54 protein-coding genes and 2 pseudogenes (2 of these 56 running past the window's edge) are annotated in these 57,208 nt (G+C 64.4%); 25 read left to right on the top strand and 31 right to left on the bottom strand.

What is annotated here, in order from left to right:
* A protein-coding gene (locus BSL82_RS11820) for an oxidoreductase (protein ID WP_072597701.1) crosses the window boundary here: on the bottom strand, positions 1-1,735 show its 5' portion. The gene continues 296 nt to the left of window position 1, outside the view; 1,735 of the gene's 2,031 nt are visible here — the first part of the coding sequence; it begins with the start codon at positions 1,733-1,735; its stop codon lies off the left edge, out of view.
* Between the two features lies 1 nt (position 1,736).
* Entirely contained in the window at positions 1,737-2,897 is a 1,161-nt protein-coding gene (locus BSL82_RS11815) for an acetyl-CoA C-acetyltransferase (protein WP_072597700.1), read from the bottom strand.
* Positions 2,898-3,183: 286 nt separating this feature from the next.
* Here BSL82_RS11815 and BSL82_RS11810 point away from each other — a divergent pair, with 286 nt between their 5' ends.
* The 4 genes from BSL82_RS11810 to BSL82_RS11795 are packed head-to-tail and all read left to right on the top strand — an operon-like array spanning position 3,184 to position 6,476.
* Positions 3,184-3,987 carry an enoyl-CoA hydratase gene (locus tag BSL82_RS11810; protein ID WP_072597699.1) on the top strand — a complete coding sequence of 268 codons (804 nt, stop codon included), beginning with the start codon at positions 3,184-3,186 and terminating at the stop codon, positions 3,985-3,987.
* A 10-nt stretch (positions 3,988-3,997) separates the two neighbouring features.
* Positions 3,998-4,849, top strand: a complete 852-nt coding sequence (locus tag BSL82_RS11805) for an FAS1-like dehydratase domain-containing protein (RefSeq protein WP_072597698.1) — start codon at positions 3,998-4,000, stop codon at positions 4,847-4,849.
* 38 nt (positions 4,850-4,887) lie between these two features.
* Positions 4,888-5,298, top strand: a complete 411-nt coding sequence (locus tag BSL82_RS11800; protein ID WP_072597697.1) for a Zn-ribbon domain-containing OB-fold protein — start codon at positions 4,888-4,890, stop codon at positions 5,296-5,298.
* Positions 5,295-6,476, top strand: a complete 1,182-nt coding sequence (locus tag BSL82_RS11795) for a thiolase C-terminal domain-containing protein (protein ID WP_072597696.1) — start codon at positions 5,295-5,297, stop codon at positions 6,474-6,476. The genes BSL82_RS11800 and BSL82_RS11795 overlap by 4 nt, the downstream gene beginning before the upstream one ends.
* 488 nt (positions 6,477-6,964) lie before the next feature.
* Here BSL82_RS11795 and BSL82_RS11790 read toward each other — a convergent pair whose 3' ends face one another.
* The 4 genes from BSL82_RS11790 to BSL82_RS11775 all read right to left on the bottom strand — a co-directional run bounded on the left by BSL82_RS11790 (position 6,965) and on the right by BSL82_RS11775 (position 11,676).
* Entirely contained in the window at positions 6,965-8,104 is a 1,140-nt protein-coding gene (locus tag BSL82_RS11790; RefSeq protein ID WP_072597695.1) for an ABC transporter substrate-binding protein, read from the bottom strand.
* Between the two features lie 232 nt (positions 8,105-8,336).
* On the bottom strand, positions 8,337-9,512 hold the full coding sequence (locus tag BSL82_RS11785; RefSeq protein WP_072597694.1) for a thiolase family protein: 1,176 nt from the start codon (positions 9,510-9,512) through the stop codon (positions 8,337-8,339).
* Between the two features lie 135 nt (positions 9,513-9,647).
* Positions 9,648-10,886, bottom strand: a complete 1,239-nt coding sequence (locus BSL82_RS11780) for a CaiB/BaiF CoA transferase family protein (protein ID WP_072597693.1) — start codon at positions 10,884-10,886, stop codon at positions 9,648-9,650.
* Positions 10,887-10,947: 61 nt separating this feature from the next.
* Positions 10,948-11,676 carry a TetR/AcrR family transcriptional regulator gene (locus tag BSL82_RS11775; protein WP_072597692.1) on the bottom strand — a complete coding sequence of 243 codons (729 nt, stop codon included), beginning with the start codon at positions 11,674-11,676 and terminating at the stop codon, positions 10,948-10,950.
* 291 nt (positions 11,677-11,967) lie between these two features.
* Here BSL82_RS11775 and BSL82_RS11770 point away from each other — a divergent pair, with 291 nt between their 5' ends.
* The 9 genes from BSL82_RS11770 (at position 11,968) to BSL82_RS11730 (ending at position 20,970) form a co-directional block, all read left to right on the top strand.
* Positions 11,968-12,765: an enoyl-CoA hydratase/isomerase family protein gene (locus BSL82_RS11770; protein ID WP_072597691.1), complete on the top strand. Its 798-nt coding sequence runs from the start codon at positions 11,968-11,970 to the stop codon at positions 12,763-12,765.
* Positions 12,766-12,783: 18 nt separating this feature from the next.
* A complete protein-coding gene (locus BSL82_RS11765) occupies positions 12,784-13,935 on the top strand; it encodes a thiolase family protein (protein WP_072597690.1) in 1,152 nt (383 codons plus the stop codon).
* Between the two features lie 56 nt (positions 13,936-13,991).
* The gene (locus tag BSL82_RS11760) at positions 13,992-14,714 is read left to right on the top strand and encodes an SDR family NAD(P)-dependent oxidoreductase (RefSeq protein WP_072597689.1); all 723 of its coding nucleotides are present in this window, start codon (positions 13,992-13,994) and stop codon (positions 14,712-14,714) included.
* Positions 14,711-15,487, top strand: a complete 777-nt coding sequence (locus BSL82_RS11755) for an SDR family NAD(P)-dependent oxidoreductase (protein WP_083579186.1) — start codon at positions 14,711-14,713, stop codon at positions 15,485-15,487. The genes BSL82_RS11760 and BSL82_RS11755 overlap by 4 nt, the downstream gene beginning before the upstream one ends.
* A 23-nt stretch (positions 15,488-15,510) precedes the next feature.
* Positions 15,511-16,317, top strand: a complete 807-nt coding sequence (locus tag BSL82_RS11750; protein WP_072597688.1) for an SDR family NAD(P)-dependent oxidoreductase — start codon at positions 15,511-15,513, stop codon at positions 16,315-16,317.
* A gap of 95 nt (positions 16,318-16,412) precedes the next feature.
* Positions 16,413-17,705, top strand: coding sequence for an amidohydrolase family protein (locus BSL82_RS11745; RefSeq protein ID WP_072597687.1), 1,293 nt, complete (start codon positions 16,413-16,415; stop codon positions 17,703-17,705).
* A 3-nt stretch (positions 17,706-17,708) separates the two neighbouring features.
* Positions 17,709-18,614: an NAD(P)-dependent oxidoreductase gene (locus BSL82_RS11740; RefSeq protein WP_158010865.1), complete on the top strand. Its 906-nt coding sequence runs from the start codon at positions 17,709-17,711 to the stop codon at positions 18,612-18,614.
* Positions 18,611-19,021, top strand: a complete 411-nt coding sequence (locus BSL82_RS11735; protein ID WP_072597685.1) for a carboxymuconolactone decarboxylase family protein — start codon at positions 18,611-18,613, stop codon at positions 19,019-19,021. The genes BSL82_RS11740 and BSL82_RS11735 overlap by 4 nt, the downstream gene beginning before the upstream one ends.
* A gap of 266 nt (positions 19,022-19,287) precedes the next feature.
* Positions 19,288-20,970, top strand: a complete 1,683-nt coding sequence (locus BSL82_RS11730; protein WP_072597684.1) for an N-acyl-D-amino-acid deacylase family protein — start codon at positions 19,288-19,290, stop codon at positions 20,968-20,970.
* A 102-nt stretch (positions 20,971-21,072) separates the two neighbouring features.
* Here the strand turns inward: BSL82_RS11730 and BSL82_RS11725 are convergent, their stop codons facing one another.
* Entirely contained in the window at positions 21,073-22,029 is a 957-nt protein-coding gene (locus tag BSL82_RS11725; protein WP_503660809.1) for a formylglycine-generating enzyme family protein, read from the bottom strand.
* A 226-nt stretch (positions 22,030-22,255) separates the two neighbouring features.
* Here BSL82_RS11725 and BSL82_RS11720 point away from each other — a divergent pair, with 226 nt between their 5' ends.
* The gene (locus BSL82_RS11720; protein WP_158010863.1) at positions 22,256-23,617 is read left to right on the top strand and encodes an MFS transporter; all 1,362 of its coding nucleotides are present in this window, start codon (positions 22,256-22,258) and stop codon (positions 23,615-23,617) included.
* Between the two features lie 40 nt (positions 23,618-23,657).
* Here the strand turns inward: BSL82_RS11720 and BSL82_RS11715 are convergent, their stop codons facing one another.
* The 7 genes from BSL82_RS11715 to BSL82_RS11680 all read right to left on the bottom strand — a co-directional run bounded on the left by BSL82_RS11715 (position 23,658) and on the right by BSL82_RS11680 (position 34,608).
* Positions 23,658-26,057, bottom strand: a complete 2,400-nt coding sequence (locus BSL82_RS11715) for an arylsulfatase (protein ID WP_226998450.1) — start codon at positions 26,055-26,057, stop codon at positions 23,658-23,660.
* Positions 26,058-26,161: 104 nt separating this feature from the next.
* Positions 26,162-27,088, bottom strand: coding sequence for an acyl-CoA dehydrogenase family protein (locus BSL82_RS11705; RefSeq protein WP_226998449.1), 927 nt, complete (start codon positions 27,086-27,088; stop codon positions 26,162-26,164).
* 13 nt (positions 27,089-27,101) lie between these two features.
* Positions 27,102-28,256, bottom strand: a complete 1,155-nt coding sequence (locus tag BSL82_RS11700) for an acyl-CoA dehydrogenase family protein (protein WP_083579183.1) — start codon at positions 28,254-28,256, stop codon at positions 27,102-27,104.
* A gap of 214 nt (positions 28,257-28,470) precedes the next feature.
* Positions 28,471-29,475: an aromatic ring-hydroxylating oxygenase subunit alpha gene (locus tag BSL82_RS11695; protein WP_072597680.1), complete on the bottom strand. Its 1,005-nt coding sequence runs from the start codon at positions 29,473-29,475 to the stop codon at positions 28,471-28,473.
* 504 nt (positions 29,476-29,979) lie between these two features.
* Positions 29,980-31,722: an N-acyl-D-amino-acid deacylase family protein gene (locus tag BSL82_RS11690; RefSeq protein WP_072597679.1), complete on the bottom strand. Its 1,743-nt coding sequence runs from the start codon at positions 31,720-31,722 to the stop codon at positions 29,980-29,982.
* An 82-nt stretch (positions 31,723-31,804) separates the two neighbouring features.
* Positions 31,805-33,169 (bottom strand): hypothetical protein, encoded by a 1,365-nt coding sequence (locus BSL82_RS11685; protein ID WP_158010861.1) that lies wholly within the window; start codon positions 33,167-33,169, stop codon positions 31,805-31,807.
* Between the two features lie 56 nt (positions 33,170-33,225).
* On the bottom strand, positions 33,226-34,608 hold the full coding sequence (locus BSL82_RS11680; protein WP_072597677.1) for an acyl-CoA reductase: 1,383 nt from the start codon (positions 34,606-34,608) through the stop codon (positions 33,226-33,228).
* 154 nt (positions 34,609-34,762) lie between these two features.
* Here BSL82_RS11680 and BSL82_RS11675 point away from each other — a divergent pair, with 154 nt between their 5' ends.
* The 4 genes from BSL82_RS11675 (at position 34,763) to BSL82_RS11665 (ending at position 37,945) form a co-directional block, all read left to right on the top strand.
* Positions 34,763-35,710 (top strand): TauD/TfdA dioxygenase family protein, encoded by a 948-nt coding sequence (locus BSL82_RS11675; RefSeq protein ID WP_072597676.1) that lies wholly within the window; start codon positions 34,763-34,765, stop codon positions 35,708-35,710.
* A gap of 55 nt (positions 35,711-35,765) precedes the next feature.
* Positions 35,766-36,131, top strand: a complete 366-nt coding sequence (locus tag BSL82_RS21505) for an SDR family NAD(P)-dependent oxidoreductase (RefSeq protein WP_083579181.1) — start codon at positions 35,766-35,768, stop codon at positions 36,129-36,131.
* Positions 36,017-36,541: an SDR family NAD(P)-dependent oxidoreductase gene (locus BSL82_RS11670; RefSeq protein ID WP_250637870.1), complete on the top strand. Its 525-nt coding sequence runs from the start codon at positions 36,017-36,019 to the stop codon at positions 36,539-36,541. Before BSL82_RS21505 ends, BSL82_RS11670 begins: the two co-directional genes overlap by 115 nt.
* Positions 36,542-36,766: 225 nt before the next feature.
* A complete protein-coding gene (locus BSL82_RS11665; RefSeq protein ID WP_158010859.1) occupies positions 36,767-37,945 on the top strand; it encodes an ABC transporter substrate-binding protein in 1,179 nt (392 codons plus the stop codon).
* 61 nt (positions 37,946-38,006) lie between these two features.
* Here BSL82_RS11665 and BSL82_RS21070 read toward each other — a convergent pair whose 3' ends face one another.
* The 7 genes and pseudogenes from BSL82_RS21070 to BSL82_RS11635 form a co-directional block, all read right to left on the bottom strand.
* Positions 38,007-38,705, bottom strand: a complete 699-nt coding sequence (locus tag BSL82_RS21070) for a hypothetical protein (RefSeq protein WP_072597675.1) — start codon at positions 38,703-38,705, stop codon at positions 38,007-38,009.
* 12 nt (positions 38,706-38,717) lie between these two features.
* Positions 38,718-38,906 (bottom strand): SDR family oxidoreductase, encoded by a 189-nt coding sequence (locus tag BSL82_RS21815; RefSeq protein ID WP_072597674.1) that lies wholly within the window; start codon positions 38,904-38,906, stop codon positions 38,718-38,720.
* A gap of 26 nt (positions 38,907-38,932) precedes the next feature.
* A pseudogene (locus tag BSL82_RS21810) lies at positions 38,933-39,424 on the bottom strand (SDR family NAD(P)-dependent oxidoreductase); the annotation flags it as partial.
* Between the two features lie 3 nt (positions 39,425-39,427).
* Positions 39,428-40,219 (bottom strand): SDR family oxidoreductase, encoded by a 792-nt coding sequence (locus BSL82_RS11645; protein ID WP_072597673.1) that lies wholly within the window; start codon positions 40,217-40,219, stop codon positions 39,428-39,430.
* A 53-nt stretch (positions 40,220-40,272) separates the two neighbouring features.
* Positions 40,273-40,866 (bottom strand): zinc-binding dehydrogenase, encoded by a 594-nt coding sequence (locus BSL82_RS20030; protein WP_158010858.1) that lies wholly within the window; start codon positions 40,864-40,866, stop codon positions 40,273-40,275.
* 20 nt (positions 40,867-40,886) lie between these two features.
* Positions 40,887-41,288, bottom strand: coding sequence for an alcohol dehydrogenase catalytic domain-containing protein (locus BSL82_RS20025; RefSeq protein WP_158010856.1), 402 nt, complete (start codon positions 41,286-41,288; stop codon positions 40,887-40,889).
* Positions 41,289-41,485: 197 nt separating this feature from the next.
* Positions 41,486-42,121 (bottom strand): TetR/AcrR family transcriptional regulator, encoded by a 636-nt coding sequence (locus BSL82_RS11635; RefSeq protein ID WP_418361255.1) that lies wholly within the window; start codon positions 42,119-42,121, stop codon positions 41,486-41,488.
* Positions 42,122-42,209: 88 nt separating this feature from the next.
* Between BSL82_RS11635 and BSL82_RS11630 the strand changes: the two genes are divergently transcribed.
* From BSL82_RS11630 to BSL82_RS21805, 5 genes and pseudogenes are all read left to right on the top strand, one after another.
* The gene (locus tag BSL82_RS11630; RefSeq protein ID WP_072598750.1) at positions 42,210-43,334 is read left to right on the top strand and encodes an acyl-CoA dehydrogenase family protein; all 1,125 of its coding nucleotides are present in this window, start codon (positions 42,210-42,212) and stop codon (positions 43,332-43,334) included.
* A gap of 46 nt (positions 43,335-43,380) precedes the next feature.
* Complete coding sequence (locus tag BSL82_RS11625) at positions 43,381-44,169, top strand: enoyl-CoA hydratase/isomerase family protein (RefSeq protein ID WP_418361254.1); 789 nt, start codon at positions 43,381-43,383, stop codon at positions 44,167-44,169.
* A 2-nt stretch (positions 44,170-44,171) separates the two neighbouring features.
* On the top strand, positions 44,172-45,338 hold the full coding sequence (locus tag BSL82_RS11620) for an acetyl-CoA C-acetyltransferase (RefSeq protein ID WP_072597670.1): 1,167 nt from the start codon (positions 44,172-44,174) through the stop codon (positions 45,336-45,338).
* The gene (locus tag BSL82_RS11615) at positions 45,338-46,366 is read left to right on the top strand and encodes an NAD(P)H-dependent flavin oxidoreductase (protein ID WP_072597669.1); all 1,029 of its coding nucleotides are present in this window, start codon (positions 45,338-45,340) and stop codon (positions 46,364-46,366) included. The genes BSL82_RS11620 and BSL82_RS11615 overlap by 1 nt, the downstream gene beginning before the upstream one ends.
* A gap of 88 nt (positions 46,367-46,454) precedes the next feature.
* A pseudogene (locus BSL82_RS21805) lies at positions 46,455-47,212 on the top strand (IS5 family transposase).
* A gap of 550 nt (positions 47,213-47,762) precedes the next feature.
* On the opposite strand, the gene BSL82_RS21800 reads toward BSL82_RS21805, so the two are convergent.
* On the bottom strand, positions 47,763-47,996 hold the full coding sequence (locus tag BSL82_RS21800; protein ID WP_418361253.1) for a phage integrase central domain-containing protein: 234 nt from the start codon (positions 47,994-47,996) through the stop codon (positions 47,763-47,765).
* Positions 47,997-48,033: 37 nt separating this feature from the next.
* Between BSL82_RS21800 and BSL82_RS11595 the strand changes: the two genes are divergently transcribed.
* Positions 48,034-48,369, top strand: coding sequence for a hypothetical protein (locus BSL82_RS11595; protein WP_226998446.1), 336 nt, complete (start codon positions 48,034-48,036; stop codon positions 48,367-48,369).
* 328 nt (positions 48,370-48,697) lie between these two features.
* On the opposite strand, the gene BSL82_RS11590 is transcribed toward BSL82_RS11595, so the two are convergent.
* From BSL82_RS11590 to BSL82_RS11580, 3 genes are read right to left on the bottom strand one after another with little or no spacing between them, the layout of a single operon-like run.
* The gene (locus tag BSL82_RS11590) at positions 48,698-49,378 is read right to left on the bottom strand and encodes an ABC transporter ATP-binding protein (protein ID WP_072597666.1); all 681 of its coding nucleotides are present in this window, start codon (positions 49,376-49,378) and stop codon (positions 48,698-48,700) included.
* Positions 49,375-50,625 carry an ABC transporter permease gene (locus tag BSL82_RS11585; RefSeq protein WP_072597665.1) on the bottom strand — a complete coding sequence of 417 codons (1,251 nt, stop codon included), beginning with the start codon at positions 50,623-50,625 and terminating at the stop codon, positions 49,375-49,377. Before BSL82_RS11585 ends, BSL82_RS11590 begins: the two co-directional genes overlap by 4 nt.
* Positions 50,622-51,629 carry an efflux RND transporter periplasmic adaptor subunit gene (locus BSL82_RS11580; RefSeq protein WP_072597664.1) on the bottom strand — a complete coding sequence of 336 codons (1,008 nt, stop codon included), beginning with the start codon at positions 51,627-51,629 and terminating at the stop codon, positions 50,622-50,624. Before BSL82_RS11580 ends, BSL82_RS11585 begins: the two co-directional genes overlap by 4 nt.
* A 70-nt stretch (positions 51,630-51,699) precedes the next feature.
* Between BSL82_RS11580 and BSL82_RS11575 the strand changes: the two genes are divergently transcribed.
* Positions 51,700-51,900 carry a hypothetical protein gene (locus tag BSL82_RS11575; protein WP_072597663.1) on the top strand — a complete coding sequence of 67 codons (201 nt, stop codon included), beginning with the start codon at positions 51,700-51,702 and terminating at the stop codon, positions 51,898-51,900.
* Positions 51,901-51,923: 23 nt separating this feature from the next.
* Here BSL82_RS11575 and BSL82_RS11570 read toward each other — a convergent pair whose 3' ends face one another.
* From BSL82_RS11570 to BSL82_RS11545, 6 genes are all read right to left on the bottom strand, one after another.
* Positions 51,924-53,507 carry a DHA2 family efflux MFS transporter permease subunit gene (locus BSL82_RS11570; protein ID WP_072597662.1) on the bottom strand — a complete coding sequence of 528 codons (1,584 nt, stop codon included), beginning with the start codon at positions 53,505-53,507 and terminating at the stop codon, positions 51,924-51,926.
* 3 nt (positions 53,508-53,510) lie between these two features.
* Entirely contained in the window at positions 53,511-54,629 is a 1,119-nt protein-coding gene (locus tag BSL82_RS11565) for an HlyD family secretion protein (RefSeq protein WP_072597661.1), read from the bottom strand.
* Positions 54,622-55,068 carry a MarR family winged helix-turn-helix transcriptional regulator gene (locus BSL82_RS11560; protein ID WP_083579174.1) on the bottom strand — a complete coding sequence of 149 codons (447 nt, stop codon included), beginning with the start codon at positions 55,066-55,068 and terminating at the stop codon, positions 54,622-54,624. The genes BSL82_RS11565 and BSL82_RS11560 overlap by 8 nt, the downstream gene beginning before the upstream one ends.
* A gap of 110 nt (positions 55,069-55,178) precedes the next feature.
* On the bottom strand, positions 55,179-55,742 hold the full coding sequence (locus BSL82_RS11555) for a hemerythrin domain-containing protein (RefSeq protein WP_226998445.1): 564 nt from the start codon (positions 55,740-55,742) through the stop codon (positions 55,179-55,181).
* A 156-nt stretch (positions 55,743-55,898) separates the two neighbouring features.
* Positions 55,899-56,651, bottom strand: coding sequence for a slipin family protein (locus tag BSL82_RS11550; protein WP_072597658.1), 753 nt, complete (start codon positions 56,649-56,651; stop codon positions 55,899-55,901).
* A 1-nt stretch (position 56,652) separates the two neighbouring features.
* Positions 56,653-57,208 carry the end of an NfeD family protein gene (locus tag BSL82_RS11545; RefSeq protein ID WP_158010852.1) on the bottom strand. Its footprint extends 860 nt past the window's final position, so 556 of the gene's 1,416 nt are visible here — the last part of the coding sequence; its start codon lies off the right edge, out of view; it ends in the stop codon at positions 56,653-56,655.

The raw sequence follows: 57,208 nt of genomic DNA, 5'->3' as shown, positions 1-57,208 counted from the left end.
TGGCGGTGAGCCGTTTCAGAAGGACGGTGCGGTAGATGAACTCCGCCGAACGGGCCAGCGACTTGAGAGGCGAGCGGGTGACGAGCAATACCGATCGTCCGCGTGCGGCGATCATCTCCGCGGTCTCGCAGCCCGTCTCGCCGCCACCATAGACCAGCACGGGGCCTTCGCCGAGCGAATCGATCCAGCGATCGTCGCCCATCAGCAACGCATAGGCATCATGGACAAGGGCGTCGTCGTGGCCCTCGAACGGCATCGGCCGTGCCCGGCTGCCCGTGGCGAGCACGACGAGCCTGGGTTGCCCCGCCGCGATCATATCGGCGGTTTCTGCCTTGCCGAGGTCGAGCGTCACGCCGCTGCCGGCGATCCGCCTCGACAGATAGTCGCGGTGCCAGTTGAGCATTTCCTTGTGCGGCGGCGCCGCGGACGCGATCAGCCCGCCGCCGACAGCGGAACGCTCCTCGATCAGCCGCGTGTCATAGCCCGCCTGGTCGAGCAGCAGGGCGGCGGCAAGCCCGCCGGGGCCCGCCCCGACGACCACCGCCTTGTGGTGGCCCTCTGCCCTTGGAAGCGGATCAAGCTCCCGGGACGTGCGCGGATTTTCGGCGCAGCAGATCGTGCCGTCGGGGGTCAGGCTGACGCTGACGCAATAGTTGCAGGATGTGCATGGCCGGATGTCGACCGCGCGGCCGGCCTTCGCTTTCGCCGCCCAGTGCGGATCGGCGAGGAGCGGCCGGCCGAGCGCGATCAGATCCGCGTCGCCTTCGCTCAACGCGCGCTCGGCGGTGACGGGCGACCGGATCTGGCCAACGGTGATCACCGGCACGCCGGTCGCTTCCCGGATGCGCCGCGAATAGGGGAGGCGCCAACCTTCGGGCTGCGACATCGGCTCGATGACGTTGTGCATCCCTGTCCAGCCGAGCCCGGTGGAGACGTGGATCCCGTCGAGGCCCGCCGCCACCAGCTTTGGTGTGATGCGTTCCATGTCCTCGATCGTAAGGCCGCCGCGCGAAAATTCGTCCGCCGAGATGCGGTAGAGGAGCGGGCGCTCGCCGATCGCTTCCCGCACGCGTTCGATCACGCGGCGCGGCAATTCGAGCCTGCGATCCTCGTCACCACCCCACCGATCATCACGGCGGTTGGTGAGCGGCGAAAGGAAGGCGCTGAGCACATAGCCATGTGCCCCGTGGAATTCGATAGCCTGATACCCCGCGTCCATGCCGGCGATCGCGGCCGCGCCGAACGCGTCGACCAGCCGCTCGAGCTCGTCGTCGGTAAAGGCGCGCGCGATCAGGCGCGACGGATCGCTGCGCCGCGAGACATCGCTCGGCGCGCGCGCCACGCCATCGAAGATGGTGTCGAGCTTGGCGGCCTGGCCGCCATGCTGCAGTTGGAGGCAGGCGACCGTGCCCTCGTTCCTGATGGCGTCCGTCAAGTGCCGATGGCTCTCGATATGGGCCGGGGTCTCGATCGAAAGCTGGCGGTGCTCGGAAAGGCCCGTCGCGCGGTCGACGCAGCAGAATTCGACCACGATCATGCCGACTCCGCCGGCGGCGCGCTCCCGATAAAAGGCGATCTGCCGATCGGTGACCGTCCCGTCGCGGTTGCCGAGCTGGCTCGACATCGGCGCCATCACCACCCGGTTCGGCAAGGTCAGGCCGCGCAGGGTCAACGGGCTGAACAGATGGGGGAAGGGGCCTTCGGTCCGGAACACGGGATCGTTGGATTGCGCCATGTCAGAGCCTCTCCACGATCGTCACGTTCGCCATGCCGCCGCCCTCGCACATGGTCTGCAGGCCATAGCGCTTGCCCGTCGACCGGAGCGCGTGGACGAGCGTCGCGAAGATCCTGGTGCCGCTGGCGCCCAGCGGATGGCCGAGGGCGATGGCGCCGCCGTGAATGTTGGTCCGCGCCGGATCGGCGCCGATCGCCTGGAGCCATGCCAGCGGGATCGCCGAGAAGGCTTCGTTCACCTCGTAGAGATCGATATCCTCAATCCTCATCCCAGTTCGCGCCAACGCGCGCTGCGTACCGGCGATCGGACTTTCCAGCATGACGACCGGATCGCCGCCGACGACAGTCATGTGGTGCATGCGCGCGAGCGGCTTGCCGCCGAGCCGCTTCAGCCCCGCCTCGTTCACGACGAGGACGCCGCTCGCCCCATCGCTGATCTGGCTGGATGTCGCCGCGGTGAGGCGGCCGTCCGGCAGGATCAGCTTCACCCCGGCGATGCCGTCGAGCGTGGCGTCCTTGCGGATGCCTTCATCCTCGTCATGGATCGTGCCGTCATCGAGGGTGACGGGAAAAATCTCCTCGCGGAACGCGTCTCGCGCCGTCGCTGATGCGGCGCGAAGGTGGCTTTCCAAAGCGAAGGCATCGAGCATGTCCTTGTCCAGCCCGAACTTCCGGGCGATCGCCTCGGCGCCGCTGAACTGGCTGAACTGGATGCCGGGATAGCGCGCTTCCCGGGCCGGGTTCGACGGGCCGCCCATTCCCGCCTTGGCCGCGAGCGTCGTGGTCGACATCATCGGGATGCGCGACATGCTTTCGACGCCACCCGCGATCACAACGTCCTGCGCGCCGGACATCACGGCCTGCGCGGCGAAATGCAGCGCCTGCTGGCTGGAGCCGCATTGCCGCTCGACCGTCGTCCCCGGCACGCTTTCCGGCAGCGACGAGGAAAGCACCGCATTGCGGCCGATGTTGCTGGCCTGTTCGCCGACCTGGCCGACGCATCCCAGGATGACGTCGCCGATCGCCGCCGGGTCCGCGCCGGATCGCGCGACCAGCGCATCGAGCATCCTGCCCGCAAGCAGGGCTGGGTGGAGGCCGGAAAGGCGGCCGTTGCGTTTGCCGGTCGCCGTGCGGACCGCCGATAGGATATAGGCTTCAGGCACCGGGCCGCCCTCCAGAAGAGAATGTGTGATGACGCAATAACTGTAATAGCGTTATCTTTCAATCCGGATCGCGGCCGGGACCGTAAAATCCGCGTCGCTGCCATGCCGATCGCCCCGGTTCGCCTTAATAAGATGGTGGATGGACGGTTTTTCGGGGCGATGCTTCGGGTCCCGTCCGCGGGCAATCCCATAGGCCCCCGGCGCTTGCGTTGAATGTGCCCAATGGGTATACGGACTGTCAGTTCCTGGAATCGCCGTTGGGGGCAATCGTTCGGAAAGTGACAAGATGACCTACGAGATGATCAGCTATGAAGTAGTCGGTCAGGTGGCCCGGCTTTACCATAATCGTCCTGACAAAGGTAACGCGCAATCCACGCAGTTGCTCGCCGAGATGGACGATGCCCTGATGGTCGCGAAGAATGACGACAATGTTCGCGTTCTTATCCTGGGCGCGAACGGCAAGCATTTCTCCGCCGGCCATGATCTCGTCGATGGTTATGCGCTGCGAGGCAAGTTCACCCCCGAGGAGCATTGGGTGTGGGAGCAGGAGCATTTCTACGGCAATGCCATGCGCATCCGCGATTTTCCAAAGCCGACCATCGCCCAGGTGCAGGGCGCGTGTATCGCGGCCGGGTTCATGGTGGCCAACAGCTGCGATCTGCTGGTCGCGGCGGACGATGCGCATTTCTCCGATCCCGTCCTCCACTCGATGGGCGCGGCCTCGGTCGAAGCTCTCGTTCATCCCTGGGTGCTCGGGCTGCGCAAAGCCAAGGAACTGCTCTTCACCGGCGGGCGGATCAGCGCGCAGGAAGGCAAGGAGTGGGGAATGGTGAACCATGTCGTGCCCCGCGCGGAGCTCGAGGCGTTCACGCTCCAGCTCGCGAACCGCATCGCCGAGGCGCCGCCCTATGGCACCAAGATGATCAAGCGCTCGCTCAATCGCGTCGCTGACATCCAGGGCTATACCTCCTCGCTCAGCGCGCATTTCGATACGCATATCGTCAGCCAGTCCTCCAGGGAGTTTCTCGACATCATCGAGGCGGGGGTCCAGAAATCCGTCCAGCATGCGAAGTCGAAGGTGGCGTCCTGACGAGACGAGCATGCTGAATTTCGATGCGGTGAAGGCGTGGCCCTTCGAGGAGCTTCAGGAAGGCTATACCCGGCAGGACGCGGCCCGGTTCGCGCGGGCATGCGGTGTCGGGCTGCCTGGCCCCCTTCATGATCGCGAGGCGCGCTACGGCGCCGACAGCGCCGGTTTCCATGTGCTGCCGATGTATGCGATCATGCTCGGGCTCGGCGATATGTGGACGAAGGCTCCGGGCACGGGGATCGACTGGACGAAGACGGTCCACGCCGAGGAAGCGATTAGGATGCATGGCGCGCTGCCCGAGGCCGCGACGGTTCGCGCCCGGCGATCGGTCGACGCGGTCTATGACAAGGGCCCCGGGCGCGGCGCGCTGATGTACGAAAGCAACCGCCTGTTCACCGCCGATGGCGCGCCGATCGCCACGGTTTCGGTCGGCACCTTCCTGCTGGGCGATGGCGGCTTTGGTCCGGGCGATCCCGGCGCCCCGCCCGCGCCGCGCGCCGCGCCGCAGGGTCGCGCGCCAGATCGCAGCATCGAGCTCGCGACGGCCCGCGATCCCGATCCTCTGTATCTGCTGGGCCCCGAGTTCGTCGCGGCGGTAGGTGTCCCGGTGCCCGATGGCGAGGCGATGCTGCGGGGGGTCTGCTCGTTCGGCATGGCTGGGCGGGCCGCGATGGGATTGGTGTGCGACAGTGATCCGGCGCGATTCCGCGGCCTTGGGGTCCGGTATGCCGGCCCGATCATGACCGGGGAGACGATCCGCCTCGATCTGTGGATCGAGGAAGAGGGATGTGCGAGCTTCGTCATGCGCGTGGTGGAGCGCGACGTCATCGTGCTCAAGAACGGTTTCATCGAATATAGCTAAGGCGTGGCCGCAGCGGCGGACCAGGGGAGTACGGCCTAATGACCGATGCGTTGCCGCGCTTGGGGGCGATCAATCGCCCGTTCTGGCAGAGCGGGGAAACCGGCGTCATCCAGATGCAACTCTGTACCGCCTGTGGCCGATGGCGGCACCCGCCAGGCGTGCGTTGCGCCGATTGCGGCAGCCGCGACCTGCAATGGTCGCCGGTCACGGGACGGGGCACGGTCGTCAGCCACACCGTCAATCATCAGCCATGGGCGCCCGACACGATCGTGCCGTACACGCTGGTGCTGGTCGAACTGGACGAGCAGGTTGGTCTGCGGCTGACGTCCCGATTGGTCGATGGCCCGATGCCGGATGGAGCGCTGATCGGGAGCCGGGTGAGCGTGGTTTTTGAACGGCGCGAGGATGTGTGGCTCCCGCTGTTCCAGATCGAGGACGACGCCGCATGAAATATGGCGAGAAGCAGGCGATCATCTCCGGCATCGGCCAGTCCAGGATCGGTCGCAGGCTCGACGTGCCGGGCCTGACGCTGACGGTGGATGCCATAGAGCGCGCGCTCGACGATGCCGGGCTGGCCGCGTCCGACATCGATGGCATGACAAGCTGGCCGGGGTTCATGCCGGATTCTCCCGGCTTCTCGCCTGTGTCGATCGGTGAGGTGAAAGAGGCGTTTGGCTTCGATCTGAACTATTATTCGGCCGGGCCGGAAGCGTCGCAGCTTTCCGCTATCATAAATGCCTGCATGGCGGTCGCGACCGGGCAGGCGCGGCATGTCGTCTGCTTCCGCACCATGACCGAAAGCTCGGCGATGGCAAAGGGTGAGCGATCGAGCGTGATCGGCCAGCGCACGGCGCGCGTCGATGGCCTTTTCCAATGGCTCTCGCCGTTCGGCGCTGTTTCGGCCAGCAACTGGGTCGGGATGATCGCGCAACGCTATCTTCACGAATTCGGCAAGACGCGCGCCGATCTCGCTCCGATAGCGCTCAACGCGCGCGCGAACGCTGCGCGCAATCCCGCCGCGATCTATCGCGAGGCGCTGTCGCTCGACGATTACATGGCGGCGCGCATGATCTCGGCACCGCTGTGCCTTTACGACTGCGATGTCCCGATCGATGGATCGACCGTTCTCATCATTTCGCATCGCGATACCGCACCCGACCTGCGGAGCAAGGCGATCCGGATCGAGGCCGCCTGCGGTACGCTGATCGGGCGGGATAGCTGGGATCAGCAGCCCGATCCGACGCGTTTCATGGCTTCGGCGGCGGCTGAGCGCATGTGGTCACGAACCGATCTGAAGCCCAATGACGTCGACGTCGCCTGTCTCTATGACGGTTTCAGCTTTCTGACCGTGCTCTGGATCGAGGCCCTCGGCTACTGCGGGCGAGGCGAGGCGCTGGATTTCATCGCTGGCGGCCATCGCATCGCGCCGGACGGGGAGCTGCCGTTGAATCCACATGGCGGCCAGCTCTCCGCCGGGCGCACCCACGGCTTCGGTTTCGTTCACGAGGCGGTGACGCAGCTTCGCGGCGGCGCGGGGGAGCGCCAGATTGGCGGCGATCCGTCGACGGCGGTCATCACCAACGGCGGCGGCAACATCGCCTCGGCGCTGCTGCTGGTGCGCGACTGAATATTGGCGATAGCTTCGCGATGATGCCGTGCGCGACTTGAAGCGAGCAGCTGGCTCTACAGCGGTTCGATCAGGCAGGGCGAGGGTGCACGGTGCGCCACAAGATCTGCCATATGCTTGATGCCTGGGCAGGCTTTGCGCTCACCACGGCGTGTGTCGGGCCGAGGCGGTTTCTCCGCGTGAAGCCGAGCGTCCCCGGCGTTCGCGAAATCCGGTCCCGTCCTCGCTCCAGGGCGATATCTATCTTTATGGGTCGCCCGCCGTCGACGGTAGCTCTCCGGTCCACGACGGGCGTGGGAGCAGGCCGCTATTGTCTGAAAGCCTGCTTCAGGACCGCGGCCAAGCGCGGGCTGCCCCCAAGCGGGTGTCCTGCTTCAGCTCTGCGGATCGGCCCGCGATCATTTTCGCGCGGCGGGCCGACCCGCAGGTTAGATCCTCGCCGCCTTCCCACATGCTTGCATGGTGGTCAGGCGGCGTGGTCGGCAGGCTTATCGGGCGCCGCGTGGGGCGGCGATACGCCCGCGGAAGATCGTCTTGCCGCGTGGGCCGTCAGGTGCGTGTTCACGCGCGATCAGGAAGCCCGCGCCCATCCAGCCATTGTGGCGATATTTGCCGTAAGAGATGCGCGTGCCCGGCGCGCCGCTGTGGGCGGGAAGGTTGCGGATGGTCTTGATGCCGTCGCGCACGCCCCGGGGCGACAGCGGATGGGCATTGACCAGCGCCTGAACGATGATGTTGCCCATATCCGCCCCGTAACCCGGCATAAAATATTCCGGACGGCGGCCATAGCGCATCTCGAACTTGTCGAGGAATTCGACGGCGAGGTGATTTTCCTCGTCGAACTGCTCCAGCCCGATCCAGCCGATCGTCTCACGATAGAATTCTTCGTCGAGCAGGCTGACCTCCCAGGCGGTCATGCAATATTTGGGAACTTCCCACCCGATTTCACGCATCGCCTTGTTGATGCCCATGATCGCCCAGCCGAAACCGAGGTGGAGCACCGCTTCAGCGCCGCTGTCACGCAGGGTGGTGATTTCCTGGACCATGTCTTCACCGGTTTGCGCGACGCCGGCGACGCCGACGATCTCGAGCCCCTCGATGATGCAGGCCTGCCGCAGCCAGTGGAGATATTGCTGGCCGATCATGGATTTCTCCATGGCGACGCCGATTTTCGTCAGCCCGTGCTGGGCCATGATGCTCGCGATGACATAGGGCTCGTCCGGCAGCGATCCATTGGAAAGCTGGAACGTCCACTCGCCGAGGAAGTCCTCGGTTCCCATCATCCCGATGGCGGGAACATGGCCCTTCTCGTTGATATATTCCGCCAGATCGGGCGCATTCTCGGAGATGAGAGGGCCATAGATGACGATGCAGCCTTCGTCGACCAGCTCCTGATAGGTCCTGATCACGTCCTGCACGGCGCCGCGCGGCAGGCCCTCGCAATATTTGACGACCATCTCGATCGGCCGGTCGACGAGCTTCTTTTCGAACGCCTCGTCAAAAACGATGCGCATCGCATCGAGCACGTCGATGTCGTTGCCCCATGGCTCGGGGCTTTTACCGAAGAAAAGATCGAACAGCACGCCGACCTTGATCTTGTGTGTTGGCGCAACCACCGAACCCGTCATATCATCTCCTGAGCAAAATGCGGCAGATGCGCAAACCGGCGCGCCGCGGCAAAATCTTAAAAACCTACCCTGCGTGATTTTTATGCCGACCGACGGCGCATGCAGGGCAGGCGACTATAACTGTCACCTATTCACCTCGCGGCGCCTCCGATGTCAAGGGCCGCTGCTCTGCCACTGCCCAGCGTGAATGACTATCATGGAAATGTCCCGCACGAAATCGCGCGGTGCGCGTTCAGACGCGGATCAACACCGCGCCGGCCTGACCGCCGCCCGCGCACATCGCGGCGACACCGATCCCCCCGCCGCTGCGGCGAAGGTCGTGGAGCAGTGTCGTCACCATCCTGGCGCCCGTGGCGGCGACCGGATGGCCGAGGCTGCACCCGCTGCCGTGGATATTCATCCTGTCTTCGGAAATGCCGAACCGCCTGCACGCGGCGAGCGGGACCGAGGCGAAGGCCTCGTTGATTTCCCACAGGTCGACATCCACCACGCCGATGCCCGCACGGCGCAGCAACTTGTTGACGACTTCGATCACGGCCATGCCGGTCCGTGCCGGCTCGACCGCGGCTGATGCCCAAGCGGTGATCCGCCCGAGGACTTCCAGGCCTTCGCGACGCGCCAGCTCCTCGTCCAGCAGCGTCAGGGCCGCTGCCGCGTCGTTGATGCCGCTCGAATTGCCGGGCGTGATCGAAAAACCATCGATCTCAGGATGGATGACCTTCAGCGAGGAAAGCCGCTCGATGGACGTGTCGCGTCGCGGGTGCTCATCGCTGGCGAAGATCGAGAAGCTGTTATCCGTCTGACGGGCCGACACGGGAACCAGTTCGTCGGCGAACAGGCCGTCGTCGATCGCCGCGACCGCGCGCTGGTGCGAACGCAGCGCCCACGCGTCCATTTCTTCGCGCGACAGACCCATCTCCCTGGCGGTGTTCCACCCGACCGTAATCGACATGTCCTTGTTCGGGGCGTCAGGGGTATCCGGGTGTGTCGGCGGCATGAGCACATCTTCGAACTGGTCGAACGTGCCCAGCTTTCGATAGCGAAGTTGGGGCCCGGTGGAGGTGGACTGCACGCCGCCCGCGATCATCGCCTGTTCCATTCCGGCAATGATGGAAGCGGATGCAAAGCCGATGGCGGTAAGGCTTCCCGCGCAATGCCGGTTCACGGCGGCGCCGGCAGCGTGGTTCATGCCGCATTCCACCGCGGCATGGCGGGCCACCGCGCCACCGCCATATAGCGATTCCGCCAGGATGATGTCCTCGACCATCGCCGGGTCGATCCGGGATCTCTCGAGTGCGGCGGCGACGACGGTTTTCGCCAGCTCCTCTCCCGAGGTATGCACCAGGCTGCCCTTGAAGGCAGTGGCGATGGGAGTACGCACGGCGCTGACGATGACTGGGGTCGCCAAGATAGCACTCCTCGGAAGGCGGACAGCGCCGAGCCGGCCGCTCCGGCTGGATAGCTGACATGTATTCCGTTTAGATGGCTTGGCGATCGCGCCCTGTCAAGCTGGCGCCGCCGGGCGTCGGGAGGGCAGCCTCACTCACCCGACGACATCCGCCTCGACGTCCCGCTTTATCTCTTCGTCCGACATGCCGAGCACCTCGCGAAGGATCTCATGGCTATGCTCCCCCGCGAGCGGCGGAGCGTAGCGGTAGCTGACCGGAGAGCCCGAAAGCTTGAAGCCGGCGCCCATCGACCGGACCTTGCCCATCACCGGATGCTCCTGCTCGACGACCATGCCCCGCGCCTGGGTGTGGGGATCGGCGACTATATCCGCCATGTCGTTGATCGGGCCGCACGAAACCTTGGCCGCATTGAGCAATTCCATCCACTCGCCGCGAGGGCGGCCTTTCAGCGCCGACGTCACTGCGGCCTTGATCTCCGCGCGATGCGCCACGCGCGCGCCGCCGGTGCGGAAGCGCGGATCTTCCGCCCATTCCGGGCGATCCAGCGCATGGGCCAGCCGCACGAATTCGCGATCGTTGAAAATGGCGATGATCATCTGCCCGTCGTCGGCATCGAAGATCCCATAGGGCGTCGCGCTGGGGTGATCATTTCCCGAACGCCCGAGAAGCTGACCGGAATTCAGCCATGACGACGCGGCGTTGAGCATCACCGACAGCTCGCTGTCGAGAAGCGCGACATCGACAGCCTGGCCTTCGCCGGTCAGATTCCGGTGCTGGAGCGCGGCCAGTACCCCGATCGTCAGGTTTAGCCCGGCGACGATATCGACGATCGGTATTCCCACCCGGATCGGTCCCGCGCCCTCCTCGCCGTCCGGCAGGCCGGTGACGCTCATCAGCCCGCCCATGCCCTGGATGAGATAGTCGTAGCCCGAACGATCCGCGTAGGGACCCGTCTGTCCGAAGCCGGTCAGCGAGCAGAAGATCAGCCGAGGGTTGATCTCCCGCAGCTTCTCGTATCCGAGCCCGTACCGGTCCAATGTACCGGGGCGATGGTTTTCCAGCAGGATGTCGCTTTCCCGCGCGAGGCTGCGGATGACTTCAGCGCCTCGTGGGTGCGCGAAATCGATCGCGATCGACCGCTTGTTCCGGTTGACGGCTTGAAAATAGGTCGACTCCTCGCCTTCGCGGTTCGGCATCCAGGGCGGGCCGACGAGGCGGCTCTCGTCGCCCACGCCTTTACGTTCGACCTTGATGACATCGGCACCGAGATCGCCAAGTATCTGTCCGGCAAGTGGGCCCGCGACGACGCGCGTCATGTCCAGTACGCGCAGGCCACGGAGGGGCGCTGCCTCCGGCGTAGGCGAAGTGCTCAAAAATGCCTCCTAGAACCAGTCGCGGCCGTGCCGGCCGCACAATTAAATCGTGCCGGCGGCCCTATTCGACGCAGTAGATCGCCTTAACGATCATGTCCGCCAGGCTATTCTGGACCCGGTCCATCCCGAGTTCCTCGTTGATGACCCGCACGTCGCAGGCGGCGATCCGTTCGAGCGCCGAGGTGAGCACTACGGCCCGGCTCCGCGAGTCCAGGACCGAGATGAACTTGCCCTTCGTCTGCGCCTGTTCCTTGATCTTGTCACCGATGCGGGCGACAAGCGGACGGAGCGTCGCGCGCCAGAGCTTGTCGAACTGCGGGTTGCCGAGATCGGCCTCCATATTGCGAAACATCAATACTTCGCGATGCTGCGACCAGATTTCCTGAAATTTCTTCACGAACTTCAAGGCATCGGCCGCCGGATCTTCATCATCCCATTTCCGGGTCAGGAACGGAACCAGCTCCGCAATCTCTTCGCTGATCGCCTCGTTCATCTGATAGAGCATATCGCGAACGCTGTTGAAATACATGTAGAAGCTTGCCGAAGATACTTCGGCCTGGCGCGAAATGGCGACCGCGCTCAGATCAAGCGGCGAACTCTCGCGGAGAAGCTGGCGCGCCGCATTGGTCAATGCTTCACGCGTACGGCGGCCTTTCTCCCCGAGCTTCTGGCCATGCTTGTTGAATTCGGTGCTATACTCGTCCTGCGCAGGGAGATCAGCCCTAGGCCGCGCGCCACCCCCGACTCGCTTTTTCTTCAGATCCTTGGTACCCGACGCTTGTGTCGCCATCTCGATCTTTACTCGCTGAAATTCTTCGAACCGGATGCACGGCGATGGGCGCGCGCATAAAGCACGACTTTATGAACGCCAGCGATGAAGTCAACTGAAGCCTAGTCAATAGTCGCACCAGCGGCCGCGGGTGAAGCAGCATATTCGGGGTAAGCGCGCCTCGGCAGGGGCCGTCCACAAGCGTGGACTATGCGCCGGCGCCCGCCTGGCACCTTCTCGTTTTCCGTTGACGCATAACTGTCTTATAGTTAGCTATGTGCCTCGCGCAGCGCCTGTCCGGGAGAAAATTTGGTGCGGATCGAGGATTATCAGACTATTCGCTTCCAGCGCCGGGGCCGCGCTCTCTATGTCATCTTCAACCAGCCCGACAGCCGCAACGCCTTCGCAGCGCAGTCTCATACGGAGCTTTCGCACGTATTCGAGACGGCGGCGCTCGATGCGGAGAGCGATATCGTGGTCGTCACCGGCGAAGGTCATTCCTTCAGCGCGGGCGGCAACGTGCCCGCGATGCGCGCCAATCACGAGAGTCCGGAGCTCATGTACGCCGCGGTACGCGAAGCGAAGCGGGTGGTGCGCTCCATGCTGGAGTGCGACAAGCCTATCGTTGCAAAGATCAACGGGGATTCGATCGGCCTCGGCGCGACGGTGGCTCTGCTGGCGGACGTGGCGATCGCGACCAATACCAGCAGGATCGCCGACCCCCACAATGCGGTGGCGCTCATAGCCGGCGATGGCGGCTCGGTGATCTGGCCGCAGCTCATCGGCTTCGGACGCGCGCGCCATTATCTCCTCACGGGCGACCGCATCACCGGGTCGGAGGCCGCGAATATCGGCCTGATCTACAAATCGGTGGAGGCCGCGGAGCTTGATGCGACGGTGGACGCCTATGTCGATCGGCTGCTCGAGCTTCCCGCGCGGTCGCTCCGCTGGACGAAGGAAACCTACACGCTGCCGCTCAAGCAGCTCGCCACGCTGATGATGGACACGGGCATGGCCTACGAGGCCGTTTCCGCGGCCACCCAGGATCATCTCGAGGCGATCACGGCTTTCGAGCAGAAGCGCAAGCCTCGCTTCAACACGCAGGCCTGATCGGCGGGGGACATAGTCATGGACCGCTTTCCGCGCGCAAAGGTGGCGATCGCAGGCGTTGCCACCTTTGGCATCGGCGAAAATCCGGGCAAGCGCCCGCTCGATCTCGCGGCGAGCGCGGCGGTTCGCGCGCTGGATGACGCCGGACTTGCGCTTTCGGACGTAGACGGGCTGTTCATCTGTCTTCCCGACGATGCGCTGGCAGGGTTGGCCGGGGCGGAATATCTCGGCATCCAGCCCAAGTTCACCGATTGCAACCGCACGGGTGGATCGGCCTTCCACAGCCACGTCATAACCGCGGCCTTCATGCTGGAGGCGGGCTATCTGGACACCGTCCTGATCATGTACGGCAGCAACCAGCGGAGCGCGGGCGGCAAGCTCGTGCAGATGCGGCAAAGCTCGATCTACGAGCTGCCATACCGGCCGATCAATCCGATGTCGTCCTATGCGCTCGCCACCGCGCGGCATATGCATCAATATGGCACTACGCGGGAAGAACTCGCCGAAGTCGCGGTCGCCGCGCGCGGCTGGGCGAACCTCAATCCCGATGCCTTCATGCGCGGCCCTCTTTCGATCGAGGATTGTGTCGGTGCCCGCATCGTATCCGATCCGCTCGGCGTGCGCGATTGCTGCCTGATCACGGATGGGGCGGCGGCCATCGTGCTCACGCGCGCCGATCGCGCGAAGGACCTGCGCAAGCCGCCGGTCTATGTGCTGGGTTCGGCCGCCGAGGTGACGCACGCCAGCATCGACCAGATGCCCGATCTGACCGTCACGGCGGCGAAGCGCGCCGCCGAGCGCGCGTTCGGGATCGCGGGTGTCACGCCCGCCGATATCGACGTCGTCCAGATCTACGACGCGTTCACCATCAATACGATCCTGCTGCTAGAAGACATGGGATTCTGCGCGAAGGGTGAGGGCGGTTCGTTCGTTTCGGGAGGGCGGATCGCCCCGGGGGGCGTCCTGCCCGTCAACACAAACGGCGGGGGCCTCTCTTTCTGCCATCCCGGCATGTATGGCCTGTTCACCCTTATCGAGGCGACGCAACAGCTCCGCAACGAATGTGGCGAGCGGCAGGTCGAGAATGTGAAGCTCGCTGTCGCCAACGGCAATGGGGGCGCGCTTTCGAGCGAGACGGTGACCATTCTTGCCAATCAGGATGCGGTGTAGCGGATTTCCGTGCCCGGACCGTTGCCCAGACAGATATTCCAAGGAGAAGCCGCGCAATGAAGGTTGCCGTTGTAACAACGCGAAGCGGCCCGGGCGGCGCGCTCGCGAACGCCTTGCCGGGCACGGTGGTGACGGTTGGCGAGCGGCCGGACGGCTGCGATCTTCCGCACGTCCAGACGGACCTCGGCGATCGGGCGGCCGCCGACGCCGCCTTTGACGAGGTGGCGACGATCCTCGGCGGTCTCGACGCGCTTATCCATGCGGCTGCCTTGCCGGATCAGCCTCTCATGGCGACGGTGGATGATCTGTCGACCGCGCAATGGATTGAGGCATCGGAAACGCCTGTCAAACGGGCGATGTTCGCGATGCAGGCGGCCTATCGGATCATGGCGGCGAATGGTGGGGGCCGTATCGTTCTGGTGCAGCCTACCCTGGGTGTATCGGGGCGCCCCGGCACGGCGGCGATCAGCGCCGCTGTCGAGGGACAGCGAATCCTCGGTAAGGTGGCCGCGCGTCAATGGGGCGCTGCCGGGATCAGCGTCAACGCGGTATTGGTCGGGCTGGATTGCGCGGCGCCGTCGCTGGCCGATGGCGTTGCCGTGGCTGCGGCGGTGGCCGAGGTGGGCACAGGCTATGTCCCCCCCGCGCTCCGCGCCGTCGGCACATCGGAACCGACGCGACATCTCGCGCCGCTCGTGGCCTTCTTTGCATCGCCGGAGGGCGGCCTCGTGACCGGACAGACGGTGATCGCCGATGGCGGCGCCTGGATGCTGCCATGACCATCGAGGAAGGCTTGAGCTTGAAGGGACGCACCGCGTTCGTCACCGGCGCCGGCGGCGGCGTGGGCGAGGGAATTGCGCTCGCACTGGGCAAGGCCGGCGCCAATGTCGTGGTCGCGGCGCGCAGGCTGGAGACGGGCGAGCCGGTCGCCGCCAGGATCAGGGAAGGCGGCGGGGAGGCGATCTGCGTCCAGACCGACGTGGCCGACGAGCAATCGGTGTTCGCCGCGATCGGGAAAACGGTCTCGACCTACAATGGCCTCGACATCCTCGTTCACAACGCCCTTTCGGGCCGCGCGACGGATCGCACGCCGATCGCGGATGCGCCGGAAGACCTGTTCGACGATGTCGTGGCGACCGGCAGCAGGGCGACGTTCTGGTGTGTCAAAGCCGCGCTGCCGCATCTCCAGCGCGGCAAAGGCCGGGTGGTGCTGCTGCTCGCGCACGGCGGGGTCAGAGGGCATGGCTCGCTGTCGATCTACGGCGTCGCGAAGGGCATGCAGAGGGGCAATCTCAAGGCGCTCACCTGGGAGCTCGGCGGGCGCGGCGTATCGATCAACGCGATCGTGCCGGTCGCCCTCACCGATGGCATGGCCCGCGACTTCGAACGTCGCCCTGGCGAATATGAACGCCAGGCGGCGCGCTCGGCGCTCGGCTATATCGGGAAACCGGAAGAAGACATCGGCGGAGCGGCGGTATTCTTCGCCAGCGACGCGGCGCGCTACGTGACCGGCCAGACGCTGTTCGTGGATGGCGGCGTGTACATGCTTTAGTTCACGGGATCGGGAGCTTTCTCATGCGCAACTTATCCGGCAAGGTCGCCCTCGTCACCGGTGCCGGAAGCGGCATAGGAAGGGCGATCGCGCTACGACTGGGAACGGCCGGCTGCAGCGTCGCCGTGACCGACCTGAACCCCGACGCCGCGCATGCGGTCGCGCTTGAGATCACCGAAATCGGCGGGGAGGCGATCGGGCTGAAGCTCGACGTGCGCCGCGAGGAGGATTTCACCGCTGCCGTCCAGGCGATCGTGGCGAAGTTCGGCGGAATCGACCTTGCCGTCAACAACGCGGCGAACACGGCGACGACATTCACTGCCCGTGATCGCGACATCGCTTCCATGGACCTGAGCTTCTGGGACGAAACGATGCACGCATCGCTTCGCGGCGCGATGCTGGGCTGCAAGCATGTGATCCCCGAAATGATCCGGCGCGGCGGCGGGGCGATCGTCAACACCTCATCGATGGCCGGATTGTTCGGGTTCGATTCGATGTCCGCCTACGGCGCGGCAAAGGCCGCTATCGTGCAGCTCTCGCGCCAGGTCGCGACCCAGGCCGGGCGGCATGAGATCCGGTGTAACACGATCGCGCCAGGCCTGATCCTCACCCCCGCTGCGGAGGCCGCCTTCTCCCAACAGTCGCTCGACGAGTTTTCGCGCGATATGCTGGTGCCCGGCTTCGGCCGGCCGGAAGACGTCGCCGAAGTCGTGGCCTTCCTGCTGTCGGATTCGTCCAGGCTGATTACCGGTCAGGTGATCGCTCTCGACGGTGGCGCGTCGAGCCATGGGCCGAGGCAGGGACGCGGCGACGGCCTGCAGATCGGCTAGGGCAAATTACCGCACGGCGCTTGACTCAAAATACGGCGACGGGCATCCCAAGAAAATTACGGCCAGTCATTTTTTGCCTGATACGGAGAGTAGCTATGGAAATGCGTGATATGATCCTCGTCAGTCTTGACGATCATCTGGTCGAGCCGCCCTCCACCTTTGCCGACGTGCCGGTTGGCCTGAAGGACCTCGCCCCTAAGATCATCACCAAGGACGGTGCGGAATCCTGGGTCTATGAAGGTCGGCTGCTGCCCAATATCGCATTGAACGCGGTTGTCGGCCGGCCTCCGGAGGAGTTCGGTTTCGAGCCGACCGCCTATTCGCAGTTGCGCGAAGGAACGTTCAATCCCGACAAGCGGGTTGAGGATATGGATGCGGACGGCGTCTGCGCCTCGGTCTGCTTTCCTTCGGCGGTGGGCCCGGCTGGGCAGCTTTTCGCGGACGCCACCGACAAGAAGGCGGCGCTGGCGCTCCTACAATATTATAATGACTGGCTGATCGATTCCTGGTGCGGGTCCAACCCCGGCCGCTTCATCCCGCTGGGAATCGTGCCGGTATGGGATATCGATCTCGCCGTCGCCGAGGCAAAGCGGATCGCCAAGAAGGGCGCGCGCACGATATCGCTGCACGACAACTTCTCGGCCAAGGGGCTGCCGTCGATCCACTCCGGCTACTGGGACCCGCTTTTCGCGGTCATGGAAGAGGAGCGGATGGTCATCAGCGCCCATATCGGCACCGGCAACCAGGCGCCGCATGCGTCGCCCGAGACGCCCATCGACGCGTGGATCACGACCATGCCGATGTCGATCGCCGTGGCCGCGGCCGACTGGCTCTACTCGCCGATATTCAAGAAATTCCCCAATCTGAAGATCGCGCTCGCCGAAGGTGGCGTGGGCTGGGTGCCCTATTTGCTCGAGCGGGTGGAGTTCACCTATAAGCACCATCGCGCTTGGACCCATGCCGACTTCGGCGGCAAGACGCCCAGCGAGCTGTTCTTCAGCAACTTCATCACCTGCTTCATCTCCGACGATTTCGGCATGAAGAACATCGATTTCCTCAACCCGGACATGATCTGCTGGGAGTGCGATTATCCGCATTCGGACAGCGTATGGCCGCGATCGGCCAATGCGCTCTGGGACAGCGTTAAGCATCTCGACAAGGAAACGATCGACAAGATCACGCACTTGAACACCATCCGCGAGTTCCGATACGATCCCCGCGAGATTCTGGGTCGCGAAAACTGCACGGTCGGCGCGCTCAAGGATCGGTCCAAGCATGTCGATACCGCCCCGGTCGCGGGCCGCGGCGGCTTCAACCCGAAGGAAGGTGCTGAAAAGCGACCGGTCACTTCGGCGGATGTCATGAAGCTGTTCACGGTCGCGCTGTAAGTGGTGACGACCGGCTTCGTCGGCCTGGGCAGCATGGGGCGCCACATGGCGTCCCGGCTTCTCCGGGCTGACACGGCCCTTGTGGTCAATGACGTCAACCCGGCTTCGGTGGAGGCGCTGCAACGGCAGGGCGCACGTCCCGCCGCTTCGCCGCGCGCAGTCGCCGATGAAGCCGGGATCATATTCTGCAGCCTGCCGACGCCCGATGTCGTCGATCAGGTCATCTTCGGCGAAGACGGGCTGTGCCACGGGTCCGCGGTTCGGACGATCGTCGATCTTTCGACGACCGGACCCCGCATGTCGGAGCGGATCGGCGATGCGTTGCGCGAGCGCGGGATAGCGTTCGTCGATGCGCCGGTCAGCGGCGGCACGTCCGGTGCCGAAGCCGGGACGCTCACGCTGATGATCTCGGGCGACGGGGCCGCGATAGATGCCGTGATGCCGTCGCTTAGGCACATCGGCTCGAACCTTTTCGTGGTCGGCGACAAGGCCGGGCAGGGGCAGACGGTCAAGCTGGCCAACAACATGCTGTTTGCCAGCAACCTGGTGGGCGCGTATGAGGCGACGGCGCTCGCGGTCGCGGGCGGGGTGGCGCCCGAACGGCTGCTGGAGGTGATAAATGCATCCTCGGGCCGCAGCTACGTCACCGAAAAGCGGATCGACCCGCCGGTCCTTGATCGGGATTTCGCGGTCCGTTTCGCGACGGGCCTGCTGCGCAAGGATGTGAAGCTGGCTTTGCAGGAGGCCGAAGCCTCCGGTGCGCTGCTTTTCGTGGCGCGCGCGGCGGCGCAGTTCCTCGATATCGCCAAGGCCGAAGGCATGGCCGACGAGGACTATACCGCGCTCATCCGCCTGTTCGAGCGCTGGAACGGGGCCGAGGTCAGGCGCAGTCGGACGGAGGCACTATGACGACAAGGCAGGAAACTGGTCGCGCGATCATGCGCGAGGTCATCGGCGAGGAATATTTCCAGAAACGCGAAGCGGGCACCAACGCCTTCAACGAGGATGCGCGCCGCATTTCGGAGGAATATTGCTTCACCGAGATCTGGGATCGCCCGGGGCTCGACCGCAAGACGCGTAGCCTGCTGTGCCTCGTCATCACGACGGCGCTCAACAGGCAGACCGAGTTCAAGGCCCATGTGATGGGTGCGCTGAACAACGGGCTGACGGTGGCGGAGATCAAGGAAGCCTTGTTGCAGACCATAATCTATTGTGGGTTGCCTGCCGGCCTTGAGGCCATCCGCAACGCCGAGGAAGTCTTCAGCGCGCGCGGCATCGAGATCCCGGCTGCCGGCGGCATATTGCCAGGCGCGTGACGAGCGGATCGGGCGGCTCTGGCGCAGCTTCGCGGGATAGCGGTTGCTGAGCGATTTTCTTCACGGGCACTCCGGGGCCATGCCGGAGGGCGGCTCCTCGCCGGTTGTCACGAAAACACAGATCGATCCTCGCCGGCAACGGGCCGCGATATTCGCTCAACACTCTCGACAGGACCGGCTGGAGAGTTCAAACTGACTACATGTCATATTTCCGCGCACCGGCACCAAGGGCTGCGGCGCGGATCGCTTTTATGGGAGGTTGAGGCATGGGCGAGGGCTCTCTGATCATTGAGAATGCTCGGATCATAGACGGCTCCGGCGCGCCGGCATTTGCGGGAGCGGTCAGGATCGAGGGCAACCGGATCGTCGCGGTCGCGCGCGCTGGCGATGCGCTGGACGTGGCCGCCGCCGCCGTGATCGATGCGGGCGGTCTGGTGCTGTCGCCGGGCTTCATAGACGCGCACACCCATTATGACGCGCAGGTGATTTGGGACAAGATGATCGACCCCGTGGCGTTGCACGGTGCGACGACGGTGGTGACCGGGTCCTGCTCATTCACGCTCGCCCCGGCCGACGCGCGCACGATCGACGTCATCCATTCGCTGTTCCTGAAGGCGGAGGACCTGCGGCTCGCCAATTACGCCGATGTGGTCGATTTCAAATGGTCGAGCTTCGAGGATTATCTCGATCGTATCCGGGGCGGCCTCGGCGTCAACGTCGCGCCGCTGTTCGGCCACACGCCGCTGCGCCACCATGTGATGGGCGCGGATGCGCAGAAACGGGCGGCGACGGCGGATGAGCTCGCGCAGATGTGCGAACTGTTGCGGGGTGCGCTGCGCGCCGGCGCGGTGGGCCTGTCGATGTCGTTCCTCGATACGGACGAGAATAATGTCCCGATCGGCAGCCGCTGGGCGGACGAAGAAGAGCGTACCGCGCTGGCGCGGGTGCTCGTCGAAGAGGGGCGGGGGGTGCTGCAGAGCAACCTGCGCTTCGGCCCCGGGTCCGACCCCAATGGCGAGCTTGAGCAGCTTGGCCGGATATCGAAGGCTACCGGCGTTCACGTCGAGGCTCTGGGGGCGTTCGCGGCTTCGGCGGAAGACCCCGTGTATCGTAGCATGCTCGCGACGACAGAGCGGCTGCAGTCGGAGGGCGCGGATATCGTGTTGCAGACGACGTCGAAGCCGTTCGACCAGTTCCTGCAGTTCAACGCCAACTTCTTCGTGTTTTTCCTGTTGCCGCATTGGCAGGACGTGATGAACCTGTCGGTGCCCGAGCGGATCGCTTATTTCTCGGATCACTCGAAACGACCGGCTTTGCGCGCCTCGCTGGAGCTGGAAGGACATCTCGATCGCTTCATGAAGTCGGAAGTGCTCGAGGCGCAGACCCCGTCCGTGCGGGCGCTCGAAGGCCGGCTGGTGGCGGATATCGCCGCTGAACGCGGGGCGGATTTCCTGGACACGCTTCTCGATATCGCGCTGGAAGACGAGCTGCGGACGGTGTTCGCGTTGCGCGGGTTTGCCCATACCGATCCGGATTGCCTGACGCAGATCCTCACCCACCCGCACACGCGCCCGGCCAGCGGCTCCGACGGCGGCGCGCATTTCTATCAGTTCTCGACCTCGGGCGATTCCACCACGCTGCTCGCGCGCTGGGTTCGCGAGCGCGGGATCATGTCGCTCGAAGAAGCCGTCCGCAAGCTGACGAGCGTTCCCGCCGCTGAGTTCAACATCAGGGATCGTGGGGTTATCCGGCCCGGCAACTACGCCGATCTCGTGCTGTTCGATCCGGACGTGATAGACAATAATCCCACCGAACGCAGGTTCGACCTGCCGGACGGTTCGGGGCGATACCTGAACACCGCCAAGGGTGTTGCCATGGTTTTCGTGAACGGCAGGAAGGTCGTCGAGAACGGCGCCTATACGGACGAGCGCCCCGGCCTGATCGTCTGATCCTTGGTCGCCGTCTGGGGGCCATGTCGCACGGGGCGCGGCGCCATTCGAAGGCGCGGCCCCTGCGGTTGCGCACGCTTCCATCGCATGATTGGAACAGGTTTAGCGGCTTTCGCGGATGACGCAGCGAAACCCGATATGGCAGGTTGAACTGTCAATCGCCTGCGGATGCCGTGCGGCGGGGCGGTAGCGCCGGCAATAGTTGGCGGCGCAGAGATGCGAGCCGCCCTTGATCACCTTCCGCGCGATCCTCGGCGCATCGCCGCCGCGCTCGATGCTGTCGCTTCGCTTGCCCCCGCGCGGATTGCTCGGAACGCAGCAGGCGCCCTTGAAGCGTTTCCTCGCCGGCCGGGGGATCGACCACCAATCGGATGTCCACTCCCAGACGTTGCCGATCATGTCTTCGAGGCCGTAGCCGTTGGGCGGGAAGCTGCCGACCGGTGACGTTCGTTCCCATCCATCCAGCAGATCGTTGACGCAGGGGAATTCGCCCTGCCAGTAATTCGCCAGCATCCGGCCTTCCGGTGCAAGCGAATCGCCCCAGGCATAGTCGGCATCGTCGAGGCCGCCGCGCGCGGCAAACTCCCACTCCGCCTCGCTCGGAAGCGCCTTGCCGCACCACGCCGCATAGGCTTCGGCATCCTGATAGGCGACGTGGACGACCGGATGGTCCGCCAGGTCTTCGATCCCGCTTCCCGGTCCCCAGGGGTGCCTCCAATCGGTGCCGGCGCAAAAGCTCCACCATTGGCGGAAGTCGCGCAGGTCGACCGCGCCGGCCGGGCGCTGGAACAGCAGCGAGCCTGCCTGCGCCATCTCGGCCGGCATCATCGGATAGTCCGCCGGATCGGGCGCAATCTCGGCAAGGGTCACATGTCCGGTCGCTTGCACGAAGCGCAGATATTCGCGGTTGGTGACGGGCGCGCGATCAATCCAGAATCCGTCCACCCGGATCGGCCGCGCGGGCGCTTCCTCGGGATAGAAGCGGTTCGATCCCATCGAGAATGTGCCGCCGCTCAGATGCACCATCCCGGGATGCGGCTGCGAAGGCTGCGAACCCATCCCCGATCCTGCATCGTCGACGGTCCCCAACGGACGCTCCTCCTCGATCTGTGCCTGCCCGCTATTTCATACAGCGCGGACTGACGACAATGATGTTTTTGCACATTCGATAGCTGACGGGATGACTTTTCTGTCAGGCGGGCTATGGCGACCTGCTCGTAATGATGCGACCGGATGACGGCGGTACGCATCGTCAGAATATCCGCGCCGGAACGGGGGGCTGAAAGTGGTTGAGATCGCCAGTAGCAATATCTCGGGCGGTGCGCGACGGCAGCCCTACAGCGCGTGGAGGCAATGGGGCATGGTGGCCCTGCTCTCCCTGATCGGCGCGGTATCGCTGATCGACCGCAGCATCATCCTGGTGATGATCCCGGAAATTAAGGCGGATCTGGGGATCAGCGACGCGCAGTTCGGCCTGATACAGGGCCTGAGCTTCGGCGTGGCATATACCTGCTTCGCCCTGATTTCCGGAATGCTGGTCGATCGGTCTCCCCGGCATCTGCTGCTGTCGCTCAGCCTTGCCGTGTGGACGTTGGCGGCAGCCGCCTGCGGGCTGGCGCAGAGCTTCGCACAGCTTCTTCTCAGCCGTGTGGTCGTGGGCGTGGGGGAATCGACGGCGTCGCCTGCAGCGCAGTCGATCATCGGTGACCTGTTCGCGAAGGAACGGCTCGCGGCGCCCGTTTCGGTTTACATGAGCATGGGCGCGATCTCCACCGGGATCTCCGTGGCGCTGGGCGGCTGGCTGCTGAACCTTTTCACCGTCAATCCGCATCTCCTCGTCGGCGGATTGGTGCCGTGGCGCCAGGTGCTGATCGTTTCCGCCTTGCCGGGTCTCGCCCTGATGCTCGTCATCCTGATGGTGCGGGAGCCGCGCAGGACGGTGGTCGACGGTGGCGGCGCCAAGCCGCCCAGCTGGGCGGCTTATGGCGCGTTCGTGCGGGAGTGCCGTCCCGCGTTCTGGGGGCTGGTGGCCGGATATGCGCTGTGCGGGCTCGCTGCCTACGGGGCGCTCGCGTGGGGCCCGACCTACGCGCGCCGGGTGCTCGGCATGTCACCGCAGCAGGTGGGCGAATCGCTGGGGCTGATTTTCGGCGTGGGCACGCCGCTGTTCACGATCCTGCTGGGGACATTGGCGGATTTCCGGGTTCGGGCGGGCCATTATGATTTTCCGCTGAAGCTGATGATGATCGTGCTGGCGATCGCGCTGCCGCTTGGCGTCGCCGGGTTCCTGATCAAGAGCGTGCCGCTTTATTACGTCGCGATGTTCGCCCTCCAATGCGGCATCGTCGGCGCGGTCGGGCAGCTTCTGGCCGCGTTGCAGATGATATCGCCGCCGAACATGCGGGGCCGATCGGGTGCGGTCACGCTGATCGCTTCGAGCGTCGGGGCCTATGCGGGCGGCAGCTTCATCATCGGCTTCCTGACCGATTATCTCTATCAGGACGATCAGGCGGTCGGCTACTCGATCGCGACCGTGGTGGCGGTGGCGGCGCCAGTGGCGATAATCTTCCTGCAGTGGTCGCGCCGATCTTTCGTCCGCCGCCTTGAATCGCTTCGTCAGCTGGACAAGGCGACCCTGGCGGGGTGAGATGCCCCGCCGGCAGTCTCGCCACCCGCCGTGCGTGGCGTTATTTCGCGCTTGCCGACCAGGCCTTGCCGACCGGGCCCAGGCGGACCTCGATCTTGTCGATCGCGCCCGGGAAACTGTTCGGGACGTCCGCCCCGGTAACGGTCACCCCACGGTCATGTCCGATGTCGAACGTCTCCCCGTGGCCGGCCGGCACCACGATCGATCGCGCGAGCGGCGCCGAGGCAACGGGCTTGCCGTCGATGCTGATGCTGACATCACCGCCCTTGCCATATCCGCCGCCGAGATAGGAAAAGGCGAAGCGGATATGGCTGGGCCGTGCTGTCGGCAGCGGGGCGGGGGAACTGAGCACGAATTGGTCGCCGGGAAGCTGCGAGAATAGGTGCATGACGGCGGGCCGCCCATCCTTGACATAGAAGCTCCACCCGCCGAGCCGGCTGCCATTGGCCAGGATCACGCCATCGGTGCTGCCGGGCTGTACCACCACGTCAGCATCCACGATGAACGTGCGGTTCCCCATTTGTGGGGCCAGATCGGGCGCCAGGCTGATGCCCGTTCCCCAGAAGGTATAATGATCGCGGGCTATGACATACGCCTTGTGTATGCCGGCGGTGCGTGATGCGCTGGTTCGATCGTCGAGCGGGTTGACCTGATATTTCGCCGCTTCAGTTTCGAACAACAGCTGCATCGATTTCAAACGATCGGGGAAGCGTGCCGCGACATCCTTGCTCTGGCTGAAGTCCGATCGAAGATCATAGAGTTCCCACCCATATCGCGCCGTAAGATTCTCGTTCGCGGTGGGGCCGAATCCTATCTCCCATGGCCGCTTCAGCGGCGTGGTGCTCGCCAGCCAGCCGTCGTGATAGATGGCGCGGTTTCCCAGCATCTCATAATATTGCGTGGTCCGCCTGTCCGGCGCGGTGGGCGCGTTGAAGCTATATTCCATCGCAACGCCGTCGATCGGCTGCTGCCGGACGCCGTCGACGAATGCCGGTGCCTGAACCTTCGCCGCCTTGAGGATCGTCGGCAGGATATCTATGACGTGATGATACTGGCCCCGGATGCCGCGCCCGGTGATCATCGCGGGCCAGGATATGACCGCGCCGTTGCGGGTGCCGCCCAGATGGGAGGCGATTTGCTTGTAGAAGGGGAATGGCGCGTTCATCGCCAGCGCCCAGCCCGCGCTATAATTGATCGCCTGTTCCGGCCCGCCGAACTGATCGAGCGCCGCGACGCGTTCGGCGAGGGTGGAATGCCTGTTGGCTATCTCGCCTTTCTCGCTCAGGCTGCCCGCCGCTCCGGCGGCGGCGTCAGCGCCATTGTCGCCGGAAATCCAGATCACCATCGTGTTCGCGGCGAGGCCCATGCGGTCAACCTCGTTGAGCAGCCGCCCGATCTGCTCGTCCTGAAAGGCGAGCATCGCCGCGTAGACTTCCATGTACCGCTCCTGCACCTTGCGGTCCTCGGCAGAGAGCTGTGACCAGCGCGGCAGATCGGCGGGCCAGGCCGGAAGCCTGGTCCTGGCCGGGACGATGCCCATCGCCTTCTGCCGCGCCAGGGTTTCTTCGCGGACCCGGTCCCAACCGTTGGCGAAGCGGCCGCGGAAACGCTCTATCCAATCCGCCGGCGCCTGGTGCGGCGTATGGGTCGAGCCCGGCGCGAAGTAGATCAGGAACGGCTTTTCGGGCGCGGCGGCCTTCTGGTTGTGGAGCCAGCCGATCGCATCGCTCGCCAGTCGTTCGTCGAGGATTCGCGGGTCCTTGTCGACGGGGACCGGGTTGGTGCCGCGATACAGGGTCGGGCGCCACTGGTCCGTATCCGAACTGGTGAAACCGAAGAAATATTCGAAGCCCAGCCCGGTGGGCCATTTGTCGAACGGACCTGCTGGTGAATCCTGCCCGATCGGGATGTTGTGGTGCTTGCCGAAGAAGGCCGTGCTGTAGCCGCTGCCTTTCAATATCCGGGCAACGGTCGCCGCGCTGTCCGGGATCACGGACGTGTAGCCGGGGCTGCCCTGCGCGAATTCGGTCAGCGTCCCCATGTTGACGGCGTGGTGGTTGCGCCCGGTCAGCAGCGAGGCGCGCGTCGGCGAGCACATGGCGGTGGTGTGGAAGCGCGTATAGCTCAGCCCCGCCTTCGCCAGCCTTTCGAGGTTCGGCGTCGGCACCGGCCCACCGAAAGCGGATGCGGCGCCAAAGCCTTCGTCGTCGGTGAGGATCAGGATCACGTTGGGCGCGCCGGCGGGCGCCTGCGGCAGCGCGGGGAAGGATTCGCCACCGCCGCTCGCCGCGGCAGGCGCCGACAATGCGGAGGACGGCGGGGGGGAGGGCCGGGATGGATCGGCGGCGATCTCCGCGCGCCCGATGGTGGACAGGGACAGCATGCAGCAGGTCCAGCCCAGCCGCGACGCGCGGGCGCGCAAACTCGATTTCTTCTTCATGCCTGTCCTCCTGGATGTCCCGCCGGGGTTTCAAGCCTGGGCGGACCATTCCGCCGTCCTGTTCCCCGGTCTGTTGCGAAAATCGGCGGGCCGGCCTTTCAGAATCAGGCGGCCCGGATAAATTCCACGCTCGTGTCGGCCGTCGATGCAAGCCGCGCGCCGCCAAGCACCGCTGCCCAATAGCTTTCTGATCCGTCCGCCAGGCGCCAGCCGTGCAGGCGGCGCGTGAGGAGCTGGAGATCATATTCCTCGCTGATGCCGATCGCGCCGTGCATCGCATGGGCGATCGCGGCACTCCGCGCGGCCGCGATGCTGGTGCCGTGCTTCGCGATCGCGGCGTCGAGCAGCCGCGCGGGAAACCCGGAGCGCACCCCGATCGCTGCCGCGATGCGTGCCGCGATCACCTGCTCCGCAAGTATCGCGAGCTGCTGCTGCACCGCCTGCTGCCGGCCGATCGGCTTGCCGAACTGCACGCGATCATTCGCATAGGCGACGGTCATCTCCAGCACCCGCCCGGCGGCTCCGGCGATCAGCAGCGCACGCACCACCGCGCTGGTGGGACGCAGGCCTTCGCTGTCCGCCACGTCCGCATAGCCATCGAGGTCGTGATGGACGCCCGTCTGCGTGGCCGCCGCAGCGACAGCCGTCGGCGCCTCCGGTGAGCCGGTAACCAAGAACGCCGCCGTACGCGCGAAGGGCGTGACACCGGTGCCCGTCGCGATCGCGATCGGCCCGGCGGGGATTTCGCGCCCCGCCTTGGCGAGCAAAGCGCGCGCCACCATCGTGTCGCCCACGGGCAGCGGCACGCAGTGGCGCCCCAGCAGCGAGATCAGCGGCGCCGCTTCGAGGGCCGAGAGCCCCGCGCCGCCGGCGTCCTCGGGGACGAGCGCGTCGAGGAAACCGGAATCGACGAAGGCGCTCCACATCGCGCCGGTTTCGCCACCTTCCTCGATCCTGCGCACGGCGGCGGGGGTGCAGATGTCTTCGACCAACCGGGCGAAGGGTTCGATCAATTCGTTCATGTCCATCATCACGAAGCTCCGCTTATCTGAGGCCGAGTCCGCGAGCGATGATACCGCGCAGGACTTCGCGTGTTCCGCCGCGCAGCGAGAAGCTGGGCGCGACATGGGTCAGGTAAAGCAGCGTCCGGTAGAGCACATTGTCCGTGGGCTCATCGGGATGCGCGCCGAGGTCGTCGCCGATCAGCTGCGGCACGGCCTGCTCGAACTCGGTTCCGAGATCCTTGACGAGCGAGGCCTCAACGATCGGGCTTTCTCCCGCCACGAGGCGTGCGGTCACCGCGATCGACATCTCACGCAGCACGGCGAGCTGCGCCGTCAGGCTGCCGAGCAGTCGCAGCGTCGCCGTGTCCAGGCGGCCGACCGCGCGCAGGTGCCGGGTCCAGGCATCGATCAGGACGACGGAGGAATAGATGCGCTCGGGGCCGCTCCGTTCGAAGGCGAGCTCGGCCGTCACCTGTTTCCAGCCCTGGCCTTCCTCGCCGATCAGCGCCTCGGGAGGCAGGTGAACGTCTTCGAAAAACACCTCGGCGAAATGCGCGTCGCCGGTCAGGTCGACGATGGGACGGATCGTGATGCCCGGGGATTTCAGATCGACGATCAGCTGCGACAGCCCGCTCTGGCGATCGGCGCTCGTCCCGGACGTACGCACCAGCGCGATCATATAGTCGCTGTGCATCGCATTGGTGGTCCAGATCTTCTGGCCGTTGAGTAGCCAGCTGCCATCGTCACCGCGCGCCGCGCGCGTGCGCACGTTGGCAAGGTCGGAGCCGGAGCCCGGCTCGCTCATGCCGATGCAGAACAGCGCCTCCCCTCGACAGATCCGGGGGAGATAGAATGCACGCTGCTCGTCCGTTCCATAATGCGCGATCAGGGGGCCGCTCTGGCGGTCGCCCATCCAGTGCGCCGCGACGGGCGCGCCGGCGGACAACAGCTCCTCGACCACTACGAAGCGGGTGAATGGGCTCCGTTCCGCGCCGCCGAACTTCCTGGGCAGCGAAAGGCCGATATAGCCCGCCTCGCCGAGCAGGCGGCTGAATGCGGCGTCGAATCCCTGCCACGAGCGCGCCCGGCGATCGAGCGGTATCGCCGCGACCGCACCGGCGATGATTTCGCGCAGCGCCGGCCGGAGCGCCTCGTCTTCGTCCGGAAGAACGGAGAGAGTGAGTTTATCGAACAAGCCCTTGATCTCGCTAGCTGGTGATGCGGATATTCACGATGGCCCGGCGGTTCACGCCGGGTCCGACCGCTGCGCTGCCCGTTGCAACGCAGGATCGGCGGATCTCCGCTCCCGCCTTGGCGAGCATCGAACAGGCCGAAGCGCCCCGCGCACGCATCCGCGCTGCCGGACGTAACGGAAGGGCGCGGGGATGCTGCACTTCAAGCGCGCTTTCTCAAGCTGAGTTTTGGTTGAGCGGTGGCAGGTTGTAGAAGTTTTTCTGCCATTTCCGCATGGCGGTATAGGGTTTGATGTCCTGTTTTGCGTAGGTTGGCCTTGGGACATAGGCCTGGGTGCGCCAGATGAGCATGTCCTCTTCGAGCGTGTACAGGAACTGGGACTTGATGCGCTGGCGCAGGTCCGGCGGCATGATGCTGCCGGTGTCGCCGGGCTCGCGCGGGTACCAGATGGTGTAGTGATAATCGGTGGTGTCGTCGTCGACGGGCGTTCCGGCGAAGACGAGGCGATAATGGTAGCTGCCTTCGAAGGCGCTGAAGGACAGGCCGACGCCCGCGGTGATGTTGTGGAGCGTGAGCGCGACGTTGCCGGTGGCGGGCGAGAGGAACCCGACGCGGGTGTGGAGTTCGGCGTCGCGGATCACCCAGTCCTCGAGCACGGGATCGACGGGGGCGTTATGGGTGTGGCGGAAGTGCACCGAATCGACCCCGTTCTCCATCGTCACCTGGGTGTGGACGGACTCCCTGTCGAAGCGCGCGGTGCTGTTGCCGTAGGGCGGGTAATAATCCTCCTCCCGCCCCGGCAGCGCGGGATAGCTTTCAAACACGTGCGGCAGCGCCCAGCGCGGCGGCGCGCCCGTGGGATCGTGCCACATGAACACGCAGCCATGCTGTTCGCGCACCGGCCACTTGCGCAGCGACATCTTCATCGGGCTGTCCTGATAGGGGATGCGCGCGTTGCGGCCCTCCGTATCCCATTCCCAGCCATGATAGGGGCATGCCACGCAATCGCCCTTGACCTTGCCGCCATAGCCGAGATGGGCGCCGAGATGCGGGCAGTGGCCGTCGAGCACCGACAGCTCGCCCACGAGCGTGCGGAACGCCACCAGATCATGGCCGAAATAGCGCAGCGGATGCGCCGTGCCGGGCGCGAACTCGCCGCTCCACCCGATCTGGAACCAGCCAACGGGCCTGTTGGAAAAGGGTAAGCCAGACAGATCCATAACCCACCGTTCCATACACAAACTGACTGATACTCACCTACAGGAACCCGCCACGCCATGTCAATCAAACAGAGCGGTGAATCGTGGGCGACGAGCGTCCATTCATGCGTCCCGGCTATCACTCGCAAGCAGACGCTCCAATAATGATCGGCACATGTGTGATGAACTGCGCACGTGCTGGATCAAAATATCGAAATTGGCCGGCCCACCTGCCAAGTTATTGCGTCCGATAATTAAATCTTATGACGTGTAATAAATGATTAGTGATAATTTAGATGGCAGGCCGGTTTCAGTCGTCTGCAGCGCTGAAGACGGCGTGCCGAAGCACATGTTCGTCGTGAGCGGGCGTTTCCAAATCTCCGAGATAGAATGTTTGCGCCCATGACGTCGCAGGAGCGTGGGCCCGCACACCCGGCTGGTATCGTGGAAACTGGGCGGCTGCCGGAACCGCAATCGTAGCGCGAGGTTCAACGACAGGCGGCAGCCCAGATGATCCACTGCGGCTCAGGCCGGGCGGGCCGCCGCGATCAGGTTGGTGAACGTATCGCTTTCGCGGCGCAGCACCTTGCCGGGCCGGGCGCCCGTGTGTTCGCCACCACGGACGATGGTGACTCCGTTGACGATCACCTCGCCCACACCGACCGCATCGGCGTAGAGACGCTCGGCGTCGCCAGGTACGTCGCCGCGCATATAGACCGGACCGCAGCCCACCGTCTCGGGGTCGAACACCACGACATCGGCGCACAGGCCGGGCGCAAGCACGCCGCGGTCCTTCAATCCCATGAAGTCCGCCGGGACTTTAGTCATCTGGTGCACCGCTTCAACGAGGCTTAGCACGCCATATTCGCGCACCGCACGCTGGAGGATGATCGTCGAGAATGCGAAGGTATCGATCATGTCCATATGCGCCCCGGCATCGGATGCACCGATCAGCGTCCTGTCATCGAGCCACACTTTGCCGCGGACCTTGTAGGTCTCGGGATCCTCGCCCCCGATTTCCGGGGCGAAGGTGGTTTTCAGACCGTCGGCAAGAGCGATGTCGAGCATCACGTCGATCACTTCGCGGCCCTGTTCTGTCGCGATGTCGCCGACGAATTGATCGACATATTTTTCATTTTCGGGGTTGATGACGCTGGCAATCCTCATCCGCGCAAGCCGCGCTATGGTGATCATCGGCGCATCGGCGGGGACCGACGCCGCTTCCTCGGCGAGCTGACGGCGCACTTCGGGGTCCTTGAACATCTCGACCCGCTCATCGAACGGAACGCGGAAGATCGTCTGCCAAAGGCCGGGGTTCATATCGAACAGAACGCCGCCATGCAGATTGATATAGACATTGGGGGTGCAAGGCGCGGCGAGGGCGACGACCTCGGCTCCCTTCGATCGTGCGAAATCGGACAGGCCCAAATGTTTCTCGAGCCGCTGTTCGTCGATCTGGGTGGTGCCCGTGACCGTCAGCACGTTCCAGTTGACCGGGCGCTGCCCAGCGAGCGAGAAATCGGTCATCAGCTCCCGTGTGCCATCGGGGATGGCGAGATCAGGCAGCAACTCCAGCCCCGTTCCCTCGTAATCGCGCACGACAGACGCCAGCTCCAGCAGCTCCGTGCGCGAGGCCCAGCGGGAGGGGACGGGGTTGCCGTCGCCATCATTGTGGCTGGGGGAGATCGTGGTCGAAAATCCCAGCGCGCCCTGTTCCAGGCTCGAGGCCAGCAGCGCCTTCATCTCCCCGATTTCCTCGGGAGTGGCTTCCTCGCCGACCGCGCGTTCGCCCATCACCACGCGCCGGATCGCGGAGTGGCCGCAATAGAAGCCGGCGTTCAAGCCTACCTTGCCATCCAGCCGGCCGAGGAAATCGCCGAAGCTCTGCCAATCCCAAGGCACGGCCGATTGCAGCGTCTGGAGCGGCATGCCCTCCACCCGCGCCAGCATCGAACAGAGATATTCGCCAGCGGACGGCGAAAGCGGCGCGATACTGAACCCGCAGAACCCGCCCAATATGGTGGTCACGCCATGATAGCAGGAGGGGCTGTAGGTGGCATCCCAGAATGACTGGGCGTCATAATGGGTGTGCACGTCGATGAAGCCGGGGGACACGACACGGCCCGCCGCATCGATGATCTCCCGCGCGCCGCCATCGCAAGCGCCGACCTCCACGATGCGGCCGTCCTTGATCGCCACGGAAGCAGATCGCGCCTCCGCGCCTGTTCCATCGATCACCGTGCCGCCAACAATCTTGATGTCGTACATTGGAAAACCTTTGCGGGTTGGCGGGCCTCGCGCTCGCGAAACCCGGAAAGAGCGGTCGACGCGAAGTTGGGCCATCCAGGCGTCAGTCGACGACGGCGCCTCGAATATAAGCGTCGATGGTGCCGGAACATTGGATCTTGTCGTCGCCGAGCGAGCTTTCGAAACGAACGATGCTGCGGATGTTGACCCCGCCGCGTCCGCACGGACAATCGCCGTCGAGATCCACCGTGACCCTGTCGCCGGAAATCACGCCGCCCCAGCGTATGTCGGTCAGCAGATCGACGAAGCCGAAGCGGCCGACGACGACGCCCTGATGGGGTTCGACCAGCTCATCGCCCGCCTCGTTCAGGATCAGCGGCAACACCGTCGGCGGGACGTGGTAATTGCCCCCTGCGCAGTGCGTCGACAGCCAGCTCATCTCCGTCATTCCGTAACCCGACGAATAGATCACATCGCCGAAGAAGCTGCGGATCTGCGCATCATAATCTTCCGGAAGCTTGAAATGCTTCGTCCCGCCGCCGAAGCTCGCGATCGTATCGGGATGAAACTGGCCGTCCGGGATGCCCTGCGCGCGGGCGCGCGTGACGACCTCATATATGGTCGCGGACATGCCCATGATATATTGAGGCTCGTGGCGAAGGCGGATGATTTCGTCGATCATCTCGTTCATGCGGGCGGACGATTTCGCCGCCTGTTCCGCGCCTTCCGCCTCGACCGTCGCGATGTCGGCGGGCGTGGCCGTGCCATCCTTCAGCTTTTCGCGAAACGCCGCCATCTGGCTGACCTTCGCGATGCGCAGCGGCTCATCGACAAGCAGGTGGACCGAATCCGGCCGCGCAAAATCCTGCACGGCGAAACCGGCCGCGATCACGCCGGTATAGGCGCCGCTGGCGGGTCCAAACTGGAAGAAATGGCGGTCGTTCGCCGCCACCGCAGGCTCCGGCCAGCCCCGGAACCGGCGCAGATATTCGTGAAAGATCTCGAGATCGAGATCCGACTTCGGCAGGAGCGAAACCTTGCCGCCTGTTCCGCTCGACGTAGTGACCTTGTAGCCGGCGGCCCACATCCGATCGAGCCAGTCGTCAATGTCGGTGGCGCCGGCCACGTCGACTCCTTCGAAAGTCTCGGTCGAAACGAGCCCCAGCCATCTCGTCAGCTTGTCCCATTGACGACTGGCGACGAACGCCTGCGGATAGCTTTTGTAGGTTGCGTGCGAGAGCAGGAGCGGGACGAGGTCCTTGATGCTATCGATGCGATCGACACCCGTGTCGGACGCGCGGCGATCGAGCACCGGGATCAGCGGACGCATCCGGGCGAACATCTCGCGCGATGCCTCCAGCTGAATCGGCAGCACTTGCGAAGGAGAATATAGGTAGGGGTCAGGGCGCGCGCACATCTCCTTGATCGGCCCTGAGGCCTTTCCCATGGCCACTACCGTTTCAACCATGATATCTCTCTCCACACGCCATCCTCGCCGGAATTCCTCCGGGTGCGCCGATGGGCTCAATCCTCGTCGTTCACCCACCGCATGAAGCGATGGATCGGGAAAAAGCCGTCATGGGCGGTGCCGGCTATCCCGCCGAAGGCGCTGCCGAGCGTGACGACGCGCTGGGTGCCCGCGCTCGCGAGGCGATCGCGATATTCGGCCTTTCGCGCCGCCGGGAACAAGCCCACGGTCTGCGTCGCGACGGTGACGTAGCGGATCGCATCGTCGAGGCGATCGACCCTGACGACATTCACGGTCTTGGCGACGGGGTGGAATTCCACCGGCTCGTCCGAACGAACGACCAGGCCCGTGCCATCATATCTGCCCCAGACCCGATAGATCGGCTCCAGCATGCGCAGCCCCTCGACCTCCTCGCGGATGTCCTCCGGGGTCTTTCCGGCAGATTCGGACGATGTCTCATGCGGCACGCCGAGATGGCGGTGGAGCGCCTCGCAATAGCTGTCGACCTGCTCCTCGCTACCCTCGACGAACTGGAAACGGCTGGCGACGCACGCGGTCTGGTTATAGCCGGTGGCGTCGAGCGCTCCGGCTTTCGCGGCGGCCTCGACGGTTTCGGCACTTTCGAATGCCTCGCGCCCCACGAACGAGATCGAGGTCTTGGGATCGAACGAGACGAGTTCGAAGCCCGGGCCGATATAGTTTTTCGCGCTGCGCAGTGCGCTTTCGCCGCCCCAGGCGACCAGCTTGTCGAAGAATTGCGGGCGGAACAGCAAGCTTTCGATCTTCTCGTCGCCGCCACGCCAGTAAACGGCCGAAAAGGACCGGACCACCGGATGCCCGGGGGCGACCGCCGCCATCGTGCGGAGGATCGCAGGCGCCGAAAAAAGGTCGTTCGAGGGCAGCTTGAAAAGATGCACGCCCTTCGTCAGCGCGGACCGGATCACCGACACGGCCGCCACGCTGGGCACGTTACCGGCGAGCACATGGACGAGGCGGGGCGGGAATGCCCGCACTCTCGCTGACTTCCCGGAAGGATGTGTCACCTCGCGCCAGCCTTCCAGCGCTTCGGTGTTGCGCAGCTCACCTTCGAGGCGAAGCTCGATCTCCTGCCGCGTGAACATCCCCGGCAGGGATTTGAACGAATTCTCGACGATCCGCCTTTCCAGATCGGAGGAGCTGGCGCTGAATTCGAGCGCCTCGGCAAGATAGCCGTCCGGATCGGCGGCAAGCCGCTCACCCGTCGCGACCAGCACGTCGATGATTTCCCTGATCGGCACCTGAAAGGCGGGGCCGGGCTCGGTCCGCGGCCATGTCAGGCTGTTCAGATCCGGCACCGCAAGATCGAAATCGCCGATCTGGCGGTCGCTGCCCAACAGCGTCTCGCCCTTGATGAACTGCGGTAGCTGGAATCGCGGCTTGAGGGCTGGACTTGCCGGCATATCATCCTCTCTGCCGCATCGTTCGCGGAAAAGCTGTTTATAGGTTAGTTTTTACGCCAACCGGCCCGCTATTGGCAATAGCTTTCCGATTGTTTAGCGTCAGAAAAATGATGATTCATTATTTGCGACGTTCCCGACAGGCTGGGGGCCGGCGATGAACGTGCTAAGCCTGATCGACGATCACCGCTTCGGCTGCGTGGTGCAGGGCCTGCGCGGCGAGGACCTCCACGACGCTTCCGTCCGCGATCGACTTCAGGCTCTGTGGATTGACAAGGGCCTGATCATCTTTCGCGACGGTGACAGCGATCCCGACTTTCACATCGCGCTCAGCGCCATATTCGGGGATCTTCAGGTCCATGCGGTCAAGGAAATACTCGTCGAAGGGCGCGACAAGCTGATCCAGCTCGTCGCGAACCCGGACAGCAGTTCGATCGTGGAAGTCAACGGCGTGGAACGCGCGGGCTTCATCCCCTGGCATTCCGACCAGATCTACACGCAGCAGATCAATCATGGCGGAATACTCAAGATCGTGGATCAGCCGGACGAGGGCGGCGAAACCGGATTTGTCGATCAGATCGAGGCCTATCAGCGCCTGCCGGATGATCTGAGGCGCAAGTGCGAAGGCCTCGAGGTGATCTATCAGCTCCGCCCGCGCGATTTCACCCGTTTCCTCCCGTTCCAGACGCTCCGGGTGGTGAAGGAGGCGGCGTTCCAGGCCGCCCTCGCCGAGCGGGCCGCGAACGGGGCCTTCCCGCCCGTCGCGCATCCGCTGGTCTTCGTCCAGCCCGAGACGGGTCGCAAGGTGCTGAACCTTTCGCCGGCCTTCGCGCTGGGCATCGTCGGGCTTCCCGCCGAGGAGGGAAGCGCGCTGATCATGGAGCTCGCGAAGATACTGACCGATGAATCGGTCGCCTATGATCATAGCTGGGCAGAGGGCGACCTCGTCCTGTGGGATAATTGGCGGATGCTGCACTGTGCCCGCGGCGTGCGGCCGGGCGATCTGCGCATCGGGCATCGCACCAGCATCGCGGGAGATTATTCGCTCGGGCGTTTTCTGACGGCGGACGAAACAGCGGCGTTCGCAAGCTTCGTCCTCAACTGAGCGTGTGTTTTGGCAATGGCCGCGACTTGATCGACAGGCCGCAGGGAGAGTGCCGATGGGAGTAAGTGATCCGGCATCGCTGTTCGGTATTGAGAGCCGGGTGGCGCTCGTGACAGGCGCGACGTCCGGCCTCGGGCGGGCGATCGCCGAGGGCCTCGCCCGCGCCGGTGCGACGGTATATCTGAACGGGCGCGATCCGGCACGCTGCGCCGATGCGGCGGAAGAATTGCGCGCCGCCGGGCTGGCCGTGCTGCCATTGGCTTTCGAGATTGGCGACGAAGGGGCGATGGACCGCGAATGCGGGCGCTGGCGGCATCCAGCGGCGATCGCCTGGACATTCTGGTCAACAACGCCGGGGCGCGGCTGCGGGCCGGGGTCGATGATATCGGCCTGTCCGAATTCCGCAGGGTCGTGGATATGAACCTGGGCGCGGCTTTCTTCATGTCGCGGCTCGCGGCGCAGCTGATGCGGTCGCGCCGGCACGGCCGCATCATCATGATGTCGTCCGTCGCGGCCATGCGGGGAAGGGCGGGCGACGCCGCCTATATCAGCGGCAAGGGAGGCCTGCTGGCGCTCACGAGGGCTCTCGCGAGCGAGTTCGGCGCCGATGGCATCACGGTGAACGCGCTGGCGCCCGGCGCATTCAGAACGGACGCCAACAAGGATCTGCTGGCCATGCGCGGCCCGGAACAGTTTATGGACGTGCCATTGCGCCGAGCCGCCGAGCCGCGTGAAGTCGTAGGCCCGGCGCTGTTCCTCGCATCGCAAGCGGGCTCGTTCGTCACCGGCCACTGTCTCACAATCGATGGAGGGCGATCGACGGCATATTGAGGGACTTGGGACGGGTTTTCAGGGAACAGGCGGTCGCGCGTGGGGCGCGACGTCGGTCATAAACTACCGCCCGGATATCGATGCCCGGATAGTTCTTGCGGGGGCCGTAGCAGAACTTCGCGAGCCGCGCCGCACCGCCAGGCACGGGCATCGATCGAGAGCACGGTGCCCGGTCGGCGCACAGATCGAACATAAGACAAGGTTTTCAACGCAATGGAGAATGAAATGACGTCGTCGTCCGAACGCCCCAAGATCGAAATGGACAAGCGCAAGTCGACGACCAAGGTCGGCATGTTGACGGATTGGGCGGCGGGAGGCGTTATCCAGCCTTTCTTCGATGCCGCCACGCTGGCGTTTGAAAATGCGCTCGAAGATGGCGTGATTGATCGCGCGGTCCAGATCGTCGTGCGCGATGTCGATGGCTTGCCCACGGGCAATGTCCATGAAGTGCTTAACGCGTGGAAGGAGCTGGCCAACGAAGGCTGTGTCGCGATCATCGGCCCGCATATCTCGGAAAACGCCATCGCGCTGAAACATTATATCGAGACCGAAGGACGGGTTCCGTCGATCGGCTGGCCGGGGACGGACGTCTGGCAGGGCGAGTGGACCTTTGCCCTGAACCAGGGATCGCTCGTCGAGGAGGGGTGCCTCATGGCCAATTTCCTCGCCCATCGCAAAGCCCGCAAGGTCATCACCGTCGCCGAGCGCTCCGCCATCGGGGGCGAATATCTCGAATATCTCCGGCGGGCGGCCGATTTCGAAGGCCTGAACCTCGGCGAGCATTTCACGATCAGCCAGATCGAGGTCAATCTGGACATGATCGTCGAAGCGATGCGGGCCACCGGCGCGGATGCGGTCGCCTATTGCGGTTTCGGCGTTCCGATCAATCGCTTGGCGAGGGCGATGCGCAAGATCGGCTGGCAGCCGCTGACGATCCTCACCACCGGCTTCCTCACCACGCCGCTGATCGAGGGCGGCATGCGCGGTGCGCACGGATTTTACGGTCTCGATCTCTATGACGAGGAAAATCCGCTCACGCGGGAATTCACCGAGAGCTTCGAAAAGCGGTTCGGTTATCGGGCGGCCAATTATTACACCGTGACCGGCTATGATATCGCGAATGTCGTCGCCCACGGCATCGGCTATGGCCATCCGATCTCGCCGGCCGGGGTCAAGCGCGGCATGGAGCTGGTCAAATATCTCCCCGCCGTTTCCGGTGGGCCCGGCACGCTGATCAGCTACGCGCCCTATGTCCGTCGCGGATGGATGGGGAAGGACTATCTGGTGGTGCGCGAGGCGATCGATGCCGAGGGCGATCTCTTCACCGAATTGCCGAGCCGCTTGGCGCATCGGATGACGCCCCGCACGCGTGGCGAACGCGCCGCCTCCCGACGGGGCGAGTAGCGATATCGCGGCGGAGGGCTGGGGGAGATTTCGGAAATCTCCCTTTGCTCCCCGGTTCGGGTCAGTCCTCGATCGGTGGGCGCGAATGATTGACCCGGGCGACGAAGCTGATCGTCCGGCCATCGTCGCACAGTTCGGCGCGACGCTTCCCGAATGCATCCTGGGTCGATGCGTCGCCCAGATAGCGACGCATCGCCTCCGCATCGGCGAACCACGTCTCGGTGACGAGATCGAACGGATAACCTGCCGGCGGTGTCTCGACGACCTTGTTGATCACCGATCGGCGGACGAGATCCGCGCCGGCCGGGCGATTGTGCAGCTCGTCCTGAAGCGCCAGCCATTGATCGAAAAGCTGCTGCTCGGTGACGGTTTCGGCGCGCTTGAGGAAATGCAGCACGAGGTGACGCGAAAAGCCGCCCGGGCGGACCACATGTTCTTCCGTGACCAGCGTGCAGTCGCGGATAGGCTGCGCGAATATGGCGATTTCGTCCGGTAGCATGATATCCCGATGTTCCGGTTCATCGAACACGCCGTAGCCGCCCGAACGATCGACCAGCCCCAGCAGATTGGCACCGTCATAGGCGTCTGTGCCTTCGGCCGCGTCGAAGGCATCGGACAGGCCGCATTGCACGACCTGGTTATAATAGGGCCGGATGCGCCGGGTGGTGCCGGTGAGCGCCGAATGCTGCTTCCAACGTTCCCAGAATTCGTCTTGCGACAGGGCAGGGTTCCTGCGGGTGAGGTAGATCGCCTTGAACATGGGTATCTCCTGTCATTCGGATCCGGCGGCCGATCTGCCCCGGCCGTGATTCTGGGTATGAACGGAGCTGCCGCCGTCGACGCGCAATGTCTGCCCGCTGATGTAGCGAGCGTGATCCGACGCGAGGAAGCAGACCGCGGCGGCGATATCTTCCGGGTGCCGAGATAGGGCGTGAGCGTATCGCGCAGCGCCGTTTCGCACTTGTCCGGCGGAAACATCGCGAGCGCCGCGTCCGTCAGCACGAAGCCGGGGGCAACGGCGTTGCAGCGGATATTATCCTTGCCGAAATGCGTGGCGATACTCGCCGTCAACTGAATGACGGCGGCCTTTGCCGCGCTATAAGCCGTCAGCCGATCCAGCCCCAGCAGGCCGGCGAGCGAGGCCGTGTTGATGATCGCGCCGCCGCGCTGCCCGAGCATCTGCTTGATCGCATATTTGCTGCAGAGCCAGGTTCCGCGGGTGGCGACGGACAGGACGTGATCCCACGTCGCGGATTCGAGCGCCAGGCCATCGCCATCGGTGGCCATCGTCGCGCTGCCGACGTCGGCCGCGTTGTTGTGGAGGATATCGATGGTTCCGAGCCGCGCGACCGTCTCCGCGATCGCATCCCGTATCTGCGTTTCTTCCGAGACGTCGAGCGCGATGGCTTCCGCGCGGCCGCCGGCGGACTGGATCGCGCCCGTCACCAGCGCGACCTTGCCTTCGAGCGTGATCTTCATGGTTCAGGGCATCCACTCGCCTGCGTTGATATCGAGCTGCGCGCCCGTCACGGCCGCGGCATAGTCGGACGCGAGGAACAGCACCGCGCGGGCACATTCTTCGTCGCTGACGATCCGCCCCAGCGGGTTGCGCGAGGCGATGTCGTCGATCACAGCCTGGCGCGTCCTGCCCGTCGCCGTTCCGACGCGATCGACGTAGGATGAGACGACGTCGCCCCACATATAGCCTTGCAGGCTGAGGTTGACGCGGATGTTGAACGCGCCAAGCTCCCACGCCAGATGCCGTACCGCGCTTTCCAGCGGCTGCTTGGACATCGCATAGATCATGTCGGTCGTGCGGACGACCTTGCGGGCGGCCTGCGTGCTCACCATCACGATCGCACCGGATTTCTGCGCCTTCATCTGTGGAATGACGGCCTGGGTGATATTGAGCGTGCCGATCAGGTTGGTCTCGATCGCCTCGCGCACCTCCTCCATCTTCGTTTCGGAAGGCATCTGCGCGCCGCCATGGATGAACGCGCTGTTGATCAGGGCGTCGATACGGCCGAACCGTGCGATCGCATCGCGCACGGCCGCTTCGCACTGCGCCCTGTCGCGGATGTCGGCCACGGCCTTCAACATCGGCGTGTCGAGCCCCTCTGCCCGCAACATGCTCTCGGCATCGTCGAGCCTGGAGCGCGTTCTCGCGAGGCCGATCACGCCGGCGGCGCCCTCGCGCGCCGCCTCGATAGCGAGCTTCGATCCCATGCCGGGGCCGATGCCGGAGACCAGGATGATCTTATCCCTGAGCAGCATCGCCGGTCTTCCTTATCGCTCGTATGCGTTCCGGCGGTGCCGGCTGCCCCCGCTCAGGCTTCATGCGGCGCGATCATGACCTTGCATTGGTCCCGGTCGGTCCGCAGCGCTTCGAAGGTCGCCGGTACGTCGGACAGGCCGATGCGGCGTGTGATCATGGTCCGCGGATCGAGATGCCCGCTGGCCAGCGACGCCATTGTGTCCTGGAAATCCTGCAACTGGTACATTTTTGAAAATCGTATGGTCACTTCCTTGCCGAGCGCCGTGATCGGGAAAAAGCTGTCCATCGTCACGCAATAGCCGAGCACGACGATCTTCGCGCCGATCCCGGCCAGGCCGATCGCACGATCGAGCACGCCGGCCTTGCCCGCACATTCCAATATGATCTCGGGCTTGCCGCCAAGCAGCTGCTCGACCTCTTCCGCCTCCCGATCGCCGAACGTCGCCAGCCCGTCCGCGCCCATCGCGGTGGCAAGTCCGGCCCGCCGCCGCGAAGGCGCCATCGCCGCGATGCGGACAGCGCCGAGCTGCCTCGCCCAATAGATCGCCGCAAGCCCGATCGGCCCCGCGCCCAGCACCAGCACGCGGCGCCCCGCTATCGGCTCCGCCATCCTTATGCCGTGCAGCGCGACGGAGAGCGGCTCCACGAGCGCCCCATCGTCGAAAGTCAGATGGTTCGGCAGGCGGACGCAGTGAGAGGCCCATGCGCGCGTATATTCCGCATAGGCCCCCCACGGCCGCCGCAGCCGTGCACCGACACCGCCCGGCAATGCTGGGGCTGGCCCGCGATGCACCGATCGCAGGTCGCGCAGCAATCGAAGGGCATGGCCGCAACCCGGCTGCCGATTTCCAGCGTCGTGACGCCCGCGCCGAGCGCGACGACCTCGCCCGCGAATTCATGGCCGAGCACGCACCCCGCCGGCAGGGTGAAGCCCTTGCCGCTCGTCATCTCGAGGTCGCTGCCACAGATGCCGCAACGCTCCACGCGGATGATCACCTCGCCCGGGCCGGGCGCGGGATCGGGGATGGCGGAGAGAGACAAGGGCTGGCCGGCTCCCAGAAATTGCACCGCTCGCACTCCGGTCCCCCCTCGCAGTCTCGACGGCATCAGCGTCTGCGACGTTTGTCCGGACAGCCCATGGCGCCCGACTCGTCAATTACTGATGATAGGTCAGTGTCCCGGCGGCAGAAAGTGATGAAATGACAGTTTTTGATTTCTCTCCATCACGGTGGGTGGAGATCGGACCTGTTCGGCCGCGATCGACGTCACCCGCGTGGCGCGAGGCCCTGGACCAGCACGTCGACCATCGCCCCGGCTATTTCCTCTGCCGACATGTCGCGGCTCGGATCATGCCACCGCGCCGGCCAATTCAGCGCGCCCGCCAGCGCGAACGCGGTCATTTTCACATTGAGGGGCGCGATCGAGCCATCCGCGATGCCGTCGGCGATCAGCCCGCGCATGGCATGATCGATCTTCGCCTTCAAGGCGCGGAAATGGCGGCGGCCCTCGGCCGAGAGCGCCGCATCGTCGGTCCGGATCACGCATCTTCCGAAATCGTCCATGTTGATCTCGGCATAGCGCCTGAGAAACCGGGACAGCCGCATCAGGCCGGTGCCGGCCTCGGCCTGCGCCTGTGCGGCGGCATGCTGCAGCATTTCCAGTCCCCGGGTGACGCACTCGAGCAGCACCTGCTCCTTGTTGCCGAGATATCGATAGATGGTGGGCTTGCTGATCTTGAGACTCGCCGCCACCTCGTCGAGAGAGGCGGCCTGAAATCCGCGTGCGTTGAAGGTGCGCACGGCCGCCCGCAGCACCGCTTCCCGTTTCAGGCTCTTCTCGCGCAGACGATCCTCGATCGTCGGGAAGGGCGAAATCTCGAGATCGTCAATCTGCTTTGCCACCATGACTCCTTAGCGCCCAGACATTGACAGAAAACTCGCTGTTATGCAACGTACTGTATAGTACGCCACAAAACCCGGAGGTTTCTTGATTCTCTCGGAGACCCAGATCGCCATCCGCGATACCGTCCGCGCGTTCGCGCAGGATCGCATCCTGCCTGCCACGGGCCGTTTCGAAAGCGCCGGGGGCTATGAGCCCTGGGTGTTCGACAGCCTCGCGCAGCTCGGCCTGTTCGGGATGGTCGCGCCCGAAGCTTTCGGAGGCGCGGCAAGCGACTATGTCTCCTACGCCCTCGCACTGATCGAGATCGCCGCGGCCGATGGGGCGCTGTCGACAATCGTGTCGATCCAGAATTCGATCATCGTCCAGGGCATTCTGAAAGACGGGTCCGACGCGCAGAAAGACCGCTTTCTTCGCGACCTGATCTCCGGCCGCTCGATCGGCGCCTTCGCGCTGACCGAGACCGATGCCGGGTCGGACGCCTCGGCGATCCGGACGAGGGCGTCCAGAGTGGATGGAGGCTGGAAGCTGAATGGCGCCAAGCAGTTCATCACGTCGGGCAAGATAGCGAAGCTGGCGATGGTCATCGCCGTCACCGATCCATCGGCCGGGAAAAAGGGGCTGACGGCCTTTCTCGTGCCGACCGAGCGGGCGGGCTATGTCGTCGAAAAGGTCGAGCACAAGCTGGGGCAGGCGGCGTCCGACACCTGTGCCCTGCGTTTCGAAGACCTCTTCATCGAAGATGAGCTGGTGCTTGGCGAGATCGGCCAGGGTTATCGCATCGCGCTCTCCAACCTCGAAGCCGGGCGTATCGGCATCGCCGCGCAGTGCGTCGGCATGGCCCAGGCCGCGCTGGAGATCGCGATCGGATATGCGAAGGATCGCGTGTCGATGGGCAAGCCGATCATCGAGCATCAGGCGGTCGGCTTCCGGCTGGCGGATCTGGCGACCCGGCTCGAGGCGGCCCGACAACTGGTGCTGTCCGCCGCGTCGCTGCGGGATGCGGGGCAGCCGGCGCTGACCCAGGCATCGATGGCGAAGCTCTTCGCATCGGAGACGGCGGAGGCCGTCGTCTCCGGCGCGATCCAGACGCTCGGCGGCTATGGCTATCTCGAAGAGTTCGGCGTCGCCAAGACCTACCGTGATGTGCGCGTCTGCCAGATCTACGAAGGCACATCCGACATCCAGCGAATGGTCATCGCGCGCGCGCTGTGAGGAACCGATGCCGCTCGCAAACACCCAGGAAATTAGGGAGGTCCAGGTGACCGAGACGCCTCTCATCGTCGATATCCGTGAAGGAACGGCGTGGCTTACGCTCAATCGTCCGCAGGCCGGCAACGCCATCGATCTCCCGATGGCGCGCGCGCTCGTCGAGGCATCCATCCGCTGTCAGACCGACGCCGACATTCGCTGCGTGGTGCTAACGGGGGCCGGCAAACTCTTCTGCGCCGGAGGCGATGTCGGTCTTTTCGCCGCGGCCGGCGACCAGGTCTCGTCCCTTCTGAGCGAACTCGCCGGAACGCTGCACATGACCCTGGCGCGCCTGGCGCGGATGGCGAAGCCCATGCTCGTGCTGGTCAACGGGCCGGCGGTCGGCGCGGGGTTCAGCCTCGCGATCAGCGGCGATGTCGTCCTCGCCTCACGATCGGCGCACTTCGCCGCCGCATATGGCACGCTTGGCCTCACCCCCGATGGCGGCATGAGCTGGAGCCTTCCGAGGCTGGTCGGTTTACGCAAGGCGCAGGAGATCATCCTCACCAACCGGCGGATCAATGCCGAGGAGGCGGAGGCGATGGGGCTGGTCACGCGTCTCGTCGGCGATGGACGGTTGATGGAGGAGGGCGAGGCAACCGCAGCACAGCTCGCCGCATCGCCCGTCGCGGCGCTCGGGGCCGCGCGCGTCTTGCTGCAGGACAGCTTCGCAGCCAGTTTCGAGACGCAGCTGGAGCGGGAGGCCCGCGCGATCAGCGACGCCGGGGCGACCGCCGAAGCCCGTGAAGGCCTGGCTGCCTATTTCGCCAAACGAGCACCGGATTTCAGAGGAGCCTGATCATGGCTGAAGCCTATATCGTCGAAGCCGTCCGCACCCCCGGCGGCAAGCGCAACGGACAGTTTGCCGAATGGCACCCGGCGGACATGGCGGCCGAGGTTCTCGACGCGCTGATCGACCGAACGGGTATCGACGCCACGGCCGTGGAGGATGTCATCCTCGGCTGCGTGACGCAGGTCGGCGAGCAGGCGTTCGCCTTTGCGCGCAACGCCGTTCTGGCTTCGAAGCTGCCGCAGAGCGTTCCGGCCGTCACGATCGACCGTCAGTGCGGGAGCTCGCAGCAGGCCGTCCAGTTCGCGGCGCAGGCGATCATGTCCGGGACGATGGACGTCGTCGTCGCGGCGGGGGCCGAGAGCATGACCCGCGTGCCGATGTTCAGCAACATGTCGTTTCATGCGCGGGAAGGCGTCGGCGTCGGCGTCGGCCCGGTCAGCGGGCGGATCAGGGCGCGCTACGGCGTGGAGGAGTTCAGCCAGTTCGCGGGCGCGGAAATGATCGCGAAGAAGTACGGCTTCGATCGCGAGACGCTGAACCGGTTCGCGCTGGAAAGCCATCGGCGCGCCGCCGCCGCGATCGCGGCCGGAGCCTTTGACGCCGAAATGGTTCCACTGGAGACGGGTGGCATCCTCCGCAGCACCGATGAGGGCGTCCGCGCAGATGCGACGCTCGAAGGCATTGGATCGGTGAAGCTACTTCAGGAGGGCGGCGTCATCAGCGCGGCCAATGCGAGCCAGATTTGCGACGGCGCCTCGGCGGCGCTCATCGTGTCCGAGCGGGCGCTCAAGCAACATGGCCTCACGCCGATCGCGCGGATCGTCAATATGACCGTCACCGCGGGCGATCCGGTGATCATGCTCGAAGAGCCCATCCCGGCGACCCGGAAGGCGCTCGCTCGCGCCGGCATGAGGATCGAGGACATCGATCTGTACGAAGTGAACGAGGCCTTCGCTCCGATCCCGCTTGCCTGGCTGCAGGCGATCGGCGGCGATCCCGCGAAGCTCAACGTCAATGGCGGTGCGATCGCGCTTGGCCATCCGCTGGGCGCGAGCGGAACGAAGCTCATGGCCACGCTGATCCATGCGCTCCGGGCGCGCGGCAAGCGCTATGGTCTGCAAACCATGTGCGAAGGCGGCGGCATCGCCAACGTGACGATCCTGGAGGCGCTGTGATGGCATTGAGAAATCGCTTCACCGAGCTGCTCGGCATCGAGAAGCCGATTGTCCAGGGCGGCATGATGTGGGTGGGGCGGGCCGAACTCGCCGCCGCGGTTTCGAATGCGGGTGGCCTCGGCATACTGACCGCGCTGACGCAACCGACACCTGACGACCTGCGCCGGGAGATAGACCGGTGCCGGACGATGACCGACAAGCCCTTTGGCGTGAATCTGACGATCCTACCGTCGGTTACGCCGCCACCTTACGCGGAATATCGCCGCGCAATCATCGAAAGCGACATCAAGATCGTCGAGACGGCGGGCCACGAGCCGCAGGAACATGTCGACGAGTTCAAAGCCAATGATATCATTGTCCTTCACAAATGCACTGCTGTCCGCCATGCACTTTCGGCAGAGCGCATGGGCGTTGATGTCATTTCGATCGACGGTTTCGAGTGCGCCGGGCATCCCGGCGAGGACGACGTACCTGGCCTCGTGCTGATTCCCGCAACGGTCGACCGGGTGAAGATTCCGATCATTGCCAGCGGGGGTTTCGGGGATGGTCGCGGACTTGCGGCCGCCCTCGCTCTTGGCGCGGAGGGTATTAACATGGGTACTCGTTTCTGCGCGACGCAGGAAGCTCCAATCCACGATGCCGTTAAGAAATTCATCGTGAGCAACGATGAGCGCGCTACCAACTTGATCTTCCGTCGCTTCCACAACACGGGACGCGTTGCAAGGAATAGCGTCTCGGATAGGGTCGTCGAGATCTCGAAGCGACCGGACGCTGTGTTCGAGGACATTCAACCTTTGGTCGGCGGAGCCTTGGGCAGAAGAACGCTAGAGACTGGCGATCTTGATGCGGGGCTGGTCTGGGCAGGACAGATCCAAGGGCTGATCCACGACGTACCGACATGTCAAATACTGCTGGACCGCATCATTCAGGAGGCGGAGACCATCATACGTTGCAGGCTCACCTCGATGATCAGAGTATCGGAGCCAGGGGAACCGAATAGCGTAGAAATCCGACGAAGACCGGATTAGGGCCGCTAGGGTCCAAACTCAATCAGCCTCTTGAAAATCGTTGGTCTCATTGATTCAAGGCGTTTTCGCTGAAGAGGAGGCCTTGGGGATGTCGCGTTCGTTGTTCTGGCTATCGGATGAAGCGTGGACAGCAATCGAGCTCCACTTGCCCAAGAACCAGCCAGGAGCACGACGTGTTGATGACCGGCGGGTGATCTCCGGCATCGTTCACATGCTCAAGTGCGGCGGTCGCTGGGCAGATTGCCCCGCCGAATACGGGCCGGCGACGACGGTCTACAACCGATGGAACAGGTGGAGCCGGCGGGGCATCTGGACACGCATCCTGGCTGCACTGACCGAAGAAGGCTGGATCGCCGAGACCGGGCAGATCGATAGCAGCTACATCAAGGCTCACCGTAGCGCCGGTGGGGCAAAGGGGGGGCGCGAGCCAATGCCATTGGGATCTCGCGTGGCGGCCGGACAACAAAGATCCACGCCCTTGTCGACGTCCTCGGACGGCCGCTTCGTCTCGTCCTGACGCCCGGCAACACATCGGACGTGAAGGGCGCCGACCTGCTCATCAACGAAACAGCGGGAATGAAGCGGGTGATCGCCGACCGCGGCTACGACGCCAATCGCATTAGGACCATCCTGCGCGAACAGGACACGACCCCGGTGATCCCCGGCCGCCGCAACCGCAAGCGCCCGATCCAATATGACAAACGCCGCTACAAAGATCGCTGGCGGGTCGAGGCTATGTTCTGCCGCCTCAAGGATTTCCGCCGGATCGCTACTCGCTACGACAAGCTTGCACGAAACTTCCTCTCAGCCGTAAGCCTCGCTGCCGCTGTGGCTTTCTGGCTCTGATTGAGTCTCAACCCTAGCAGGATTGCGGGTCATCGAGCTCTTTAGTATCGGGCCCGGTCCTCACTGTGCGATACTACCTCTGATCTTGGCGCAGATGTCCTGTGGATTGATCGGGAAGGCGGATGGCTGGCCTAATTTGGTAGCTGATCGTCGTTGAGTGACAAAGGTCGTCAATATTGCTCTGATAACGGCCGAATGTTCTGTTTCGACGCGGCAGCAGTAGCGGACGTTGATATCGAAGGGTTCAGGCCGAGCGTGATGGAGCGGCTTGGCCTTGGGCCGAAGGCTATGGCGGGCGCAATGGGGGATTGATCTACGGGCGAATGACCGGATGGGCCAAATCGGTCCCTGGGTACAAATTGCCGGTCACGATACCAATTCTATCGCGCTAGCGGGCGTGCTCGCCGCCATTGGAACCCGAGCCAGCCGGCAACCGTACACTGAACCTGATTGAAGCTTCTGGCGGCGCTTTGGGAGCGTGAACGCTCCGGACTTCGTCAGGTAGTCGACGCCGCGATCGTGTATGGCGTCGCGTCTCTTATGACGATGTTCACCGGCCTGCAAAGGTAGCAGCGATAGAATGGTGCGACCACCGAGGATATATTATCCGGCGCAGCGGCACGAGATCGGTGATCGCCGGCTGGTGGCCCTTTCGCAGGGGCTTGAGAACCTTACCAAGCCTCTCGGCGGGATCGGTCTGACAGATACCCTGGGCTATGGCGTAGACGAAAACCGCCGAAATACGCTGGCGGACGCGCTTCGCCGTCTCGACCTCGCCGCGCACTTCGATATCGCGCAGGACAGCGAGTACAAGCGGCGGCGTGACCGAGGCGCGGCAACGTGAGGACGAGCGGCGGTTGCGCGAACTCGCCCTTCACAGGGACCACATCGCCGAGCGCCGCGGCAAGGTGCTGGATGAGGTGCTCGAAGAGTCGGCCTCCCTCGATCGGCGTAGGAGGCTGGTGGCGGGTTTGCGTAGCGAGGAAATATCTGGGAGCACCGCCCGCGTGGCCGAATTCCTGGGACTGGCCGAGCGCAGGCTGGCCTCGCGCGAAGCGGCGCTTTCGGCTGACGGTCTTGAGCAGCGTTTCGAGAAAGATAATCTGTTTGGCGACAATGATGATCACGCTTTTCGTCCGCCCTATGGCTACTACTAAGCGGCTGTCTAATGACGTACTTTTGCCCTGTCCGTGGACGTCCACTCTTTTCCGGACGATGTGATGGTGCTATTGATGGTTTCGGCGATCGCTCACTGCCAATTTGTGCCGGAAATCCGCCGCTTGGGTGCCCGATGAGAGTCCTGTAAGCGCACCATATTTGCTATCCGCGATTTGTTATCCCTCGAGCGCCGGGCGGCCGCATCCGCGGCCTTGGCTATCCCCGCATAAGCTCGGGCGGCCGGTCGGCCTTGCGAATCCTGAAGGGTTCGAACGTTCTTCGCTCAGGCGCACCACCGCCAGCGCGGGCGGCCGCATCCGCGGCTATTCATGAATCGGGTTGGACGATCCGCCCGTCCAGCATCGAGATTCGCCTGTCGGACACGGCGGCGATCTCGAGATCATGGGTGACGCATACCACGGCGCGGTTCTGATCGTGCGCAAGCATCTGAAAGCTTTCCACGACACGCGCGCTGTTCTGGCTGTCGAGATTGCCCGTGGGCTCGTCGCACAGGATCAGCCCGGGGTCGTTTGCAAGCGCGCGCGCGATCGCCACCCGCTGACGCTCCCCGCCCGACAGGCGATCGACGGTGTTCTTTGCCTTCCCGCCCAGCCCGGCAGCGGTCAGCAGCTCCATCGCGCGCATCTCGGTCTCGATACGATCGAGACGGCCGAGCCGGCGGATCGGCAGCATCACATTTTCGAGCGCGGTGAACTCCGGCAGCAGGAAATGGAACTGGAACACAAATCCGAAACGCTCCAGCCGCAACCGGGCGCGGGCGTCGCCGTCAAGGTCGCCGACATCCTCGCCGTCGATCAGCACGGAGCCGCCGGTCGGACGGTCCAGAAGGCCGAGCAGATAGAGCAGCGACGATTTGCCGCAGCCCGAGGGGCCGATGATCGTCGTGAAGCTTCCCCGTTCGATGACGAAGTTCGCATCCTCCACAAGCAGCACCGGCGGCTCTCCCGACAGGGTGCGGCTGAGGTGGCGGGCCTCCAGCAGGCTCATGCCGCGCCTCGCAATATGTCCACCGGATCGACGCGGGAGGTCTTGCGCGCGGGAAGCCAGGCGGCGACAGCCCCGGCCGTGAGCGAGGCGGCGGCGGCAATCGCATATTGGCGGAAGCCCCGGTCCAGCGGGATGCGCTGGTCCTCGCCCGCGATCGGGAACTGGAGCGACGCCAGTATCTCCATCAGGCCATAGCCGAGCATCCAACCGAACAATATGCCGATAAGCGCGAGAAAAACGCCCTGAACGAGAAAGACGAACTGGAGATCGGCTTCCGCGAAGCCGATGGAGCGGAGGATCGCGATATCCCGCCGCTTGTCGAAGACGCTGTTGGAGACGACGGTATAGATGCCGAAGCTCGCCACAAGCAGAATGGCGCCCACCACGCTGTACATGATGACGTTGCGGGTCACGAGCAATGACAGGAAATCAGCCGAACGCTCTTGCCAGCTCTCCGCCTTGTAGCGGAACCGGCTCTCCAGCGTCCGCGCAATTTCTTCTGCCGTGTAGGGGTCCTCAAGGTGGATGCCGATGCGGTTGATGATGAACGGCCTGCCAAGCAGCGACTGGGCCTCCCGAAGCAGCACATAGCCCGACGATGGCGCGAGTTCCGCCTGGCCGCGCTTGAACAGCCCGACGATGCGGAGCGACCGGGTGACGCCCGATGCCGATGTGGCGGCCACCACATCGCCCACGGCCACGCCGAGCCGGGCGGCAAGTTCCTCCCCGATGATGATACCGCCCTGGACCGTTTCGAGATCGCGCAGCCGCCCCACCTTCAGATTGTCTTCGATTGTGCTGATACGCGCTTCAAGGCCGGGCTCTATCCCGACAATGCCGAGCGCTTCCTCGTGGCCGCCAAGCTTCAGCGTAATTCCGCCCGTCAGGCTTGGAGACGAGATCGCGCCCGGAAAAGCGCTCGCCACGGCCATGATCGCCGGCCAGTCCTTCAGCCCGCGCGCCTCGGTCCGCACCTTGTATCCGTGGAGAGTCACCGCGGCGTCGGGAAAGGCGCGCACGCCGGGTTGCGGGGACGGGCTGCGCAGTTCGTCGGAAACGATGATGTGCGGAGCGGCGTCGATCAGACGGTGGACGAAATCGGTCTGGCTGCCGATCATCATGGCCGATACGGCCAGGAAGAAGCCGACGCCCACCGCCACGCCGGACACGGCAACCGCGGTCTGCCGCGTGCGCCGGACGATGTGCTTGCGCGCGATATCCAGGATCAGAAGCGCCCGGCCGATCATTCCCCCTCCACAGGCCTGACCCGTTCGCCTTCTTCCAGATCGGACGGCGGCGACAGAATGACGCTGTCGCCCTCGGCAAGTCCGGACGTGACCTGAACATGTTCCGACTCGCCGATCCCGGTGCGGACCTGCCTTTTGGCGGCCCTGCCGTCGCGCGCGACCCAGACGTGGGAGTCCTGCAGCGCCAGCCGGGGGATCAGCAGCGCGTTTTCGATCTTGCGGACGACGATGTTGATTTCCAGCGTCATGCCGATCGGCAGCGGTTCGCTTTCGTCCAGCCCAAGCCGCACGCGAAAGGCGCGCTGGTCGGGATCGCCGGCCGGCGTCAGCTCGCGCACATGTCCGCGAATGACCCGCCCCGGCCATGCGTCGCTCGACAGCAGGGCCGACTGACCCACCGCTATGCGGGGCACGTCGCGCTCGTCGACGATGGCGGTGACTCGCATTTCCGCCGGGTCACCCAGCAGCATCAGCACGCGGCTCGGCGCCGCCAGATCGCCGGGCTCGACGTCCCGCTTGACCACGAGTCCGTCGATTCCCGCCCGGATGACATGCTGTTCCAGCCGGGCGAGGGCGGCCCTTTCGGCGGCCCGCGCCGCCGCTGCATCGGCGACGGTCTGATCGCGCGCCGCCCGGGTGACCCAGCCCTTTTTGTAAAGAGCGAGAATGCGCTGCTCGGCAAGATCGGCCCCACGCCTGCGGGCGGCGGCTTCCCGCACGGTTTCGCGCTGGTCGACGTCGTCCAGAGCGAGCAGGGCCTGACCCCTGCGCACACTGTCGCCTTCGTCCGCCAGGACGCGCGTGACGGGCGCGGTCAGCCGCGCCTGCACCGAGACGGGCTGCTCGGGCTCGACAAAGCCCGTCGCATAGACGAGTTCCACCGCCGTGCCCCGCCGAACGGGGGCGACGCTCACCTCGTCGGGGCGCGATTGCCAGAACAGATATGCGGCGCAGATGATGACTGCGACCAGTAGAGCCAGAAGCCATTTTCGCTTTGTCTTCACCGCATTGGCATAAGCGCCCGCGCGGAAAGACGGAACCCCGTTATGTTACGTAAGGCCAACGGATCGGCGCGTGAAGCGGCTGGCGGTGCCGATTGGCCCGCCGGACATGCTGGCAAAGCCTAGACAGGAATGCGACGAGCTTGTCTGCCTGGCCGAGCCCGCACCCTTTTTCGCCGTCGGCGCGCATTACGGCCACTTCGACCAGACCAGCGATGAAGAGGTCGTGCGGCTCTTGCAACAAGCCCGAATGAGCTGGGGTCAGGACCCTTGATCGAGCTGTCTCAAGCTATCCGCCTACTCCCCGAGATGGACCTGTTCAACCGGGCCTCGCGGATTGCGCAGCACGAAGACCAGCGGAGTGCAGACCAAGGTGACGATCGCCAGCATGTAGAAATCGTTGAGGTAGGCGATCATCGTTGCTTGCCGGGTCAATTCCGCATTGACGGCAGCAAGCGCCGCTCCGCCGATCTCGCCGTATCGCGTCGCCTGTGCTGGATCTATCACGTCAAGCGCCGATCGCGTCACGAAGCGCGTGAGGTGTTCGTGGGTGGTCTGGGTGTTCTGGGTGAGCAGGGTGGTGCAGAGTGAAATGCCTGCCGATGCGCCCAGCGACCGTAACAGGTTCATCAGGCTTGTGCCGTCGGTTCGCCAGCGCCGGTCGAGGGTGGCGAACGCCAGCGTGTTGAGCTGCATAAACACGAGACCCATTCCCAACCCCTGCAGAAAGCCGGTGGTGACGATCGACGCAGGGCCCACATCAAGTGACCACTGGGCCATTTCCCAGAGCGAATAGGAGATGATCAGCATCCCCGTGGCGATCACGAAGCGGAGATCGATCTTGCCCGCAAACTGGCTGGAGATGAACATGGTGATGAGAACTCCGGCGCCGCGCGGGGCGAGAACCATGCCGGTGTAGATGACGGAATAACCATAAAGATGCTGCAACATCGGGGGGAGGAGCGCCAACGGGGCCAAGGTGATCGCACCTATCAGAAGCATGAAGAACATGCCTGCGACGAGATTGCGGTCGCGAAAGAGTGCGCGCTCGAACAGCGGCCGTTTGGCCGTTGCGAGATGAACCACGGCGACCCAGAGAGCGGCAATCGCAATGCCGCCTTCAATCAGGATTTCCCAGCTCTGGAACCAGTCTTCGTGCTGGCCGCGGTCGAGCATCAACTGAAAGGACGCAACGCCCAACGCTATCATGCCGAAGCCGAATCCGTCGAAGCGCCGCTCGGTACGAGGCCGGGATGGCAGAAGCAGCCAGAGAATGGCCAAGGTCAACGCGCCGATGGGAACATTGACGTAAAAACACCAGCGCCAGCTGTAGTTCTCGGTCAGCCAGCCGCCGAGCACCGGACCCATGATCGGACCAACCATGACGCCCATGCCCCAGATCGACATCGCCTTTGCCTGTCGCTCCGGCGGATTGATGTCCATCATCACCGTTTGGGAAAGCGGGGGGATAAAGGCCCCGCAAATGCCCTGGAGCAGACGGAACGCCACCATTTCCTCCAGGCTTGTGGCGATGCCGCAGAGCATGGACGCAATGATGAAGCCGCTGACGGCGAACAGGAAGAGGTTTCGGGAACCGAACCTATCGGAAAGCCAGCCGGTGATAGGGGTGGCGATAGCCGCCGCGACGATATAGCTGGTCAACACCCAGGTGACGGTGTCGCTCGTGGCGTTGAGGCTCGCCTGCATGTGCGGCAGGGCGACATTGGCGATAGTCGTGTCCAGAACCTGCATGACCATCGCCGCCATGACGCCGACGGTCAGAAAACCGCGTTGCGCAACCGACAGCGCGGCCTCGCCGACGGCACCGGAGGCCCTCTGCGGTGTGGAAGGCGCTTGCGCTGGCCCGGCGGCGCTTGCCATTTTTTAGCCCTTGGGATCCCGATCAGGCGCATTGCGGTCGTCCGTAAAGACCGTGATCGTGGCGCTCAGCCCCGCCAGCAGTGGGCGCGGTGAGCGTTCGTCGATGGCGATGCGCACCGGCACGCGTTGCGTCACCTTCACCCAATTGCCGTTGGCGTTCTGCGCGGGAAGAATCGCGAATTCGGACCCGGTGCCCGCGCCCAGGCTTTCGACATGCCCTTTGAGCTTCAGGTCGGGATAGGCGTCGATCCTGATCTCGGCCCGCTGACCCGGCAGCATCTTGGCAAGCTCGGTTTCCTTGAAATTGGCCTCCACCCAGACGCGTTTCGATGCGACGATGGTAAGCGCCGGAAGACCCTCGATGGCCATTTGCCCCAGCTGAAGCCTTGATGCCTGCGTCACGATCCCGTCGACCGGCGCCCGAACCTCGGTGCGCGCGAGGTTGAGTTCCGCCTGATCGCGAGCGGCAATGGCTGCCGCGATCACCGGGTTGACGCCCGCCGTCGTCGTCCCGCTCTGCAGCCTGGCCCGGTCCTCGGCGGCTTCCGCCTCGGCGTTGCGCAGATCCTCTTCGGCCTGCACCAACTGATGGTGCGCCTCGTCCATCTTGGCGCGGGTGTTGAACCCACGTTCCATCAACGCAAGGTTTCGGTTGTAGGTCTGCTGCGCATAGGTCACCACGTCGCGGGCGGCGGCGATCGAGGATGTATTGGCGGCATAGGTCTGCCGAAGCGTCGCTATGTCGACCTGCGCCTGCGCGATCTGCGCGTTCGCCTGTGCGATCGCGATTTCATAAGGTTCGGCGTCGATGCGATAAAGCAGGTCGCCGGCCTTCACCTGCTGATTTTCCTTCACATAGACCGCAACGATCCTGCCGCCGACTTCTGAACTCACCGAAACCTTGTCCGCCCGAACATAGGCGTTGTCCGTCGACGCGGAGCGGCCGCTGCCGATCCACATATAACCGCCCGCCCCAAGCAGGATGAGCGGCACCAGCAGCATCAGAGCCCATCGCCGCCAGGTCTTTTTTGCGTCCGGCCGGCTCTCCTGCCCCGCCGCGGGTGCCGCGCCGTCGCGCGTTTCGCCACCTTTCGGCCGTATCACAGGGTCCGCGTCAGCCATGGGTCGCTTCCTGCTGGTCCGCCCCGGCGGACAGGTTCGTCCTGATGGTGTTCAAGATATCCCACAGGCGCTGGCGGTCGTCGGCCGCAACTCCCTGAAGCGCCTGTTCCATGAGCTGATCGCCCAGCTCGCGGAGCTGGCCGATCAGCGGGCGGGACTTGTCGGTCAGATAAAGCCGCCACGCGCGACGATCATTCGGGTCGGGCCGTCGCTCGACCATGCCCGCCTCTTCCATCCGGTCGATCATCCGGCACAGGGTAATCGGCTCCACTTCCAGCAGTTCTGCGGTCGCGCCCTGATTTTGTCCCTCGTTGCGGGATACGGTGAACAGCAGGCGCCACTGTGCCCCCGTGATGCCGATGACGCGCGTGCGTTCATCAAACGAACGGCGCAGCAGCCGAGACGTGTCGGCTATCATAAATGCAAGGGTGTCACTCATGCAGTGCATATAGTGAGCATGCTTACTATATGCAACGCACCTGTTCGCGCAGCGGTATAGCGCCCGTGCGCAAGCTGGAGTGCCGGGGGCCGAACCCCGCGCGCGTCAGCTCACGCGAGCTTCAGCCCCTCCTTGTTCATGGCCATGGTCACCGCGTGGTTTTCATCTTCGGAAAGCTGCGCCTTCAACTCAGGAAACACCTGCTCCTCTTCTTCCCTCATGTGCTTTTCGAAGAGCGAGCGGAACTCGCGCAGTTTAGTTGTCCAGTCAGAGCGATGCTGGTCGCGGCCCAGATCGAAGAGATATTGCTTCACAAGCCCGTGGTCATGGTTGAAGGCCTCCGCCCTGTCTCCCGCGCCATGGTCGCGGAGCGCCGGATATATGACATTTTCCTCTTCGAACGCATGCCTTGAGAGCGCCTGTTTCAGCTTGGCGAACAACATGGCGCGCCGGGTTGCGTGTTCGGTCTGCTCAAGCTTGTCGAACAGCGCGAGCGCCGCCTTATGCTCTTGCGCCAGCGCCTGATCCCAGTCGCCGGCCAAAGCGGTCGGGGCCTGCATGATGGCCTTGCGGACGAAATTGGCCGCCAGTCCCGCAGCCAGACCGGCGCCGGCGGCCCAGGCCATTCCGCCCGATCCGGACGCCGTTGAAGTTCCATGGAAGGATCTGTTCATCGTGCCTCTCCTTGCGCTGATGCTGAACGAAGCTCCGCCGTTCACGATGCGGCGGCGGCTTTGAAGGTGAGATCAAGACTCATCATCGGGCGGGCCGTTCCCGAAGATCGGCGCGCTCCCGACGCAGGTGGAGGAAATGCGCCGCGCGGGTCGCCGCTACCCCCTGAAAAATCCCTTCATGTCCATCGGAAAGGGAAACACGATCGTAGACGTGCGCTCGTTGGCGATCACGTTAAGCGTAGACAGATAGCGCAACTGCATGGCTTCCGGCCGCTGGCTCAGTATTTCGGCCGCCTCCAGCAGCTTCTGGGCGGCCTGCTGCTCACCTTCGGCATTGATCACTTTCGCGCGCCGTTCGCGTTCGGCCTCGGCCTGGCGTGCAATGGCGCGGACCATGGATTCGTCGATGTCGACGTGCTTGATCTCGACATTGGCGACCTTGATGCCCCAGGCGTCGGTCTGCGCGTCGAGGATTTCCTGTATATCGGCGTTCAGCTTGTCGCGTTCGGCCAGCATCTCGTCCAGCTCGTGCTTGCCGAGCACCGATCTCAAAGTCGTCTGCGCCAGTTCGCTGGTCGCCTGCATGAAGTTTTCGACCTGGATGGTGGCGCGCTCCGGCTCCAGCACGCGGAAATAGATGACCGCGTTGACCTTTACCGAAACATTGTCGCGCGAGATCACGTCCTGCGTCGGAACATCGAGGACGATCGTCCGCAGATCGGTGCGGACCATCTGCTGCACAAAAGGAATGAGAAGGATCAGGCCGGGACCCTTGACGCCGGTGAAGCGGCCGAGCGTGAAAATCACCCCCCGTTCATACTCGCGCAGAATCCGTATGGCTGCCGTGAGGAAGATCAGGACCAGAATGATCAGCGGTATGTAGAAGGCGAGGCTGCCGAACATCTCCATGTCAGTTCTCCGTCTCTGGTGGGGGCGCATATGATCCGGAAGGCGCTTGCCGGACGGGTTCAACGCCAAGCGTGATTCCATCCACACTCATGACGCGCACCGGTGTTGCCGCATTCAGCCCATGCGCACCGACTGCGCGCCAGCGCTCGCCATGAACGAAGACGTGGCCCTTGCCGTCATTCCAGTCGACGACTTCGCCCAGGGCCCCGATCATGCCCTCCCGGCCGCTCACCAGCTTGCGGCGGTGGGCGGAGAGACCCAGCCTCGCGATCAGCACGGTCAGGCCCAGGCTGGTCGCGGCGACGGCTCCAAGCACCGGCCAGCTCAGCCGGAACTCGGGGATGTCGGTGTCGATCATGATGGTTGCGCCAAGGATGAACGCGACGATCCCGCCGATGCCCAAAATCCCGAACGACGGTGAGACGGCCTCTGCCGCCATCAGCGCGATGCCCAGCAGGATGAGCGCCACGCCCGCATAGTTCACCGGAAGCGCGGACAGCGCGTATAGGCCGATGAGCAGGCAGATCGCGCCGATCGTGCCGGGGTAGAGTGCGCCC

This window comes from Tardibacter chloracetimidivorans (assembly GCF_001890385.1).
Classification (GTDB): Bacteria; Pseudomonadota; Alphaproteobacteria; order Sphingomonadales; family Sphingomonadaceae; genus Tardibacter; species Tardibacter chloracetimidivorans.
This window is presented reverse-complemented; position numbering and strand designations above follow the sequence as displayed.

Coding starts and splice junctions, on each gene's coding strand:
- BSL82_RS11810 (WP_072597699.1), top strand. CDS start 3,184: ATGACCTACGAGATGATCAGCTATGAAGTAGTCGGTCAGGTGGCCCGG.
- BSL82_RS11805 (WP_072597698.1), top strand. CDS start 3,998: ATGCTGAATTTCGATGCGGTGAAGGCGTGGCCCTTCGAGGAGCTTCAG.
- BSL82_RS11800 (WP_072597697.1), top strand. CDS start 4,888: ATGACCGATGCGTTGCCGCGCTTGGGGGCGATCAATCGCCCGTTCTGG.
- BSL82_RS11795 (WP_072597696.1), top strand. CDS start 5,295: ATGAAATATGGCGAGAAGCAGGCGATCATCTCCGGCATCGGCCAGTCC.
- BSL82_RS11790 (WP_072597695.1), bottom strand. CDS start 8,104: ATGACGGGTTCGGTGGTTGCGCCAACACACAAGATCAAGGTCGGCGTG.
- BSL82_RS11775 (WP_072597692.1), bottom strand. CDS start 11,676: ATGGCGACACAAGCGTCGGGTACCAAGGATCTGAAGAAAAAGCGAGTC.
- BSL82_RS11765 (WP_072597690.1), top strand. CDS start 12,784: ATGGACCGCTTTCCGCGCGCAAAGGTGGCGATCGCAGGCGTTGCCACC.
- BSL82_RS11760 (WP_072597689.1), top strand. CDS start 13,992: ATGAAGGTTGCCGTTGTAACAACGCGAAGCGGCCCGGGCGGCGCGCTC.
- BSL82_RS11755 (WP_083579186.1), top strand. CDS start 14,711: ATGACCATCGAGGAAGGCTTGAGCTTGAAGGGACGCACCGCGTTCGTC.
- BSL82_RS11750 (WP_072597688.1), top strand. CDS start 15,511: ATGCGCAACTTATCCGGCAAGGTCGCCCTCGTCACCGGTGCCGGAAGC.
- BSL82_RS11745 (WP_072597687.1), top strand. CDS start 16,413: ATGGAAATGCGTGATATGATCCTCGTCAGTCTTGACGATCATCTGGTC.
- BSL82_RS11735 (WP_072597685.1), top strand. CDS start 18,611: ATGACGACAAGGCAGGAAACTGGTCGCGCGATCATGCGCGAGGTCATC.
- BSL82_RS11730 (WP_072597684.1), top strand. CDS start 19,288: ATGGGCGAGGGCTCTCTGATCATTGAGAATGCTCGGATCATAGACGGC.
- BSL82_RS11725 (WP_503660809.1), bottom strand. CDS start 22,029: ATGGGTTCGCAGCCTTCGCAGCCGCATCCCGGGATGGTGCATCTGAGC.
- BSL82_RS11715 (WP_226998450.1), bottom strand. CDS start 26,057: ATGAAGAAGAAATCGAGTTTGCGCGCCCGCGCGTCGCGGCTGGGCTGG.
- BSL82_RS11705 (WP_226998449.1), bottom strand. CDS start 27,088: ATGATGGACATGAACGAATTGATCGAACCCTTCGCCCGGTTGGTCGAA.
- BSL82_RS11695 (WP_072597680.1), bottom strand. CDS start 29,475: ATGGATCTGTCTGGCTTACCCTTTTCCAACAGGCCCGTTGGCTGGTTC.
- BSL82_RS11690 (WP_072597679.1), bottom strand. CDS start 31,722: ATGTACGACATCAAGATTGTTGGCGGCACGGTGATCGATGGAACAGGC.
- BSL82_RS11685 (WP_158010861.1), bottom strand. CDS start 33,169: ATGGTTGAAACGGTAGTGGCCATGGGAAAGGCCTCAGGGCCGATCAAG.
- BSL82_RS11680 (WP_072597677.1), bottom strand. CDS start 34,608: ATGCCGGCAAGTCCAGCCCTCAAGCCGCGATTCCAGCTACCGCAGTTC.
- BSL82_RS11675 (WP_072597676.1), top strand. CDS start 34,763: ATGAACGTGCTAAGCCTGATCGACGATCACCGCTTCGGCTGCGTGGTG.
- BSL82_RS21505 (WP_083579181.1), top strand. CDS start 35,766: ATGGGAGTAAGTGATCCGGCATCGCTGTTCGGTATTGAGAGCCGGGTG.
- BSL82_RS11665 (WP_158010859.1), top strand. CDS start 36,767: ATGACGTCGTCGTCCGAACGCCCCAAGATCGAAATGGACAAGCGCAAG.
- BSL82_RS21070 (WP_072597675.1), bottom strand. CDS start 38,705: ATGTTCAAGGCGATCTACCTCACCCGCAGGAACCCTGCCCTGTCGCAA.
- BSL82_RS11645 (WP_072597673.1), bottom strand. CDS start 40,219: ATGCTGCTCAGGGATAAGATCATCCTGGTCTCCGGCATCGGCCCCGGC.
- BSL82_RS11620 (WP_072597670.1), top strand. CDS start 44,172: ATGGCTGAAGCCTATATCGTCGAAGCCGTCCGCACCCCCGGCGGCAAG.
- BSL82_RS11615 (WP_072597669.1), top strand. CDS start 45,338: ATGGCATTGAGAAATCGCTTCACCGAGCTGCTCGGCATCGAGAAGCCG.
- BSL82_RS11590 (WP_072597666.1), bottom strand. CDS start 49,378: ATGAGCCTGCTGGAGGCCCGCCACCTCAGCCGCACCCTGTCGGGAGAG.
- BSL82_RS11585 (WP_072597665.1), bottom strand. CDS start 50,625: ATGATCGGCCGGGCGCTTCTGATCCTGGATATCGCGCGCAAGCACATC.
- BSL82_RS11570 (WP_072597662.1), bottom strand. CDS start 53,507: ATGGCAAGCGCCGCCGGGCCAGCGCAAGCGCCTTCCACACCGCAGAGG.
- BSL82_RS11565 (WP_072597661.1), bottom strand. CDS start 54,629: ATGGCTGACGCGGACCCTGTGATACGGCCGAAAGGTGGCGAAACGCGC.
- BSL82_RS11560 (WP_083579174.1), bottom strand. CDS start 55,068: ATGAGTGACACCCTTGCATTTATGATAGCCGACACGTCTCGGCTGCTG.
- BSL82_RS11555 (WP_226998445.1), bottom strand. CDS start 55,742: ATGAACAGATCCTTCCATGGAACTTCAACGGCGTCCGGATCGGGCGGA.
- BSL82_RS11550 (WP_072597658.1), bottom strand. CDS start 56,651: ATGGAGATGTTCGGCAGCCTCGCCTTCTACATACCGCTGATCATTCTG.